Consider the following 57,671-nt stretch of genomic DNA (forward strand, 5'->3'; position numbering starts at 1 on the left):
CCAAAACTCCTGCTGTAGAAGGCAGTGAACCACGGAGAACCAATATGATCAACAGTCTGATTGGGGTTTGACCCTAGGGGAGTTGCGAATCCTTAACCATGTTGCTATCGACTTCATCAGGAAACGGTTCCGCTGTTCAGGCGGATGAAAAGGGAACACGGTGAAGCCACTTGGCTGATGCCGCGACTGCCCCCGCAACTGTAACCGGAGAGCTATCCTCCATAACCGTGTGAGCGGTGAAAGCCACTGAGAGCATTCGATGCACTCGGGAAGGCGGAGGGGAAGCGACGACCCGGAAGTCAGGAGACCTGCCGTATCCGGTCACCTATGCATGGACACGGGGTGTGTTCAGGCGCGGCTGCCCGTGGCGGTGACATTGTTGAAATGTTGCCGTCGGGAAGAAGGGCCTTTAATGCCACCATCACTTCAACCTGCGGTGCGAGAAAAAGCCGGTATCGGTCTTCGGTTCGGTGGGTTGAGGGAAAATGCATCTGTTGAAATTATCTGTTCTATTGGCGTCGGCCAGTGTTCTTGCGCTGCCGTCCACGACACTTGCTCAAGGTCTGCCGGACAGCGATGGTAGTGTCGTTCTCGATACAATCGTGGTCACACCATTGCGTCGCGCGTCTTCGCTCCAGCGATCGACATCATCCGTGACGGTCATCGATTCAGCCGACATTGAGAGTTCGGCCGCTCCGGATCTGCAATCGTTGCTGAAGTCCTATAGTGGTATCTCCATAAAGACGAATGGCGGGCAGGGCTCGTCTTCGGATATTTACATGCGCGGTTTGTCTTCCAAGCAGACGGTTGTTCTTATCAATGGCGTGCGCACCGCGTCAGCAACAAGCGGCTCAACCGCGTTGGCGAATATTCCCCTGAGTTCGATCGACCGCATTGAGATCGCAAAGGGGGCTCATTCTGCCCAATATGGCGCAGATGCCATGGGGGGGGTGATTAATATCATCACCAAGCAGGGCGGAGCCTGCGGTGAACGCTCCTGGTGCGGCAGTCTTTCTACCGGTGTCAGCCACCCATGGGGTGGGTATGCGTCCGGGTCCATTCAGGGGCGGAGTAATGAGGGTATCGACTATGCTTTGGGTGCAGCCATAACCGGCACGCAAGGATATGACTTCACCACATCGGATGCCTATGGCCATGAGCCGGATCGCGACGGATTTCTGCAAGGCTCTTTCAAGTTTTCCCTGTCGAAGGATTTCGATTGGGGTAAAATTTATACGGATGGTCTCCTTAGCCGTGGGCGCAATCAATATGATGCCAAGGCACCGTCACCGAACCAGGCCTATAGTACCGCGTTTACCGGTAAGATCGGAACGCGCATCGATCATACGGAGGATTGGTCATCCACGCTAGAATTTAGCGCCGGTATCGACAACAGCCGTAACTTCCGGAAAGGCGTGAGCGGTTCGGACCGGTTTGAGACCAAGCGTTATGGTGTCTTTGCGTCGACCGAAAAGAGTTTCGACACCGGCAAGGTCAACCACACCGTGACCGCTGGTGTGGAAGCCTATCGCGAGGAAATCAACACCACCGTTGCCTATGATGAAACCAGCCGCGATCTGGCTGCTGTGTTCGGTCAATATTCGCTCGAATACGAGGCGCTACGCTTCGATGGCGGGTTGCGTTACGACCATAATGGGCAGTTCGGCGATGTTCTGACCTACAATCTTGGCGCGAGCTATGAAGTTTTGCCGGACCTTGTTTTACGGTCATCCTATGCCACGGGTTTTCGGGCACCAACATTCAACGAACTCTATTATCCGGGCTTCGCCAACCCTGATTTGCAGCCGGAAAAGTCCCGTTCGTATGAAGTTGGCTTGAACTGGCAGGCTACGGCTTCGACAAGCCTTGATATGGCGTTCTACCAAACATGGTTGCGCGATGCGATCATGAGCACCGCACCATCCTATCTGCCTTATAATGTTGCCAGCGCGAAGGTTACGGGTTTCGAAGCCACATTGGCGCATCGTTTCGATGATCGCTGGGTCGTCAAGGGATCGGTCGATCTGAAGCAGCCAATCGATGAAGATACGGACAAGGATCTTCCCTATCGTGAACGTTTCAAGGCGGCGGCTGAGGTCAACCTCACTCCGATTGAAAAGCTCGATCTGACTGCAAGGCTGATCTATGGCGGTTCGCGTTATGCTGATGCTGCGAACAGCAAGAAACTTGGAGACTATGTGACGGCTGATTTCGTGGCACTCTATTCCATCGACAAGCAGTCGCAGTTGAAGTTCTCGGTCGAGAATATTTTTGACAAGGACTATCAGACCAGCTCTGGCTATATTGCACCGGGACGCACGATCAATGTTGGATTGACCCGGAATTTCTGAGGCTGAACAGAGAATGAAAAGGGCATCCGCAAAATGGATCACCAGCTTCTGCCTCGCGGCGGGGCTGGTCCTATTCGTTCGAAATTTGGCAGACGCCGGGGACATTCCCCATCACGTCGTTTCCATCAACGTATGTACCGATCAGTTGGCATTGCTGCTGGCCAATGAGGGCCAGTTGCAGTCGGTTTCGTACTTGTCGCAGGACCCGGAATTGTCCGTCATGGCTGCGAGAGCCCGGGAGTTTCCGGTCAACCATGCGCAGGCAGAAGAAGTCTTTCTGATGAAACCTGATCTTGTGCTGGCGGGCACATTCTCGTCGAGGGCAACGGTCGAACTATTGCGCAGGCTCGGTGTTCGTGTGGAGGAGTTCGCGCCAGCGCGCTCGTTCGGCGATATAGAAGATCATCTGCATCGCATGGGTGAGTTGCTCGGAAGACAGGCAGAAGCAAGCCGGGAAATTGATGAAATGAAAATTGCTTTAGCGGCAATCCAGCCTCCGGTCCGCCGCAAGACGGTCGCGCTTTATTATGCCAACAGTTACACATCAGGTCGGGGAACACTGGTTGATGAGGCTGTGCGTCTTGCCGGACTTGATAATCTGGCCGAGAAGGCAGGCATCAGCGGTTCTGCTCCGCTGCCGCTGGAAAAGCTGCTACTCGAAAAGCCGGATATTCTGGTGCGCAGTTCAAGAGATCGCGCCCCCGCGCTGGCTTTCGAGAATTTCGAACACCCGGCGTTGCGAGCGCTTGAAAAGCAGGCGAGAGCGGTGACGATAGCGGATAATCTGACGGTTTGCGGTGGTCCATTCAGCGTTGAAGCCGTAGCGGAACTTGCGGAGGCGGCGCGTGACTGAACGTAGCCGCTTCTATCTTCTGCTCGTCGGGCTGGCCATGCTTGTGGTTTTGCTCTTCATCGTCTCGCTGCTGACCGGGCCGGCTGCGATCAGTATCCCTGACAGCCTCAAGGCGCTTTTCGGTGATGATAGCGAAATGATCGTGCTGGTCATGCGCGAAATTCGCCTGCCTCGCGCACTGCTCGCGCTCCTTATCGGGGCGTCGCTTGGATTGTCCGGCGCTGCCTTGCAAGGATATTTGCGCAACCCGCTCGCGGAACCCGGCCTTCTTGGCGTGAGCGCATCCGCGTCATTCGGCGCTGTTATTGCTATTTATAGCGGCCTGTCGCTTCTGTTTCCGCTGGCTTTGCCGCTCCTCGCGCTGGTAGGTGCCTTTGTGTCGGTGTTTCTCGTCAAGCTTCTGGCGGGGCGCAATGCCGGTACGCTAGCGGTCATATTGGCCGGTGTTGCGGTGACCAGTCTCGCTGGTGCATTGACGGCGCTGGCGCTCAACCTGTCGCCCAACCCGTTTGCCGCAATGGAAATCATCTTCTGGATGCTCGGTTCACTAGCCGACAGGTCGATGACGCATGTGGCTCTCGCCGCACCATTTATCCTTGTTGGCTGGGCGATGCTTCTGGCACTCGGGCGATCACTCGACGGTCTGACACTGGGGGCTGATGCTGCGGCGACGATGGGCGTCAATCTGGCTCGTGTGCAGCTTTTTGCCGTGCTGGGTACAGCAGCCTGCGTGGGTGCTTCCACCGCTGTTGCCGGTGCAATCGGTTTTGTAGGGCTGGTGGTTCCGCATCTTCTGCGTCCGCTTGTCGGTGCGCGTCCGTCACGATTGCTGGTTGCAAGCGGTTTCGGCGGGGCTGCCCTGTTGTTAGCGGCTGACGTATTGGTGCGTGTCGTCATGCCGGGACGTGAACTGAAACTGGGCGTTCTGACGGCAATCATTGGCGCACCATTCTTTCTGTGGCTTGTATTCAAATATCGGAGGCAGCTCGTATGACTTCGCTTTCGGTAAAGAATCTTTCCGTTTCGCTCGGCGGGAAGGCAGCACTCAGCGACGCAAGTTTCAATATTCATGGCGGTGAATTCATCGGACTGATCGGACCCAATGGTGCCGGGAAGACGACATTGTTGCGCGCCATTCTTGGACTTGTCGCATCCAGAGGGGAAATTTCCCTCGACGGGAATGATTTGCGGCAGACGAGTGCTTCGACGAAAGCGCAGAATCTCGCTTATCTGCCGCAGGATCGCGATGTTGCGTGGCCGGTATCGGTCGAAATGCTTGTTTCGCTGGGCCGCTCCGCGCTGAAGCCGGTATTTGCGAGCCTGAGTGCGCAAGATGAAGTGCTTATCGAGACAGCAATGCAGCGTATGGACGTCGCGCGATTTCGGGACAGGTCGGCGATAGAACTTTCCGGTGGTGAACGCGCACGGGTGCTGATTGCACGTGTCTTGGCGCAGGATACGCCCGTAATACTCGCTGATGAGCCGGTGGCCGGACTTGACCCATCTCATCAGCTTGGATTGATGCAAAGTTTCGCCGAACTTGCGCAGGAGGGCCGGACCGTTGTCGCCTCATTGCATGAGTTGAGCCTTGCGGCACAGCATTGCACACGCCTTATTCTGCTCGACAGGGGACATATCGTTGCAGATGGCAAGCCGACGGAAGTGCTCACGCCGCAACTGTTGCACGACGTCTACGGCATAAGAGCGAAAATCATGATGGTGGATGGCGAGTTCATCGTCCATCCGACCTCATGTATAAGCTAGATATTTTTCCACTGGCGCGCGCGGGAAGAGACATAGATCGTTTCCACAGTCTTCTGAACTTCGTAGCCCTCGCGAAAATCGGCGTGATTGGTTTTCTGTCCCGCAATGGCAAGCAGGAAGTCGCAGACTTCGATCGTCTTGAGATCGTTGAAGCCGATCTGGTGGCCGCCCGCTACGCAAAATGCGCCGTAGGAGCCGTGTTCTGGGCCAGCAAAGATTTTGCGGAAGCCCTGTTGTCCCTTTTTGTCGGAAAAGAGAAACAGGTTGAGTTCGTTGAAGCGTTCCTGCGAAAAGAACAGGGAACCTTTCGATCCGGAAATCTCGAAATCGTGCTGCATCTTTCGACCGCTGGCGATCCAGCTCGCTTCGAGTGTGCCGGTCGCCCCGTTTTCAAAACGTATGAAAGCATGGCAAACATCGTCCACTTCCACGGGTTTCATCTGCGAAAGGTCCAAACTATCCGGGCGCTCGCTTATGATGGTGACGGCGTCTCCCATAACCGCCATTATCGGCCCAACAAGATGGCGTGCAGTAGCGATGATATGACTGCCGATATCGGCTAGTGCCCCACCACCGCCTGCCGGATCGAGACGCCAGGTCCATGGAATGGCTGTGTCGGCCATGAAGTCTTCAGCATGAATACCGCGAAAATTGCGAATTTCGCCCAGTTCACCGCTGTCGATGATTTCCTTGGCCAGTTTTATCATCGGATTTTTCAGATAGTTGAACCCAACGGCTGTCTGGACACCTTTCCGTTCTGCGGCGAGCGTCATTTCGAGGCACTCGGCAGCGGTGGGTGCAAGCGGCTTTTCGCAATAGACATGTTTGCCCGCTTCAATGGCGGCGAGCGCCATTTCCCTGTGAAACCGGTTTGGCGTTGTGATGTCGATGAGATTGATATCCGGGGTTGAGATCAGTGTGCGCCAATCGCCGGTAGCATTTGCAAATCCCAATTGTTTTGCGGCTTTTCTTGCCAATTCCGCATTCACATCGGCCAATGTGTGAAGCTGCACTTCAATCGGTAAGTCGAATACCCGGTTGACGTTTGCGAGTGCGAGGGCGTGCGTCTTGCCCATGAAGCCGGATCCGATCAAGCCTGCCACAACAACCCCAGCTTTATCAGCCATTTTCCATTCCTCCAGAAACGATGGTCGAAGCGTTTGGCGCCGCGCGACTTCTTTGGGAAATAAGCATATCGTCGGCAGCTTATGCGATTGACATGGGCTACCAGAAATGGAATTATAATTCCACGATAATTTGTTATGAATGTTTCATTCTATTGAATAGATCCACGATCTGCATGTGGTAACGGGGAAACGCTTGGAGGAGCGCCGGGATGCTGCAGTGGGAAGATAAGGCGTTAACGCAAACCGGCGGGGAGTGCCGGACAAGGGAGGAGTGAACATGCAATCTCTATTGAAGTCGGCCGTAGCCGGTGTGGCCTTATTGGCTGCGTCTTTCGCAGCTCACGCGGCCGATATTAATATCGTCGTCGTTAGCCATGGTCAGGCTTCGGACCCGTTCTGGTCGGTGGTGAAGAACGGCGTTGCCGAAGCGGCAAAGGATACGGGTGTGAAGGTCGATTATCGTGCGCCGGAAACCTTTGACATGGTGCAGATGGCCCAGCTTATCGACGCTGCGATCAATCAGAAGCCGCAGGGCATTGTGGTTTCCATCCCAGATGCGGATGCGCTTGGGCCGTCGATTCAGCGTGCTGTAGCAGCCGGTATTCCAGTGATTTCCATGAACTCCGGTTCCGATGCCTCGAAGAAGCTCGGAGCTCTGCTGCATGTTGGTCAGGACGAGTTCGATGCTGGTAAGGTCGCGGGTGAAGCGCTGAAGAATGCTGGTGGCAAGAAAGGTATTTGCGTCAATCAGGAAGTCGGCAATGTCTCGCTTGATCAACGCTGTGCAGGCTTCAAGGAAGGCTTCGGTGATGTAACGGTTCTGCCGACATCGACCGATCCTGCTGAGAACGAAGCCAAGGTTCGTGCTGCCTTGGCATCTGATGCTAGCGTCGACACGATCCTGACGCTCAATGCAACACTCGCGGGTGAACCTGCTGTGAAAGCCGCTTCCGAAAGCGGTCGCAGTGGAATCCATGTTGCGACGTTCGATATGTCGGCTGGCTTCCTGGAGGCCGTTGAAAAGGGACAGGCAGACTTCGCCATCGACCAGCAGCAGTTCTTGCAAGGTTATCTGCCGGTATCGTTCCTCGCACTTAACGCGAAATACGGTCTGATGCCGGGTGGTAATGTTCCATCGGGCCCGAACCTTATCACCAAGGATAAGGCCAAGCAGGTCGTGGAACTTTCGGCCAAGGGCATCCGGTAAGCATCATTTAGACTATCTGATATCGAACCCGCCCATGAAAATGGGCGGGAACGGGTCTCTGTACCCAGAATACAGCAGGAGAAGATCATGAGTGAGCCACTTCCCCATGAAAAGGCCAGCACGGCGGCGCTATCGAAGGATGAGCGACTTCAGTCGGCGAGCCCATTGCAACGGCTCCTGAGCAGGCCCGAATTAGGAGCAGTTTCCGGTCTGATCCTTATTACGATCTTTTTCGTCTCAGTTGCCAATCCGGCGATGTTTACTGCGGCCGGCATCATGAATTTCATGGCTCCCGCTTCGCAGCTCGGCATTCTGGCGGTTGCTGCGGCACTTCTCATGATCGGCGGTGAGTTCGATCTGTCCATCGGGTCGATGGTGGCTTTTGCAGGATTGATCTTTGCCGCTGCCCTGGTCGTCTGGCAGGTGCCGCTTGGCGTCGCAATTATCGTCACTTTGCTGTTTGCCGCATTTGTGGGTGTGGTGAATGCCCAGATTGTAATCCGGACCGGCTTGCCATCCTTTATCGTAACGCTCGCTTTCCTGTTCATTCTGCGCGGTCTGTCGCTTGTCGGGTTAAAATGGGCAACAGGCGGCGCTACGCAGTTGCGAGGTGTCAAGGAAGCCGTTGCAGGCAGTTATCTTGCCGGGCTTTTTTCCGGTGATGCGTTTCAGGGATTTTTCGCCTGGATGGCTGAGAACGACCTGATTGACAAATTCCCCAATGGTGAGCCTTCGGTGAAAGGCGTGCCGGTCGAAGTTTTGTGGTTCATCGCCATCGCGCTTATTGCAACCTATGTGCTGGTGCGCACGCGCTTCGGCAACTGGATTTTCGCCGCAGGTGGCGACGCTCTGGCTGCTCGCAATTCCGGTGTCCCCGTGCGTCGCGTCAAAACGACGTTGTTCATGTGCACAGCCATGGCTGCGGCATTAGTAGCTATCCTTACCGTTCTTGATGCCGGCTCAACCGATGCGCGCCGTGGCTTCCAGAAGGAATTCGAGGCGATTATCGCTGCGGTCATTGGCGGCTGTCTGCTGACCGGCGGCTATGGTTCTGCAATTGGCGCATTCTTCGGCGCAATCATCTTCGGCATGGTGTTGATTGGGCTGACCTATACCCAGATCGACCAGGATTGGTATCTGGTCTTCCTGGGCGGGATGCTTCTGATCGCGGTGCTCTTCAACAATTTCATTCGCAAGCGCGCGACCGGCGAGCGCTGAGAGGGAGATTTGCCATGACGACACCCATCATCGAAGTCCGCAATCTCGTTAAACATTTCGGCCCGGTCATTGCATTGAACGGCGTCTCGTTGAGCGTCGAACCGGGGCAGGTCCATTGTCTGCTTGGCGATAATGGTGCCGGTAAATCGACCCTGATCAAGACGCTTTCCGGGGTTCACAAGCCGACGAGCGGTGACTTTCTGGTCGAAGGAAAGCCGGTCACCTTCAAAAGCCCACGCGATGCGCTCGATCATGGCATTGCTACGGTCTATCAGGATCTTGCGATGATCCCGCTGATGTCGGTCATGCGCAATTTCTTTCTTGGACGCGAGCCGACAAAAGGTGTTGGGCCGTTCCGCTGGTTCGACACGCTGCAGGCCGAAGAAGTAACGCGCGAAGAGATGCGAAAGATCGGGATCGATGTCCGTGATCCGCAGCAGGCGGTCGGAACGCTATCCGGTGGTGAACGCCAATGCGTTGCGATTGCCCGTGCCGTCTATTTTGGCGCAAAAGTGCTGATCCTCGACGAACCGACTTCTGCGCTGGGTGTGCGGCAGACGGCCATGGTTCTCAAATACATCAATCTGGTGCGCTCGCGCGGGCTGGGGGTGATCTTCATCACGCACAATGTTCGTCATGCTCACGCGGTTGGTGACAAGTTCACAGTTCTCAATCGCGGTGTAACGCTTGGAACGCGTACGAAGAACGATGTGGACATGGACGAATTACAAAGCCTCATGGCGGGCGGACAGGAACTCGCTGATCTGACTGCCGAACTGGGCGGCAGGGTTTGACTAGAAGCGGTTCCGGTTGAAACTGAATCGTGGAACCGCTCTATCTTTTGTTTTCACGCATTATCCGACGCAAAACCGCTTCGCACTTTTGCTGGAAATGCTCTTGAATTTCGGAACGCAGAATGGACGGACAATTCAACGGAAAAGTTGCTGTTATTACGGGAAGCACGCAGGGGCTTGGAGCAGCGACAGCGAAACTATTTGCAGAAAGGGGCGCTCAAGGCCTCGTGATATGCGGGCGTTCGGCTGAAAAGGGGCGGGCGCAAGTCGATCAGTTGGCAAATCTCGGAGCCAAAGCCGTCTTCGTGCAGGCTGATCTTGAGAAGGTGGAAGACTGCCGTAAAATCGTTTTGGAAGCCGACCGTGTTTTTGGAAAGCTAGACGTTCTTGTAAATGCCGCTGGTCTGACGGATCGGGGCACCATTCTGAACACCAGTCCGGAATTGTTCGACCGTTTATTTGCGGTGAATACGCGAGCGCCATTCTTCCTCATTCAAGAGGCAATAAAACTGTTCCGACGCGATAAGGTCGAAGGGACAATCGTCAACATTTCTTCGATGTCGTCGATGGGCGGTCAGCCCTTCATTGCAGCTTATTGTGCTTCCAAGGGGGCGCTGGACACACTGACCCGGAATGTTGCCTATTCGGTTCTGCGCAATCGTATCCGCATCAATAGCTTGAATATCGGCTGGATGGCATCGGATGGTGAGGATCGCATCCAGCGTGAGTTTCATAATGCGCCTGCGAACTGGCTTGATGAGGCGGCGAAGAGTCAGCCTTTCGGCAGGCTGATTGATCCAACCGAAGTTGCCCGTGCGATAGCCTTTCTGGCTTCGAAAGAATCCGGCTTGATGACCGGCGCCATCGTGAACTTCGATCAATCCATTTGGGGAGCCTACGGTTCATCTCCGCATCCCGATCAGCCGCTTTGAGCGGCTGACAGTATCTCTATGTTTGATTGAGAGGGATAGTAACCGGTTCAATAGCTGAAATGGCTCCGCAGATATTTCATCGAGAATGTGAATGCTTTGCCCGTTGCTTTGTTCGAGTATTTCTTGAGAAAACTCTAAAATATTGTGAGAAACTTTTGTGACCCTGCTTGCGCTTGCAATTTCAGGTAGTTAGAGCATCTGTCTGCCTGACCGATTCAGGCTGTGTGTTTTAAGCAGTTGTTTCAGCCGTATTTACGCGATGTCGAAGCCTCCCTTTCGTCTGCGAATTCGTTCTGGCAATGGCTTGCACAGACACCGTTTTAATTTGCGCTGAAAGGATCAGCATCGTGGAGCAGGCAAAGAACGAAACCCGTAAGGGTGGGCGCAAGGCGCTGTGGGCGGCAGTTGCGGTAATCGCCATCGCTGCCGCCGGTTTGACCGGATACAAGATCACACTTGAGAAGACCATTACGTCGCAGCTTGAAAAGCGTGGCGGCAAGGCCTCTTCGGTTGAGGCAGATTTTCTCGGACGTATTCACCTGCGCGACGTGACGTTGCCGCTGAAGGATGGCTCCAACGTTCGTATTGCTTCGGTTGATGGTCGTCCGAAGTTTCTGTTTCTCACCGGCATGCTGAATGCGTCGGGCATTGATACGGAGATCGGAAACTACAAGATTTCAATTCCAAGCGTGGCAATCGAGGACGCTAATTTCGATACTGCTATGCTAAAAGATACTTTCGGCAATAGCGGTCTGACGCTGCCGGAACGCGTTGGTCGGTTCTCGGCTAAGCGCCTGACTGCGCAAGAAATCAAGGTCGTTCAAACGGTTGCGAATAACGAACAGAACATCGTCTACAAGGACGTTGCGCTGGAAGATATCAATCTCGGTAAGGTTGCTCGTTATACGGCGGGCGGCACGGCTTTTGACTTCACGATCCAGGTGCCTGGTGAAGACGGTGAAAAAGCCGCGGACAAGATGACTGGCACCATGGGTGCCGCAGCGGGCAAGGACGTTGATGGTGTCTTCCTCGCCCGTCTCTATACCGAAAAGGCAGGCCCGGACGACAAGGAAGCAAAGCCCGTCTATGGTCCTTTCTCGGCGAAGAATATCGTCATGAAGACGAAGGATGCGAGCTTCAGCTATGATGAAATTCGCAGCAATGGCTTCACGGCTCGTATGCCAGCCGTGCCGTTCACCGAAACCTTGGAGAAGCTACAGTCTCTCGAAAATGCAGACGAACTTTCACAGGAAGAGACGCGCGAGCTTATTCTTCAGTTGAGTTCCCTGTTCGACACGATTGGTAAGGGCGATGTCGAAATGCTCGGCATGAAGATCGAGCCAACTGATGCATCGAAAGGCAAGGGCGGTATCGAACGCGTCGCAGTTGCTTTCGACAATCAGAAGATGGATGCGACTATCAAAGGCTTGGCCTTCTCCGAAGGTCAGGACTACATAAAGATGGAGGAAGCTTCCTTGAAGGGCTTCTCCTGGGCGACTTCAGTCGAAGCCTTGAAGAAGTTTGCGGCGTTGAATGAGGACGAAGTTGAAATCTTCCCTTTCACGACCATGCTTCCGGAATTCGGCACGCTTCGGGTAGTGGGGATCGACGCCGATCTGCCATACGAAAAGTCTGAAGATGTGGATGCAGGCGAGGAAAATGCGGATGAAGGAGAGCAGGCTGCAACCGAAGAATCGTCGGTTCCTTCGCTGCCTGAACGCATTCAGTTTGCCATGAAGAGCTATGAAGTCGCTCTCAACAAGCCTTACAACGGTATTCCGACCGATGTGCGCGTCGCTTACGAAGACATGTCGATCAAAGTGCCGACACAGGCTGATGACGAGTTCTACCAGCAGCTTCGGAAGCTTGGTTATGATAGTCTCACCATGTCTTCAAACTTCGAAGCAAGCTGGGATGAGGCAAATCAGGATCTGATCATCAAGGACATTTCGATCAGCGGTAAGGATATGGGTTCCGTATCCATGTCTGGTTTGATGGGCGGCCTGACGAAGGAATTCTTCTCTGGCGATAAGGTGATGATGCAGGTCGCTCTGCTCGGGCTCAAGGCCAAGCAGGTAAACCTGAAGGTTGAGGAAAAGGGCATTATCGCCAACGCGATCAAAATTTATGCCGAAGAAAAAGATATGTCGGAAGACGAAGTACGCGGCACGATGTCTCTGATGGCTGCAGCCGCTCTGCAAGAGCTGGCAGCGGAGCAGCCACAGTTGCAGGATGTTGCGACGGCGTTTTCGACGTTCCTGGCTAAGCCGAATATTTTCGAGCTGACTGTCAAGTCGAAAGCCGAAAAAGGCATTGGCGCTCTCGAAATGGTAGCTGCATCGCAGGATCCGACCTTGCTGCTCGACAAGGTCGATATCGAAGCCAAGGCGGAATGATCGACTATTCCATTGATCTAAGCGAAACGCCGGCCCTTGGCCGGCGTTTTCTGTAATCAGAGCTTCACCAAAACATTACACAAGGGTCATGCCCTTGATATATAAGGGTTCTAGTAAGCCTCGGAAATAACGAGGCCAACATGACCAGAAAAAATGTCCTGCTTATCGTCGTTGATCAATGGCGAGCAGATTTTATCCCTCACCTGATGCGGGCAGAGGGGCGCGAACCCTTCCTCAAAACTCCCAATCTTGATCGCCTTTGCCGGGAAGGCTTGACCTTCCGTAATCACGTCACGACCTGCGTGCCTTGTGGCCCGGCAAGAGCAAGCCTGCTTACGGGGCTCTACCTGATGAACCATCGGGCAGTGCAGAACACGGTTCCGCTTGATCAGCGCCATTTGAATCTCGGCAAAGCTCTCCGCGCCATCGGCTACGATCCCGCGCTCATCGGTTACACAACGACGACACCTGATCCGCGTTCGACGTCCCACAGAGATCCGCGTTTTACGGTTCTTGGCGATATCATGGACGGGTTTCGCTCTGTAGGCGCATTCGAACCCAATATGGACGGGTATTTTGGCTGGGTGGCGCAGAACGGCTTTGAACTGCCGGAGAATCGCGAAGATATCTGGCTGCCGGAAGGGGAGCATTCCGTTCCGGGCGCTACCGACAAGCCGTCGCGTATCCCGAAGGAATTCTCGGATTCCACATTCTTCACGGAACGCGCGCTGACATATCTAAAGGGCAGGGATGGCAAGCCATTCTTTCTGCATCTCGGTTACTACCGCCCGCACCCGCCATTCGTCGCCTCCGCGCCTTATCATGCGATGTACAAGGCCGAAGATATGCCTGCGCCGGTTCGCGCGGAAAGTCCGGATGCCGAAGCGGCACAGCATCCGCTTATGAAGCACTATATCGATCATATCAGGCGTGTTTCGTTTTTCCATGGGGCGGAAGGCTCCGGCGCAACGCTGGACGAAGGCGAGATTCGCCAGATGCGCGCCACCTATTGCGGCCTGATTACGGAAATCGACGATTGTCTGGGGCGGGTCTTCGCTTACCTTGATGAAACGGGTCAGTGGGACGATACTCTTGTCATCTTCACCAGCGATCACGGTGAGCAGCTCGGCGATCATCATCTGCTTGGCAAGATCGGCTACAATGACGAGAGCTTCCGCATTCCCTTGGTCATAAAGGATGCAGGACAGAACCGGTACGCTGGCCAGATCGAAGAAGGCTTTTCCGAAAGCATCGATGTCATGCCGACCATCCTCGAATGGTTGGGCGGGGAAACGCCACGTGCTTGCGACGGACGTTCGCTACTGCCGTTTCTGGGCGAGGGAAAGCCCGCCGACTGGCGTACAGAACTGCATTACGAGTTCGACTTCCGCGACGTCTTCTACGATCAGCCGCAGAACTCGGTGCAGCTTTCCCAAGATGATTGCAGTCTCTGTGTGATCGAAGATGAAAACTACAAGTATGTGCATTTTGCGGCCCTGCCACCGCTGTTCTTTGACATGAGGGCAGACCCGCACGAATTTAACAATCTGGCTGAAGACCCCGCTTATGCGACTCTTGTTCGCGACTACGCCCAGAAGGCTCTGTCGTGGCGGCTGTCTCATGCCGACCGGACACTCACCCATTACAGATCCGGCCCGCAAGGGCTGACAACGCGCAACCATTGATCTCAGGAGCAACCAAATGATCAATCTGACCCGACGCGGGATGCTCGGCCTTTCAGCCGGTGCTGCCGGTTCGCTCATCCTGCCGCGCTTTGCAATCGCACAGGCTGACAATCGCCCATCAATCACCATTGCCGTGCAGAAGGTGGCAAATAGCAATACGCTCGACGTCCTTCGTGAACAGTCGAATGTGGGTGAACGTGTTTTCTTCTCCAGCCTCTGGGAAGCGCTGATCGACCGTGACTGGCTGGGTAGTCTTTCAGCGGTGCCAGGTCTTGCGACCGAATGGACCCGCATTGACGACAAGACCGTTGAACTGAAGCTCCGGCAAGGTGTGAAGTTTCACAATGGCGACGAGATGACCGCCGAAGACGTTGCCTTCACTTTTGACAAAGAACGTATGTTCGGTGACACTCAACCAGCCGAAGGCAAGACCATTTACGTATCGGAGAAAAACCCGCTCGGTCGTGAAAGCAAGGAACTGCCGCTTGAAGTGCCAGCAACGGCACGCCGCTCGTGGCCGGCGCTTCTCGGTGTCGAAGTAGTCGACAAATATACAGTGCGCTTCAAGAACGGTACGCCGGACGTCACGATGGAAGGCCGCATCTCCCGTTACGGTAGCCAGATCATGAGCCGTCGTGGCTGGGAAGAGTCGCCGAGCTATCTCGACTGGGCGCGCAAGCCGGTTACCACCGGGCCTTACAAGGTTGTAGAGTTCAAGCCGGACAATATGCTGGTACTCGAAGCTCATGACGAATATTGGGGCGGACGCCCGCCGCTGAAGCAGATCCGCTTCATCGAAGTGCCGGAAGTTGCGTCCCGCATCAATGGTCTGCTCTCTGGCGAATACCAGTTTGCTTGCGATATTCCACCAGATCAGATCGAAGGCATCGAAAAGAATGATGCTTTCGAAGTTCAAGGTGGCACGATCCTCAACCATCGTCTGACCGTATTCGACAAGTTCCATCCGCAACTGGAAAATCCGTTGGTGCGTCGCGCATTTACCCATGCGATCGATCGCCAGGCGATCGTGGATTCGCTGTGGGCCGGTCGTACGGTCGTTCCGGCCGGTCTCCAGTGGGACTATTATGGTGATATGTTCGTTCAGGGGTGGAATGTTCCAGAATATAACCCTGACCTCGCCAAGCAGCTTCTGAAAGAGGCCGGTTACAAGGGGGATGCAATCCCTTACCGCCTACTCAACAATTACTATACCAACCAGACCCCGACTGCGCAGATTCTTGTGGAGATGTGGAATCAGGTGGGCCTGAACGTCGAAATACAGATGCAGGAAAACTGGCAACAGGTTCTGGAGAAGAGCCCAGGACGTGCTGTGCGCGATTGGTCCAATTCCGCGCCATTCAACGATCCTGTTTCTTCCATCGTCAGCCAGCACGGTCCGAACGGTCAGCAGCAACAGGTTGGCGAATGGACGAATGAGGAAGCAAACAAGCTTTCCGTCATACTGGAAACCAGCACCGACCATGCCAAACGCAAGGAAGCGTTCAAGCGGATGCTGGAAATCTGTGAACGGGAAGACCCCGCTTACACAGTCCTTCACCAGAATGCGACGTTCACTGCCAAGCCGAAATCATTGAAGTGGAAGGCGGCCCCTGCTTTCGCAATGGATTTCCGCAAAAACAACTGGGCTTGATCCATTTGTAGAGGCGGGCCCGGTTCGGCCGGGCTCGCTTTTTCCTTTGGGCTTCAAGCCCCGCGACTGTGAATGAACCAGAAGGATTGCGTGATGCCGCTGGTCGAAATTTCCAATCTCAAGGTAGCCTTTGATGACGTACCGGTTCTGCATGGTATCGACCTCTCGATTGAACGAGGCGAAGCCGTGGGACTTGTCGGTGAATCCGGCTGCGGTAAATCTGTGACCTGGCTTGCGGCGCTCGGTCTTCTGCCGAAGAAGGCGTCGATCTCCGGTAGCGTTCTCCTTGAGGGAAGAGAATTGCTCACTGCGTCGCGCGGTACGCTCGAAAACATTCGCGGTGGCCGTATTGCGATGATCTTTCAGGACCCGTCGAGTTCCTTGAACCCGGTTATTCGGGTTGGGCGCCAGATCGAGGAGGCAGTGCGACTTCACCGTAACCTGAAAGGACCAGCAGCCCGGGCAGAAGCTTTGCGATTGATGGAACTGGTGGGGATACCGGATGCAGGCCGACGCATCGATAACTATCCGCACGAATTTTCCGGTGGTCAAAACCAGCGTTTGATGATTGCCATGGCGCTGGCAGGTAATCCCGATATCCTGATTGCAGATGAGCCTACGACAGCACTTGATGCCACGATTCAGGCTCAAATTCTTGATCTATTGGCTGCGTTACGTGCGGAAACCGGCATGGCTGTGGTCTTTATCAGTCATGATCTTGGTGCAGTTTCGCAAATTTGCGAACGGGTCTCCGTCATGTATGCCGGGCGTATCGTCGAACAGGCGGGGACCGAAGCGCTTTTTACTGCTCCGCGTCATCCTTACACGCACGGCCTGTTCGATTCCATTCCCAGCCTTGAGGGCGGGCGCAGCTGGCTCATACCCATCGAGGGCACAGTTCCTGAGCCCGGCAAACTTCCGCAAGGTTGCGCATTCTCGCCACGCTGCTTGAGCGCGAGTGACCTCTGCGCACGAAGCCTGCCGAGACTCGGTGTTCCGCAGGGCGATGCCGGTGAGGGGCGTATGGTCGCCTGTTTTCATCCCTATCCGGCCGCATCGCATTTGCTGCCGTCCATCGGTGGCCATATTTCAACCCCGGCGAGCACAAGGGCAATAGCACAATGACAGCCGCTCTCATCGAAGCTCGCGATCTTGTTAAAACATACACGTCGCGCAAAGGCCCTTTTGCAAAACCGGTCGCAGTGCGCGCCGTCGACGGGCTTTCTATATCGGTCGCTCCGGCAACAACTCTGGGCATCGTTGGCGAGTCCGGTTCGGGTAAATCCACGACGGGTCGGTTGCTTCTAGGTCTCGAAGATCCCAGTGAGGGAGAAGTCACGTTCGAAGGTTCAGCCCTACCTCGCCAGAAGACTGCTGGCTGGCGCGCTTTACGGGCGCGTATGCAACTCGTCTATCAGGACCCTCTGGCAGCTTTGGATCGACGCCTGCCGATTGGTCGTCAGATTGCCGAGCCGCTGGAAATCCATGGCATTGGAACACCTGCTGAGCAGAAAGCGCGTGTTGCGGAGCTGATGCGAGCGGTCGGTCTCCGCCCCGATCAGGCTTCTCGCTATCCGCACGAGCTTTCGGGCGGGCAGCGCCAGCGTGTCGTCATTGCACGCGCCATCGCATGCAAGCCGCAACTCATCGTTTGCGATGAGCCTGTATCGGCGTTGGACGTTTCCATCCAGGCGCAGGTTGTGAACCTTTTGCGCGATTTGCAGGAATGTGAAGGCATAGCCATGGTTTTCATCAGCCATGATCTGAAGGTGGTGCGTAATATTTCGGATCGTGTCGCGGTTATGTATCTGGGCCGTATCGTCGAAGAAGCATCCGCGGACGAAATTTTTGCCCGACCGCATCACCCCTATACGCAGGCGCTGGTGTCCAGTGTGCCGGTCGCCGGTGTTCCTCTCAGCGACCGCATCATCCTGCAGGGAGAGCCACCGAACCCTGCCGCGCGACCTGATGGTTGCGCCTTTCATCCACGTTGTCGTTTTGCGGCTGCGCGCTGCAGTAGCGAGACACCTGAACTCCTCGATATGCCAGCGGGACGCAAAGTGGCCTGCCATTTTGCAGGAACCCTGCAGACGGACAATTATCATGCTTAGATTTCTGATGGTTCGCGGGGTTCGCGCATTTGTGACTATTCTTCTTGTGGTGACATTCGCTTTCGTCGTCTTGCGCATGTCCGGTGATCCGGCCCAGATCATCATGGGGCCGGATGCTCCACCTGAAGCCATAGCTGCCTTCCGGAAGAACTGGGGACTTGATGACCCGCTCTGGCAGCAATATTTGCGTTATTTCGGAGCCATCGCGCGCGGCGATCTGGGAATATCGATGCGCGACGGCCAATCTGCAATCACACTGGTGACCGAGCGCATTCCCGCAACGCTTCAGCTTACGATACCGGCACTTCTGATCAAGCTTGGACTAGGCATTCCCGCCGGTATTTATGCTGCACTGCATCGCAACAGTGCTATTGACCGGGCGGTCATGGCGACCGCCGTCATCGGGTTCACTTTGCCGAGCTTCGTTTTAGGGCTGCTTCTCGTGCTGGTTTTCTCGGTTTCGCTGGGATGGTTGCCCTCTGGCGGACAGGATAGCTGGATGCATGCCATTCTACCCATCATCACCATGGGGCTTGGTGGCGCTGCGATTCTGGCGCGTTTCTCCCGCAGCGCGATGATCGAGATTCTGGGACAGCCTTATATTCGTACGGCGAGCGCCAAAGGTGTGTCCTGGCGCAATGTGGTATGGCGGCACGCACTGCCTAACGCGGCTATTCCGATTGTCACTATCGTCGGGTTTATGGTCGGATCGCTGATTGCAGGAGCAGTGGTTGTTGAATCGCTCTTCTCATGGCCGGGCGTGGGCAGGTTGCTCGTGGTCTCGGTTGCCAATCGCGATCTTGCTATCGTGCAATGCATCCTGCTTCTCGTGGCGGCGACGATGGTGATTTCCAATTTCATCGTCGACCTTCTCTATGGTTATCTCGATCCGCGTCTGCGTCAGGCGCAGGGCAAGGCGTGAGGCTGAACTGATGACGGATATGACCGCCAATACCGCCGCTGTTGCCGTGCAGCCGAAAAAGAACCGTAAAGGCATTCCGCTGATGGTCATCATCGGCTTTATCTGGATAGCCTCAATGATCCTGATTGCTCTGGCTGCGGACTGGATAAAACCCTACAACATCACAGCCTTTGACCTGAAAAACCGCCTCGCACTGCCGGGGAACGCACAGCACTGGCTGGGCACCGATGAGCTGGGACGTGACGTGCTTTCACGCCTTATCGAATCCATTCGTATTTCGCTGCTCATCGCATTTGGCGCCACGATTATCTCTGCGGTATTCGGAACGACGCTCGGTTTTCTCGCAGCGTATTTTCGAGGTACCGTAGAGCAGGTTGTCGTTATGCTGGCTGATTTTCAGGCAGCACTTCCATTCCTGATCTTGTCGCTTGCCGTACTTGCATTCTTCGGTAGCTCGCTTCTGCTTTTGACCTGCCTTATGGGCTTTTACGGTTGGGAACGTTATGCCCGTATCGCGCGCGGGTTGGCTGTCTCAGCGAATGCACAAGGCTATGCAGCAGCGGTTACCCAGCTCGGCGCTACGCCGTCGCGCGTTTATCTCAAGCATATCCTCCCGAACATTGCTTCGACGCTGATCGTCTCGATGACGCTGACATTCCCGGAGATTATTCTTCTCGAAAGCAGCCTTTCGTTTCTGGGATTGGGCGTGCAGCCGCCCATGACCAGTCTTGGCAATATGGTTGGTTATGGTCGCGAATATCTCACTCGTGCACCGTGGATCATGCTCGCGCCGTCATTTGTGATCATGTTCACGACGCTATCGATCAGCTTTGTGGGTGATTGGCTACGCGACAAGCTGGACCCGACGACGAGATAATGTCGGTCGCCTTCCCATACTTGGACCTTGCGATTCTGAAAGCGAGTTGTTTAGTGTGAGGCGACAGAATTTTTATGGGAACTGACGTCTTATGTTGAAGAATATCAATCCATTGCTGACCGGCTCGTTGCTCGAGGTTCTTGCCGATATGGGGCACGGAGACGATCTTGTGATTGTCGATGCCAATTATCCGGCGCAGTCCTCTGGTGTCCACGTACTGGATTTTCCGGGAACCACCGCAACGGATATGGCGGAAGCCGTTCTGTCACTGCTGCCTTTGGACGATTTTGTCGACAAGCCAGCTGCTGTCATGCAGGCGCCCAATGAAACGCCAGCGATTTTCAAGGAGTTTGATGCGGTCATAGAAGCGGCCGAGGGACGGAAGATTTCTGTCGATCCGATTGAAAGATTTGCCTTTTATCACCGCGCTCGCGATGCTTTCGCGATCATTCGTACGGGCGAGAAACGACTTTATGGCAATGTCATTTTCAAGAAGGGCGTCGTCCGCTCCTGAGCGGTGACATTAATATTGGCACATTAAAAACCCGGGCATTGAGCCCGGGTTTTTGCTTTCAGCTTTATTCCTGCGGCTTCTCGGCTTGATCCTTCATCGGGCCTTTGTGCTCACCACCCTTGTGTTTGCCCATGTGATGTGGGCCTTTGTGGTGAGAGCCTCTGGTCTGGTGATGCATCTTCGCAGCACGCATTTCGCTGCGATCAATTTTGCCATCCTCGTTCCGATCCAGTGCAGCGAATTCCTTCTTGCGCTGGTTCTCCACTTCCGCAAGCGTAACCTTGCCATCGCCATTGATATCGAGACGACGTTCCATGCGGTCGGCTGCACGGCTCACGATACGCTTGAGCGCCAGTGCTTCGATTTCGGCTCGAGAAAGTATGCCGTCGCCATCGGTATCGGCGGCCTTGAGATCATCCATGCGAGAGAACTTCTCAAGATCAATAGGACCCCGTTTGTCCTTCATATCTTTGCGTGGTGTAACGGCCGTCTCTGCTGCCGGTTTATCAGTATTTGCACTGCTGTTTTCTTGTGCTAGTGCAGGGAAAGAAAGCAAAGATGTTGCAATTACAGCGATAAATGCGGTCTTCGATTTCATGGCTATTTGACTCCGTTACTCTTTTACAGGGGCGCCGATAAAAGGCGTGCGAGTAATGTCTGTCTTTTTAGATGAACCGCATATGAATATGCCAATTAATTATCGGTAATGTATTGGGTTGTGTATGAGAAAACCGGAGCTGAAGCATTCTCTAAAGCAGGGAATCATCTGCTCATACGGAGATACATGTCTGTCCGAACGGGAAGATTTTGTCTGATCCTTCAGGATCAGTTATCAGCGGAAGCGTTTGTTTTCAGAAGAGAAAATGGTGGGTGATGTAGGGATCGAACCTACGACCCGCTGATTAAGAGTCAGCTGCTCTACCAACTGAGCTAATCACCCACTCGCTTTGCCGAGGCAGCGGCCCCGGTGAAGTGAGCGGTTCTATAACGGCCTCTTTTCCACCTGTCCAGCCTTCAACTGTAAAATTTCTGAAAAAAATGACAGTTTTCCCAAAAAGCCCGGAAATGCGGGTCTTTCGAAAATCCATTTCTGCGCGTTACCGCTGTCTTTTTCCGTGTGTGTATATTCTGGTTGTATTTCCTGAGCGCTCTTTTGAGAATCAGAAATGAGAGATTCTTGATTTGATTCATTTTTTCACGTCTCCGGCGTTGTAAGCCGAACCCTGCGGCTCCATATTCGCCAAGCTGGACTAATACGTCCGGTGGGGAGGTTTTGTTCAGGGAGTAGAGCCACGCCGCAAATGTCGCAGCAATGTCATCAATTATTGATGCTTGTCTGAGAAGCTACGGCATATAAAAGACTTGATCGGTTGGTAATGGTTCTGAAGTCACGGACACCGCCACCGCCCCTGGAATTTGTCAGAGCAAGGCGCTTCATGCACCGGGTTGCCCTTGCCGAAGAAAACAGAAACGGCTCACATCGTTTCAAAATCCGGTTCGCGACATTTGAGGACGGAATGGAAAGCATAATAGGCGATCTCGGACAGTTTATTTCCGATCATCGGTCATGGGCTGGGCCTATCGTGGGCATCATCGCCTTTGGCGAGTCTCTCGCCATTATAGGAATGTTCATTCCAGCCACTCCGATCATGATCGCCATTGGCGGCCTCGTGGGTGCCGGAATCATCGAACCCATTCCCGTCATTATCGGCGCGATCATTGGTGCTGTTATCGGCGATATTATCTCCTATTTCCTAGGCTGGTGGCTTGGCCGCAACATCATCCACAAATGGCCGCTCAACAAGCACCGCAGCGGTGTGGCGCGTGCGCGCCTTCTATTCCGTCGCTATGGTTTTTCGGCGGTGTTCCTGGGCCGCTTCTTCGGTCCTGTACGCTGCACCGTACCGATGGTTGCCGGCATGATGTCGATGGATCAGACGCGCTTCCAGACCGCTAATGTCCTGTCTGCCCTGGTATGGGCTCCACTGATGTTCCTTCCGGGTTGGTTGGCTGGCCGTGGCGCTGGCGTTTTTGCCAGAATGGACGGCGATCACATGTTCTGGTTCGTGATCGGGATCACGATCGCGACTATCATCGTGACGGTCATTGGCGTTCGTTTTTTCAAAGCCCGTCCACGTCGGGAGCGTAAGCGCCGAGTTCATGTCTCACCGGCCGAATAATAATCGGTCTCTTGTGCAGCAGGCTTCAGTCTGCTTAATAACAAAACCATATGTTCCATATGGCAACCGGTGTTGCTGAGGCTTGGAGCCTCGCAAGCACCTCATATAAGGTTCATCGCGCTTTATGCCCGACGACAGTTCTGACGATTCGTCTTCTCGAAGTCCGAGTTCCCCGAAGGGGTGTTCGGGCTTCCCGCGCGTTGAACAATTCCCGATAGTCTTTGTCCGCCAGGGGCTGGACCGCACAAAAGCGGCCCGGCCACAAACTGCTTGCGGCGTAGTTTCCAATTTTCATTTCTGCTGATCTTTAAAGGAGCCGACATATCATGGACTGGTCCATGGACTGGATTGCCGACCCCAATGCCTGGATAGGTTTGGTGACATTGGTGGTACTCGAGATCGTTCTCGGTATCGACAATCTCGTCTTCATCGCCATTCTGGCCGACAAACTGCCCCCGCACCAACGCAATCGTGCACGGCTAATCGGCCTTAGTCTCGCTCTTCTGATGCGTTTGGTACTGCTGGCGTCGATTTCCTGGATCGTCACTCTGCGAGAGCCCTTGGTGTCGCTGATGGGCATGTCCTTCTCGGGACGCGACATCATCATGCTGATAGGCGGCCTCTTCCTCCTCGCCAAGGGCACAATGGAGCTCCACGAGCGGCTGGAGGGCGATCATGGGCCAAAAAGTTCCAAGGTTGTGCATGCTGTGTTCTGGCAAGTGATCGTTCAGATTGTCGTTCTGGATGCGGTGTTCTCGCTGGATAGCGTCATCACGGCTGTTGGCATGGTCCAGCACCTGCCGGTCATGATGATTGCTGTGGTTATCGCCATCGGCGTGATGATGCTCGCTTCCAAGCCGTTGATGGACTTTGTCAACAAGCACCCCACCGTCGTCATCCTCTGTCTTGGCTTTTTGATGATGATTGGCTTCAGTCTGGTCGTGGAAGGTTTCGGATTCCATATTCCAAAGGGTTATCTCTATGCCGCGATCGGCTTCTCGGTATTGATCGAAGCGGCCAATCAGATGTCGCGACACAATCGTGAAAAGCTGGTTACCACCAATGATCTGCGAGAACGCACGGCAGGCGCAGTCCTGCGCCTGCTCGGTGGTGGTCGCGGTGAAAATCCGCTCTCTGATACGATTGATGTGATTGCCCAGCAGACAGCCGCCAGTGACGTCTTCCTGCCGGAAGAAAAGGAGATGATCCGCGGCGTTCTCGATCTGGCTGATCGACCTGTGCGTTCCATCATGTCGCCACGCAATGAGATCGAGTGGCTGGACCTCGATGAAGACGAAGCGGAACTGGATGCGGCCATTCGCAAGCTGTCACATTCACGCGTCATCGTTGCACGTCGTCAGGTGGATGAGTTCATCGGCGTGGCGCTTGTGAGGGATCTTCTGCTCGATATCGGCGACAGGAAGCCTATCGACTGGGACAAAATCGTAAAACAACCGCTTGTCGTGCATGAAAATGCAAATGTGTTGCGCGTTATGGAACAGTTGCGCAACTCACCTGTTCAGATCGCGGTGGTGGTAGACGAGCATGGTTCTTTCGAAGGCGTCGTGACACCCACCGACGTTCTGGAAGCCATTGCCGGTGAGTTTCCTGATGAAGATGAAGAGGCGGCTGTAGCGCAGTCGGACGGCCATGGTGGTTATCTTGTGGATGGCTTTACCGATATTCGTCGGCTGAGTGGTCTTCTTGAACGCGACCTTCTTGATGATGGTGATCGCTATACGACGCTGGCCGGTTATGTTCTCTGGCATCTCGGACACTTGCCGCTGGGTGGGGAAAGCTTCGTTGCCGATGGCCTGGAGTTCAAGATCGAGTCGATGAACGGTCGTCATATCGCCAAGGTACGCATTACGCCCTCAATCGACTACGAGGTTTAACAGGAATGAATTTGCGGGCTGGTTGATCTGGCTCGCAAATTATTTCACACAGTTAACTCCGATAAAATAAGTAGGTTATTGACAAAAGCCGAGAAGCCTTCAAAATTAACCTATCGTTCATTGTTGCGGCGAAAGCGCGACAATATTTGAGCGGAAGGCAATGAGGAGGCTAGGCATGAGGCGAACCGTTCAACTGCTCGCTACGAAAATGAAGAATACGTTTTTGCGTGTTCCGGCCTTTTTAGAGCAGCCTTGGCGCGAAATGAAGTTGAATGCGGAAGAGATTGCAGCGCGCCGCCGTAGTCGGCTGGAGCGTGGCGAGCATAATTTTCTCTGGTGCTGGCAGCATCGCGGTTTCTGGTGAGATCAGAAGTCCAAGAAAAGGTTTGAAGGCAGGGGGTGGAAGTCTCCTGCCTTTTGCATTTCATTTTATGGTTTCGATCCTGATGAGAATTATTTTCTCATGCCAGCATGTGGTTTGGGTACAGGTTCCATGAATGGCTTTGAAAGTAGTTTATATATTTAAATCAATGATTTAGATTGATTTTGTCTCTTCTCTCGTTAGATTTGTTTTCCGAAAACAATCCAGTTTAGAGCGCTTTTCGCAAACAGCGCGGTGGGGATGGGTCTAATGAGAAAAATTATTCTATATGCGGCGGTAGCCCTCGGTCTCGGCGCCGCTCCGGTTCATGCGCAGGAGTCGAAGGAAATCCTCAACGTTTCCTATGACATCGCGCGAGAACTCTACGAACAGGTCAACAAGGCCTTCATCGTAGACTGGAAGACCAAGACCGGTGAAGATCTGACCGTCAATCAGTCTCATGCGGGCTCCTCGAAGCAGGCGCGTTCGATCCTGGAAGGGCTTGAAGCGGATGTGGTTACCTTCAATCAGGTGATCGACGTGCAGGTCCTGCATGACAAGGGCAATCTCATTCCGGCCGATTGGCAGAAGCGACTCCCGAACAACTCGTCACCCTACTATTCATTCCCTGCTTTCCTCGTTCGTGAGGGCAATCCGAAGAACATCAAGAATTGGGATGATCTGGCGCGTGACGACGTGAAGGTGATCTTCCCGAATCCGAAAACTTCGGGCAATGCGCGCTATACCTATCTTGCTGCGACGGCGTACGCGAACGAAGCATTCAAGGGCGATCAGACAAAAGTTCACGAATTTATCGGGAAGATTTTCAAGAATGTTCCCGTGTTCGATACGGGCGGTCGTGGCGCAACGACGACTTTTGCCGAACGTGGCATTGGCGACGTGTTGGTGACCTTCGAGGCTGAAACACGCGGAACCGAGAAGGTTCTTGGCCCCGACAAATATGACGTTGTCGTACCGGAAGTCAGTCTGCTGGCAGAGTTTCCTGTTACGGTCGTCGACAAGGTGGTAGACAAGCGCGGATCGCGCAAGATTGCCGAAGCCTATCTCGATTATCTCTATTCGCCGGAAGGCCAGGAGATTCTAGCTCAAAACTTCAACCGCGTGCATGACAAGGATGTCATCGCAAAACATAAGGATATCTATCCCGATGTGCGGCTCGTGACTGTTGAAGATGCTTTCGGTGGCTGGGAGAAAGTTCAGAAGGAACATTTCGCCGAAGGCGGAGTGCTCGATCAGCTCTTCACCGGCAAATAAACAGAGCCAATTGGCGATCCCTGAGGGATCGCCTTGCTTTTTGGAAAAATCCAGTGGCGCTTCTAAGCATGAAACGTAATTCTGTGCTGCCGGGGTTCGGACTGACCCTCGGCTGCACTTTGCTTTATCTGGCTGTGATCGTGGCCTTGCCACTGTTGGCCATGATTCTGAAAACGGCAAGTCTCGGCTGGAGCGACTTCTGGAGTATCGTGACCTCAGATCGGGCACTGGCGACCTATAAGATCACCTTGAGTGCAGCTGCGGTAGCAACAGTATTCAATGGCCTATTCGGTCTTTTGCTGGCCTGGGTGCTGACCCGATACGAATTTCCCAGCAAACGCCTGATTGATGCTGCAGTCGATCTTCCTTTCGCGCTGCCGACTGCCATAGCAGGTCTGGCATTGGTGACGCTCTTTGCCCAGAATGGCTGGTTCGGACGGTTCCTTGAACCGATTGGAATAAAGGTTGCCTATGCACCGCTCGGCATCATGATCGCGATGTTTTTCACCAGCATTCCATTTGTTATCCGCACGGTGCAGCCGGTACTGGAGGATATGAGCGCTGATGTGGAAGAAGCTGCCCGTAGCCTCGGGGCCAGCTCTTGGCAGACATTCTCACACATTATCTGGCCGACCATCTTTCCATCTTTCCTTGCAGGCTCGTCGCTTTCCTTTGCGCGCAGCCTCGGTGAGTTTGGTTCGATTGTTTTTATCTCGGGCAATCTTCCCTTCGAGACTGAAGTGACATCGCTGCTCGTTTTCATCCGGCTTGATGAATATGATTATCCAGCCGCCGCAGCACTTGCATTCGTGATGCTCGTTACGGCGTTCCTGATGCTTCTTGTGACCAATCTCATTCAGGCAAGGCAGCTTCGTTATGCAGAACGCTAACGCAAGTTTACAGGCGCGAAACTCCGGACCTGCACGCAATCTGTTGATCTGGCTGGCGGCGGGCTTGTCGGTGATCTGCATCGGAGCACCGCTTGCAGTCATCTTCTCCTATGCGTTCAGCAAGGGCGTTGATGTCTTCTTCGGTGAAATATTGAAGCCGGATACATTGCATGCGGTCTGGCTGACCATTCTGACGGCTATTGTCGTGGTGCCTATCAATATGGCGTTTGGTGTTTGCGTCGCATGGCTCGTAACCAAGTTCCGTTTCCCCGGACGACGGCTGCTGATTACTTTCGTGGAAATACCGTTCTCAGTCTCTCCCATCGTGGCCGGTGTGACCTATCTCTTCCTCTACGGATCACAAGGTTTGCTGGGGCCATTGCTGGAAACCTACGACATCAAGATCATGTTCACGGTTCCGGCAATCTTTCTTGTCAGCCTCTTTGTCACTTCGCCTTTCGTGGCGCGTGAACTGATCCCGCTGATGGAAGTGCAGGGGAGTGAAGAAGAAGAAGCAGCTCTGACGCTTGGAGCCAATGCCTGGCAAACCTTCTTCTACGTGACCTTGCCTAATATCAAATGGGCATTGCTCTACGGTGCTGTACTTTGCAATGCGCGTGTGATGGGAGAGTTTGGAGCAACGTCGGTCGTTTCGGGTGCCATCCGAGGCAAGACCAATACGCTGCCGCTTCAGGTGGAACTACTGTTCAATGACTATAATGTCGCCGGTGCATTCGCTGCGGCTTCGACGCTTGCACTGATCGCTCTTCTGACACTTGTCTTGAAGGTTCTGCTTGAACGCAGGCAAGATGCTTAAATACAAAAAAGCTTGAGCGGTTCCATTTGACTGGAACCGCTCTCACGGTCACGCTGCTTGGGAAAGCGTGTTGTTTATCGGTTCTCTGTGAAGAGAAGATGCGAGGATAATCCCTTCCGGCCAGCGGCTGAATCCACTTGCTACATTTATGTGTCCGGCATGGCCGAGATCGACAAATCCCGATCCCCACACATGGGACAGAGCTTCTGCCTTGGCAAAGCTCATATATTCATCGTTGCGGCTTGCGACGACGATGGACGGAAAACCCAGCTCCTGGCGCGGGAGCGGAGTAAAGCTCTGGAACCGATCGTCCTTACGAGCCATTGTTTCGGCGTCAGCCGGTGCAACCAGAAGGGCGCCCGCCACATGAGCCGCCGACGGGCGGCTGGCCAGATGTGCGACCAGTGCGCAGCCGAGACTATGGGCGACCAGAACTGCGCCCGGATTTTCGGCGAGTTTGGATTCGAGTGCGTGCATCCAGTCGGATAACACCGGATAGTGCCAGTCGTCCTGTTCGACGAGCAATGCTGACGGATCGTCATGCAACCATTGGCGCTGCCAGTGGCCTGCTTCCGATCCCTTGAAACCGGGGATGATTAATGTCGCAGGCATGCGTTTTTCCTCTTGGATAAGGCCTTGGGAGGGCGTTCAGTTTCGCAATTTAAAGCCATTGCGAAACTGGTTCCAAGATAGGCGGCCAAAGTTGCCATTTTAAGGAAAACAAATTCAAATTAGGACGGTTTTGTGAAAATTATACTCCGTTCCTGGCCTGCCTCTATTTTCGCTGTTTATCGTTCCATCGCAACAGAAACTGCGACTTTTCGAAAACCAGAACGACCACGAGTGACATCGCGAACGGGATAAGGAGGTAGAGCAGGCGGAAGACGATCAGCGCTGCCAAAACATCAGCCTGATTCATATCCGGCAAGCCAGTCAGGAAAACGAGCTCCAAAACGCCGAGACCACCCGGAGCGTGCGAGATCAGGGCGGCAGAAAAGGAGACCAGGAAAATGCCCAAGATAATAAGGAATCCGGGATTGCCAGCCTCTGGCAAGGCAAAGTAGATGATGCCGGCGGCGCCGATCAATTCCAACGGCGCGACGATGAGCTGCTGCACCACAACCGACATGCGCGGATATTCCAGACGAAAACTGCCGATCTGGAGCGGGCGCAGACGCAGCCAGCTACCAAAGACATAGAGCAGCACGAATGCGAGCATCAAAAGTGCGATCACAATGGAGACGGTCGGTGTCAGCTCCTCGTTGAAGCGCATGAGAATATGCGGCTCCAATAGGAGAACAATGCTTGATGTTATGATGACACCGAGAATAAATGTGAAAGAACAGAAGGCGATAAGAACAGCGATTTCGCTGCCAGGCATGCCTTGTGACGAATAGGCCCTGTAGCGCACAACCGCGCCAGAGACGACCGAGGCACCAATATTATGTGACAAAGCATAGGTGGTGAAGGAACAAAGCGCGATAAACAGCCAGGAAATCTTGCGCTTGAGGTGCAAGAGCGCGATGCGATCGTAGCCTGCAAGCGAACTGTAGGCCAAAAGTGCTGAAGCTGCAGCCAGAACCCAATGATGGGCACGGATTGCATAAAGACTGTCCAGAACATCATCGAGTGAAATGCTGCGCAGTTCGCGATAGAGAAGCCAAGCCGAAATACCGACTGCGCAAATACCCACGACCGGCCAGATGTAATCCTTTGCTTTCATCAGCCGGTCACCATGCTTTCATGCTTCATATCATCCCCTTTTTTGCCCATGATATCGGTCGATTCATCTTCCGATAGTAGCCCCAATGTGTCGGTCTGAGATTCGGTTTCTTTGGAAACGGTTTCAGTGCTTTTCTTTATGATCTCAGTTCCGATTGCTTTTGCCATGGCGGCTGCGATTTCCTCCTCTCCCAGAATGACAAAATCTGCGCCAAGATCCTTTAGATATTGTGCTTCCGCCTTCGAGCAGGCGCGTACGACGATGCTGATTTCCGGATTTGCGGCTCGGGCTAATGCTGTGACCCGTCCAGCCTCGAAGGCATTGGGGATTGCAATAACCAGATTTCGCGCCATTGCCGGATTGGCCGCCTTCAGTATCTCTGAATCCGAGGCGTTGCCAGCAATGGCTTCTACGCCTTTGTCCTTGAGCGAGGCGCTGATTTTCGACGAATCCTCGATGACGAGAAAAGGCGTCGTCTCTGCCCGTAATCCTGCTGCAATCCTTTCGCCGATCTGGCCATAGCCGACGACAATCGTGTGTCCGTTTAGCAAAGTTTGGGGTAGCGGCTCAGGTTCGGAAATGCTGAGTTCGACACCGGGGGCTTCACCGGCTGGTGTCTCGTGTTTGCTTTGCTTTTCGATCCATGGCCGCATTCGTTCCGCTACGATGAACATAATCGGATTGAGGAAGATCGACAGGATGGCACCAGCGAGAATAAGGTCGCGTCCAGCCGGTGGGAGAAGATTGAGACTGACGCCCAACCCCGCCAAAATGAAGGAGAATTCACCGATCTGAGCAAGACTTGCTGAAATGGTGAGCGCCGTGCTGACAGGGCGACGGAAAGCGCGCACGATGAAGAATGCCGCGACTGATTTGCCGATGAGGATGATGGCAAGCGTTCCGAGCAGGGGCAGTGGATCGCGGAGAAGGCTCATCGGGTCGAACAACATTCCGACCGAGATAAAGAACAGCACCGCAAAGGCATCGCGCAAGGGTAGGGACTCTTCTGCTGCGCGATGGCTGAGTTCGGATTCGCTCATCACCATGCCGGCAAAGAACGCCCCCAACGCGAAGGAAACGCCAAACAGATGGGCCGCGCCGAAAGCCACGCCCAGTGCAATGGCGAGCACGCCGAGACGAAATAATTCGCGGGAGCCGGTCTGAGCCACGACATTCAGAAGCCAGGGGATGACCTTGCGTCCCACGATGAGCATCAGGGCGACGAACAGAACAACCTTGGCAATGGTGAGAAGGATAATGCCACCAATGCCGAGGCCAAGCCATGAAGCGATGGGATCGCTTGCTGCCGAGCCTTCCGCACGACCGGTTACGCTGGCGACTGCCGGAAGCAGAACCAGCGCCATGACCATTGCGAGGTCTTCGACAATCAGCCAGCCGACGGCGATGCGCCCGCGCTCGGTATCAATCAGGCGGCGCTCCTGCATCGCGCGCAACAGGACGACCGTACTCGCGGTAGAAAGAGCTAGACCGAAAACCAGACCGGCCTGCACATCCCAGCCAAGGGCGAGGCCAAGGCCGGTTCCAAGTGCTGCTGCGGCTGCGATCTGTGCGAGTGCGCCGGGAACCGCTATGGCTTTGACGGAAAGAAGATCCTTGAGGGAAAAATGCAGACCAACGCCGAACATCAGCAGGATGACACCAATCTCGGCAAGCTGAAGAATGAGGTCCTGATCTGCAACGAAACCGGGTGTGTGGGGACCGGCAATAACACCGGCCAGAAGATAGCCAACGAGAGGGGAGATTTTCAGACGGGTGGCTATCGCACCGAAGATGAAGGCCAGGCATAACCCGATGACGATTGTCGCAATCAAAGGCGTGTCATGGGGCATCAGGTGCCTTTCCCCTTCTGGCTTCTCAATTCTGTATGTGGGAGCCGGGCACGGCCTGAACCGTGCCCGGCGAACGGGTTATTTCTGCGCTGTGGCGCTGTCTTCAATAGCCTGATGGGCTTCCTTGCGATGCTGCCACCAGTTGCCCAGCAAAAGCAGAATCGGCGCGGCGATGAAGATCGACGACGATGTTGCGATAACGATACCGAACAGCATAGGCACGGCAAAATTATGAACCGCGCTGCCACCCCATACTGCCATTGGGAGCATACACAGGAACGTCGTCATCGATGTATAAATACAGCGGACGAGCACCTGATTGATACTCATATCGACGATCTCGCGCAGCGGCTTCGATTTATAAAGACGCATGTTTTCACGCATGCGGTCATAAACCACGACCTTATCGTTTACCGAGTAACCGATAGCGGTTAGAAGCGCTGCGATGGCTGTCAGGTTGAAATCGAGCTGGAACAGCGCAAAGAAACCGACCATCTTTGTGGTGTCGAGGACGAGCGTGATGATTGCGCCCATCGCAAAGAACCATTCGAAACGCCACCAGAGGTAGATGAGCATGCCGAGTGCCGACAGGACGACTGCGATGAAGCCGGAGCGGGCTAGTTCGCCGGAAACCTTGGGGCCGACGACTTCTGTGCGCTCGATTTTCACGCCCGGATCAAGCTCGGTTACGGCTTCGCGCATTTTGTTGACGGCAATCGTCTGCGCTTCCTCACCGCCGTCCTGACGCTGAACGCGGATCAGAACATCGTTCGGGCTACCGGCAGACTGAAGTGCTACTTCACCAAGCCCGAGCGAGCCAAGTTTTTCGCGCAGTTGTGCCAGATCGGCTGGTTGTGACGTAACGATTTCCGCCTGAATGCCGCCCTTGAAATCGATGCCGTAATTCAGCCCCGGCTTGAAGAATAGGCCAAGAGACAGGATCGACAGCACGATCGAGACGCCGATGCCGACGAAGCGGGCGTTCATGAAGCTGATATTGGTCTTTTCTGGAACAAACTTCAGGAACGGCTCGATGACGAGCACCTTCAGCTTACGCTTGCGGACGTACCAGGCCATCGCCATGCGAACCAGCGTCACATCCGTGAACATCGAGATCGCAATACCGAGCATCATGGTGATAGCAAAGCCACGGACCGGGCCGGTACCGAAGGTGAACAGCAGCAAGGTCGAGATCAGCGACGTAACGTTCGCATCCACAATTGTGGAGAAGGCGCTGTGAAAGCCCTTATCCAGCGCGGCCATGGCCCCAAGGCCACGCCGCGTTTCTTCGCGAATACGTTCGTTAATGAGAATATTAGCGTCAACTGCGATACCAATACCGAGGATGATACCGGCGATACCGGGCAATGTCAGCGTTGCACCGATGAGGCTGAGGGCTGAGAAAGTGAGCAAGGTGTGGAGCAGGAGCGCCACATTGGCGATGGTACCCCAAACGCCATAAAGGAGCTGGATGAAGACCGCGACAAGTACGAAGCCGACGATACCGGTAATGAGGCCCATCTTGATGGCATCGCCGCCAAGGTCCGGACCAACCGTACGTTCTTCAATGACGGTCAGCGGAGCGGGCAGGGCGCCAGCGCGCAGGAGGGCCGAGAGGACGACGGTATCCTGAACTGTAAAGCTGCCGGAAATCTGGCCCGAGCCGCCGGTGATCGGTTCACGGATGACGGGTGCGCTCAGCACCTTGCCATCGAGCACAATTGCAAACGGACGATTGACGTTCTTTGTCGTGATGTCGGCGAACTGGCGTGCGCCGAGACTATCGAAACGGAAGGACACGATCGGCTCATTGGTGCGCTGGTCAAAGCCTGCGCGCGCATCGGTGAGACGCTCGCCGGAAAGTGCAACCTGATCCTCGATTGGGTACTTGATGTTCGGGTCCTTGGAATCCGGCATGATGGTCACGCCCGGAGGCGGCGTATCGTTCGGATTGGCATCGGCAACCATGTGGAAGCTCATCTTCGCGGTACTTCCGAGAAGCTGGCGAAGCTGCGCCGGATCCTGGAGGCCGGGGAGCTGAACGACGATACGATCTGAGCCTACACGCTGGATGGAAGGCTCGGCGACGCCGACTTGGTCGACGCGCTGACGGATGATTTCAAGACTCTGCTGGAGAGCAGCATCGAGACGGTAGTTGAAGCCTGCCTCTGTCAGGGTCAGGCGAAGCTGGTTGTCGTTTGATGCAACGTCTATGTCGTTGATTGCCGTACCGAAACCGCTGGTGTTGACTTGCGAGATCAAGGTGCGAAGCGCAGTTTCGGCCTTAGATCGCTGATCGGCATCAGGGATGGTCACGACAACGGCGTCGCCGACAGCGCGGATAGACTGCGGCTGGATACGCTCGGCGCGCAGCTTGCTGCGGGCGTCGTCCAGCAGCGTCCTCAGGCGATCCTTTTTAAGGCCGGCTGCATCGACTTCAAGCACAAGATAAGAGCCGCCCCGCAGATCGAGGCCAAGCGTGACCTGACGCTTCGGGAACCAGGACGGCATGGCGTCGAGGTGCTTTTGGGTGAAGAAGTTGGGCAAGGCAATGATGACGCCGATCGCAACGATCAGGCTATACAGCACAACCACCCATTTCGAAGTACGCATGGATTAAGGTTCCGGTTGGTACGCCCCAATTGCCACTTAATATCAAGTGGCGGTACGGGCATTGTTTGTAATGGCGTTAGGATTGGTAAGGCCCAATCATCAAGATTGGCGCATTATGCGCTTTTCGGAGGCGCACGGGCAGAGCCAAAATGTCCCTGCAAAACTGCGAGGCGCCGGAAATTCTGCGCCGCTTCGGCTGATCTCGTCTTTGGAAGAACAATCGCTGCCGTCGCAACAGGGAGTGCTGCTCCGGTGTGATCGAGATAGGAGGTTTTGATCTTGGCTGCGATAGCTTCGATCAGGATTGCCCGCATGGGCTGTGGTGAAGGGGTAGACTGCTGATGAACAGGTGTTGCTGGACTGCCTTCGACCTGCCTTGCCACGATGCCGCCAGAATGACCGCGAGCCGCATCGTCGTCGAGCGTAGAAAAATCCACGGCGAATAGAAAAGCGGTAAACGACAGAACGCACGTAACGAACAGCATGAAACCATGCCGCTTGTGCTGTTCCGTGTTTTTCATGCCCTTCATCAAATCGCCAAGACTTTCTTTAGAGTCTATCCGTGGAGTTGAGCCAGCTTTTCACACTCATTGCGAATCCTCATTAATCATTTGTGTTCGCACGAACAAGGAAATACTGGCATTAAGGCTCGCCTTATACGCTATGGGTCCGCTTTCGGCGCACTATGAGATCTTGTAAGGAGCCACGCCTTGCATCCGTTTTAGGGCGCTTTATGTTGAAACCATGTCTTGTTTAACGGCAGAATTGAATTGGCATATTCATCGACGTTTCGTGTTCTTGCATTTTCTCTTCTGATCAGCGCACTGTCGCTGGGTGGCATTGCGTCTGCTATCGCGCAGGACAATAAACAACCGACGCCACAGACGACGCAAACCGCGCCAGCAGCGGCTCCCCAAAACAGCTCCGTCCAACAAGCGCCCGCTGCCACCGATCAACAGCAGGCCCCCGTGCCCGTTTCCGGCGTCGTTCAGCAACAAAAGCCGGTCATCAATGATCTGAAGCAGCAGACGAAACGGATCAGCGACCAGCTCCCAAAGGCCGCTTCGAACGATGAATCGCTGGCCAACCTCAAGCTTCAGCTGGACTCCCTTTCAAAGAAACTTCTGGAGGCTGGCGTTGCATTTCGCCCGCGCCTCAGCGAAATCAACACACGGCTGGAGCAATTGGGCCCTGCGCCTTCCGGTGACCAGCCGCCCGAACCGGCAATCGTCAGTGAAGAGCGCGCCCGGCTGACCGCTGAAAAGGCCGAAATAAATGCCGTCGTGGGCGAGACCGAAGATACCTCGCTTTCCGTCAATCAGATGTCCGCAAAGATCGGCGACATGCGCCGCGATCTTTTTGCAAGAACACTTTCCCAGCGTGTGAACATCGACACCACGCTCGGTACGGAGGTCGCCTCGGCCGCCAGCAACCAGATGGTTTCGCTCTGGCGCATTGTTCAGTCGTGGTGGCGTTTTGTCAGCACGTTTAAGCTCAAATCGTTTCTTGCGGCCGCCTTCTTCGCCTTTGTTGCCGCGCTGGTCATCCAGATTGGCGCAAAGCGTGTTCTCGGAACGCTCTATCAGCGCGATGCGACCGTGGAGTCGCCATCCTATCTGAGCCGTCTTTCGGTAGCGTTCTGGTCTACGGTGATACCGTCGGCGGCGGTCGGCGTCTTTTTGGCGGCAACTTACTTTTTTATGAATTATTTCAATGTCCTGAGAACAGATATTGCGTCCTTATTCCAGTCGTTGTTTCTCGTGCTGGGGCTTGTCTTCTTCATTCACAGACTCGCGTCCGCGTGCATCAGTTCGGATATGCCGCAGTGGCGATTGGTTCCGGTTGCGCCGCGTCCGGGACGCGTTTTGGGCTGGCTGATAACGGGAACCGCATTGACCAGCGGGCTTGATTCCTTCTTCGGAAAGGTCAACCAGATTTTGTCGTCGCCGCTGTCATTGACCATGGCGAAAAGTTTGCTGGCCACCGTGATGGTCGGTGTCCTTATTCTGGCGATTGCGTTTTTGAAGCCCGTTGAGCGCGAAAAGGATGGCGCCATCCGGTCGTGGCCGCGCGGATTCAAAACGTTTCTGATCATATTGGGTCTTTTACCCATTTTGGCTGCGGTTTTCGGCTTTATCGGTATGGCGCGTTTCATATCGCAGCAGATCGTGGTCACAGGAGCATTCCTCGTTACCATGTATATGGGCTTCCTGACGGGACGTGCGATTTCGGAGGAACAGGCATTTGCATCCAGTCAGATCGGCAAGGCAATGCGGGAGCGTTTTCATTTCGACGACGCAACCCTTGATCAGCTTGGTCTTCTGGCAGGCATTCTGATCAATCTCGTCGTTGCCTTGATCGGCATTCCGCTGGTTCTGATGCAGCTCGGCTTCCAGTGGGCTGAATTGAAGAGCACCTTCTATCAGTTGATGACCGGGTTCCAGATCGGCAATATTTCCATCTCACTCATGGGGCTTTTGACCGGCGTTCTGCTGTTTGCGATCGGCTATTTGCTGACACGCTGGTTCCAGAACTGGCTCGACAACAGCGTCATGGCGCGCGGGCGTGTCGATTCCGGTGTTCGCAATTCCATCCGCACGGTCATAGGCTATGTGGGGCTTTGTCTTGCAGCCTTGATGGGCGTATCAGCGGCTGGGTTCAATATGTCGAACCTCGCACTTATTGCCGGTGGCCTCTCCCTCGGTATCGGTTTCGGCCTCCAGAATATCGTCCAGAATTTCGTATCCGGTCTCATTCTTCTCGCAGAACGTCCGTTCAAGGTTGGCGACTGGGTGGAGGCCGGTACGGTCAGCGGCATCGTCAAGAAAATCAGTGTGCGCGCGACGGAAGTGGAAACCTTCCAGAAACAATCAATCATTGTGCCGAATTCGACGCTTATCAACGGCAATGTCGGCAACTGGACGCATCGCAACAAGCTTGGGCGCATCGATATCAATGTGCAGGCATCCTATACGGCAGAGCCTCGTCGGATTCATGCGCTGCTTCTCGAAATCGTTCGAGGCCACCCTTCGATTCTGAAGAACCCGGAACCTTTTGTTTCGTTTCAAAGCATGAACGATTCACTGATGGTCTTTGACGTTTACGCCCATGTGGCCGACATCACTTCGACTGGCGGCATCAAGAACGAACTGAGGTTCCAGATTGTCGAACGCTTCCATGAGGAAGGCTTGCATCTGTCCTCGTCCTCGACTGATCTTATTCTCAGCGTGCCGGAGATTGAGAAACTTTCAGAGTTGATGCAGAAGGAAAAGGAGCTTTCCCCCGCAGCCGGGAAGAAGAAGGCGAACGCAGAGAAGCCCGAAGCCAAGGAAGATACCGACGACCGGGCTTGATGAATATTTCGTTCAGTTGCAGTTCAGTTTTGTCCGCTTATAAAGAGGATGACAGAGGGCAATAGGGCTCATGCGACATCGGACATATCGCGGCGGGAGCGATGGAAAGGTCGGGACGGTATGAACAGAAATCAGGTCAACAGCTTGCGTAAGCTTGTTCTTGGCGCAGCAGTCGGCTTTGTAGTCTTGGCAGGCAACGCATATGCCGCCCAGATTTCCAACAACGATAGCGGGCCGCAGACGATTGTGGTCACCGAAGGTGCTTCCAAGCGCGAAATGATCGTCTCGCCTGGTGAAACTGTTGAATTTTGCGCTTCGGGCTGTTTCGTGACCTTTCCGAACGGAGATCGCGAAGCTCTGACTGGCGACGAAACGATTACGCTCAGCGGCGGCAAGGCTACGTTGAAATAGTCTTTCCATTTCAAGATGTAAAAAAGCCGAGGCACACTGCCTCGGCTTTTTATGTAGAAGATGTTTCGGTTAGCTGCGAGGCTTGAGGTTTTCCGGGTCGTAGAGAGGCTTGTAGCCAATCGAGGCGACTTCAACCGGATAAGTCTCTCCGAAATACTCCACGCTCAGTTTGCGGCCCTCCTGACAATAGGCCCATGGCAGGTAAGCGAGAGCGATGTTCTTGCCAATGGTTGGACCATATGCGACCGAGCTTGTGAAGGATCGACGTCCAAATTCGTCGACGAGCGTCTCTCCTGTTTCCGGATCCTGTACCGGCATGATGCCGACAGGATAACGCGCGACGCCGCTGGAATCCACATTTTCGGTCATGACGAGTGTGCAGAGCATCGCAGGTTGGTGTTCGCGGGAGCGGTACTCCACATGCTTTGCCTTGCCGCGGAAATCCGCTTCCTTGACCTTCGGGCGAGCAAGATCGGCTTCGAGAAGGTTGTACTCTGTCAGCAGATCGGCGTTCTGGAGGCGCAGGCTCTTTTCCATGCGACGCGTGTTGGCATAGGTTTCGACGCCAACCGCAATCACGCCGGTCGAACGCAGCGCATCCCAGACGGCAAGGCCGTCTTCGTAGCGCATATGCAGTTCCCAGCCTTGCTCGCCGACATAGGAAATGCGGAATGCGGTAACGTCCTTGCCTGCAATCCGGATTGGCTTGATGGCAGCGAAGGGGAAGTTTTCCGCATCAAGGCCTTCCGGGTTCTCAACGACCTTCTTCAGATTCTCGCGCGCATTCGGGCCCCATATGCCGATGGTGACGTATTTCTCCGTCACATCGGTGATCGTGACGTCAAAGCCCTTATCTTCGGCCACACGGCGCATATAGTGGAAGTCGCGAGGCCCGGCATCGGCGCCATTGATCATGCGGATGCGGTCTGCCAAGCGGATTGCCGTGAAGTCGGCGCGCACCATGCCTTCGTCATCAAGGAAGTGGGTATAGATGCCCTTGCCGATATTGGCATCGCCGCCAATCTTGGCAGCGCACAGCCATTCCATCAGCTCTACATGGTCTGGACCTTCGATATCGTACATCGCAAAGTGCGAGAGATTGATGATGCCGCAATTTTCAGTCAGTTCCAGATGTTCGGCATTGGAGACGCGCCAGAAATGGCGGTTGTCCCATTCGTTTTCGCGCACCGGAACGCGATTGCCGTATTTTTCCAGCAGGTGCTCGTTGGCGGCATAGCCATGCGCACGTTCCCAGCCGCCAAGTTCCATGAAATGGCCGCCAAGCTCCACTTCGCGCTCATAGAATGGTGAACGCCTGATATTGCGCCCCTTGGAGAACGGCTCACGGGGATGAACGGCTGGATTATAGACCTTCATTGCCGTTTCCGTACAGCGATCCCAGATGAACTGCTCGGTCATCTGGTGCGGATAGAAACGCGAATAGTCGATGGCGTGATGGTCGATGGATGTGCGGCCGTCGGTCATCCAGTCGGCAATGAGCTTGCCCATGCCGGGGCCGTCCTTGACCCAGATGGCGACTGCATACCACAGACCGCGCACCTTCTGGCTTTCGCCCATGGATGGGCCGCCATCGGTCGTGACTTGCAGGAAGCCGTTGAAGGAGTGGCTTTCGTTGTAGCCGAGCTCGCCCAGAATAGGTGTCAGTTCGATTGCGCGCTCTAGCGGTTCCAGAATCTGGTCCATCTCAAGATCGCGCTGCGATGGCGAGAGACGTGCTTCATGCTTTTCCAAAAGGTCACGCGGATGGCACAAGCGCGGGTTCTTTTCTTCGTAATAGCCCCATTCGATCTGGCCGCCTTCAGCAGTCTTCGGGTCGCCAGTGTCGCGCATATAGGCAGAGTTGCCCTGATCGCGCATGAGCGGCCAGCCGATTTCCTTGCCGGTGCCTTCAAACTCGCTATAGGGGCCGAAGAATGTCAGCGGATGGTCGATTGGCATGACGGGCAGGTCTTCCCCCACCATTTCGGCGATGAGGCGTCCCCAAAGGCCAGCGCAGATAATGACATAATCAGCTTCGATGGTGCCGCGATGCGTGACGACGCCCTTGATGCGACCGTTTTCCACGATCAGGGACTGAGCCGGTGTGTTGGCAAAGCTCTGCAACTTGCCAGCAGCTTCTGCCTGATCAATCAGCTTGCCGGCGACAGTCTGCGAACGTGGGATAACCAGACCTGCATCCGGATCCCACAGGCCGCCTTGAACCAGACTTTCCTCGATAAGCGGGAATTTTTCCTTGATCTCCGCCGGTTCCATCAGTCGGGCGCGGGTGCCGAAAGCTTTACCCGATGCGACCTTACGCTTGATTTCATCCATGCGGGCATCGTCGCCAACGCGCGCCACCTCGATGCCGCCAACGCGAGCGTAATGCCCCATCTTTTCATAGAAATCGATGGAATAGAGCGTCGTCCAGCAGGAGAGGAAGTCATGGCTCGTCGCATAGCAGAAATCCGACGCATGGGCGGTCGAGCCGATATCAGTCGGAATGCCGGACTTGTCGATGCCGACGATATCGTTCCATCCGCGCTCGATCAGATGGTGTGCCACCGAGGCGCCAACGATACCGCCAAGCCCGACAATTACAACTTTCGCCTTTTTAGGAAACTCTGCCATTTTATGCGTCCCTAGAGCATTTCCAGCAAAAGTGCGAAGCGGTTTTGCGTCGGATAATGCGTGAAAAAGATGGATAGAGCGATTTCAACGACTCCGTAATAACTGGAACCGCTCTAGTTGGTATTTGACAAAACCATAGTCGTTGGCTGGGCGCGACATTTGCCTTTATACGACATATTCGCAGCGTCAGACGACTGCATCGCAGCTTCTGGAAATCCCGGCAGGTCGAGCATCGGCTGTCCTGTTCGCGACATATCCATCAATCCTGCATCTACAGATGGTTCGATCTGTAGAACTGATTCCGGAAAAGCCTGTATGGTTTTGATTTTATTTTGAAAGCTGACAGGAGTGGAGCTGCTCCATTCAAGATGCAGATCCCAAGATGCAGCTCCATCTTTCTTTGGCGTCGTGCTCAAGCGGCGATGAGCATTTTGCGCTCGGCGCGCTCCTGTTGTGGCGAGCGTCCGTATAATTCCCGATAGCATTTGGAAAAATGCGACGCCGAAACAAAGCCACAGGCGACTGCGACCTCGACCACAGGCATAGACGATTGCAACAACAAATGCCGAGCGCGATCGAGGCGAATTTCCAGATAATAACGTGCCGGAGACCGGCCCATCTCCTGTCGGAAAAGACGCTCCACCTGACGCCGCGAAAGACCAATCGTGTGGGCTACATTGATCAGTGCCTGCGGTTCTGAAAGATTGGCTTCCATCATCTCGATGATGGTCAACACCTTGGAGTTCTGAATGCCGAGCCGGGCACGCAGCGGCAGGCGCTGGCGATCCTGCGGGCTGCGGACACGATCAGTCAGCGCCTGTTCACAGATCTTGTTGACCAGATTGGCGTCGAAATCATCTCCGATCAGCTTCAGCATCATATCGAGAGAGGCGGTCCCGCCCGCGCAGGTGTAAAGGTTGCCATCGACTTCAAATAGATCGGCATAGACCTCGGCCTTGGGGAAGGCTTCCGAGAAGCCCGGAAGGTTTTCCCAGTGAATTGCACAGCGCTTGCCAGATAGAAGCCCGGCAGCGGCCAGTATATGGGCGCCGGTACAAAGTCCACCGACTGCCACGCCGCGATTATATTCCTCACGCAACCACGCAAAGACCGACTTGTTCCTGAATTCTTCCACATAAACGCCGGAACAGACGAATACCATTGAGGGGCGCTGCTCGCGTTGCAGGAAGCGTCGCTCGTCTTCCAGCGATGCGTTGACTGCGCATTCCACACCATTGGATGCGGTCACCGGTTTTCCGTCAACCGATGTCAATCGCCATCGATAGGCATCATAGCCCAGCATCCGATTTGCGATGCGAAGCGGCTCGATGGCCGTTGCGAACGCTATCATCGAAAAGTTTGGAACAAGAAAAAAGACAATAGACCGCTTAACCGATGAAGCCTGGATCATGCCCGATCGTTCCCATTCTCGAAGGCTCTGTCTGCGGTTCCCGACGCAGCTGAAGCCTTGTGTCTCCGTCACGACTCCGGGTGGTTTTGGGCCCGGTTTTCTCCGGTCGCTTTCAGACCGGCAACCTTGCTGCGTTAGCCCTGTTTCACAGGGGGAGGGCGATGGCGCAAACGAGATAGTGTTCTATTGAGACACAGAACGGGTAGGTTGCAAAGTGCGGCTAAATGCCTGCCGCGAAAAGGTATTTTAATGTCGGGAAATTGAGGGCGGATCGCATGATCGCCCTCAATTGGCTTTACTGCTCATGCTTGAATTCTGCCGTGGTTTTGGCGATGCCCGGCAGACGATCATCCACATTCGGCCAGCCGATATCGTGCAATATGTGCTCAGGTAGCGCTTCCAGCACACGGCGGCTACGCCTCACTCGACGCTCGTAAGACCAGATTTCCAGCTGCTTCTGTACTTTGGCGTAAAATTCGAGAAGCCACGATGGTGCGTTCGCGGTCGATGATGTTGCCGTAAAGCGCATGACAGTTGCCCGGCCGTTGGGAGCGGATTGGCACTGAATGGTCATTTTCTCTCTCCTCATTCAGAAGGTTCGGTTGAGACGCTCGCTGCAGCTCTGCTTGTTCGTGTCTTGAATGTGCATTCGACTTGACGTTCAATCAAACGAAATATAGAAAGGTTTAAGATCAGAAAATTTGAACAATGTACTGAAAACGGAGTCCGTGATGACAGCGCCCGTTCAACATCCCCTTCCAATGCTTGATATTGATGTGCTGCGCACATTCGTGGCGATTGCCGATACGGGAAGTTTTTCCTCTGCGGCAAACGCTGTGTTCCGTACGCCATCTGCTGTTTCAATGCAGATTAAGAAGCTGGAAGAACAGATTGGTGTTGCAGTTTTCGATCGGGATGCACGTTCGGTCACGTTGACGAGCGATGGCGAGATTCTGCTTGGATATGCGCGTCGTCTTCTGGCTCTCAATCGAGAGGCTGTATCGAAGTTTGTTGCACCCACGGTGACCGGCGTTGTCCGATTGGGCTCGCCGGACGATATCGGCGAATGCGTGCTGCCGCTGGTGTTGAAGCGTTTTGCTGAAAGCCATCCCGGTGTAACGGTCGATGTGGTGATCGATCAGAGCAGCAACCTGCGCAAGCGGCTCGATGAACGCCGACTGGATGTGACGCTGATCAATGTATCTCATACGATATTGAACAAAGGCGATGTGGAAGTTCTGCTGGACGAGGAGTTGGTTTGGGCTGGCGCCAAATGCGGTACGGCTTATCGTCGTGAACCTCTGCCGCTTTCCATTTGGGAAGAGGGGTGCGCCTGGCGCGGCAGCGCTCTGGAAGCGCTTGAAAGCAGCGGTCGTCCTTATCGTATTGCCTATATGAGTTCGCATTCGACAGGACAGCGAGCTGCGATCATGGCCGATCTCGCGATTGCACCATTCGGTAAGACCCTGTTGAGTGATGGAATTGTTGCCTTGGGGCCAGAGCATGGTCTGCCTGCTCTGGGTCGCTATCAGCTAGGCATGGTTGTGAAGCCAGAAGCTGGCCCACACATTCAGGTTGTTGCCGACCATCTGCGAAATGTTTTCGAAGGCTACCGCCGTTCCGGGCGCTTTGAGACGTTTCGCTCTAGCTGATAGCAGATCACAGTTTATTGGGATGGGAACTAATGCATTCTCTTGCCAGTGAAAAACGCTGCGCTAGATTTCTTTTGTGACAGCCGAGTGAATCGGCTTCACCGCCAGATGCCGGGCAGGGGCTTCGTATGTGGCGGGAGGCATAACTGGTTTGAATAGACTTGGAACTCTATGCATCTGCTCCTTCGAAAGAGCAGAAACGCGCATCCCATTGGAGAGACTGTCATGAAGCTGACCCGACTTGTCCCTGTTGCTATCGTTCTCTGCGCATTTACGCTTGCGTCATGTGCAAATACTGTTCGCGGCGTTGGTCGCGACGTAAAGGGCACCGCCCATGCGGTTCAGGAAACAGTAGAGTAAAGAGAACAGAAAGGCCCGGGTATACCGGGCCTTTTCTTTATGGAACCAGAAAATAGCTGACTGTTATGTGCTTGTCCGGTCGGGTTTTGTATTGAATATCGGTGGTGGCGATGTTGTATTGAGGCACAGCAATGTTCGCATTCTGCAATAGTGCTGCAATGCGGTCATTCGGTACAGCACCACCAAACCACATGACGAGCACGGGTGGTGTCAAATGCGCTCTGGCGTCCGGCGTTTCGGGATGCACCACACGCAAGGACGAATCAAACAATCTGAAATTGCCCGGTATCTGCGCATTGTCCGTCAGGATCGTCTTGAACGGACCTTTCGCCTGCACTTCTTCGTAAAGATGCCGATAGTCAAGTTGGCCATAGGGCGGCGAACTTGAACCGTAAGTCAGATAATAGCTCAGGACCGGCGGAACGATTAGCGCAACGACCGCGCTGACGACGGCATAGTCGATCAACGCCCTGTTTCCGATCCAATATCGCGCAAAAAGGCTGGCCATCAGTGCCGGAGTGAGGAACAGTACCGGCTGCAGCCAACGATCTTTTACGTTATTTGCGCCAGTAGCGACAACGCCAACCAGAACGATAACTAGCCCGACAAGAATCAGGAGGCGTATGAACTTTTCGCCGACAGTGAGCGGGGCAGAAGGTGCAGTTCTCTTCTTCCAGTGAATGAGCGCGATAATGCCCGCGATTGCCAGTGCAAGGATCGAGAACAGAAACGCCGCTTCGACGAGGCTCTCGACACCCATCAGTCGATCGAACAAAACATTGCCTGAAGCGCCGATCTCGAATTTGTTGGCGCGCGCCAGGACGCTTGATTTGTGGGCCAGCATCCAGAGTGCAGTTGGACCAAAGCAAATTGCAAATGCCAGAATTGTAACGAAGCTTAACTTGGAAAGCAGTATGCGGCGATATTCTGGAATAAGAAGTCCCGTCACGATCAACATGAGCAGGAAGAATGATGCATTGAACTTGCCGAGAAGCGCGGCAGCCATGGCGGCGCCAAGCGCGGCAGCGGATCCTGCATGACGCGCGCGCATATGCCAGGCAAAGGCCAGAAACGCCCAGCCACAACCCGCTGTTCCTGCAACCGAATGCGTCAAGGCGCGCTGCGATTCCCATCCGATTTGCGGAATGAGAAACAGTCCGAGCATGCTGGCTGAGGCAACAATACGCGAGAAGCCGAGCAATCTCATAGCGCCGTAAACGCTCAGGAAAAGGCTAGCGAGAATACTGAACTTGACGATCTGGAGCGTGAGCATCGATGTGCCTAGCACTGACGCTACTAGATTGGTAATCCATGTATAAAGAGGGGGTTGCGATCCGCCATATCCCCAGTCCAGATACCCTATATTGGCGAGTTGTTCGGCGTCATCGAGACCGGCGCCGTTGGAAACGACGGTGACAAGAATGGTCTGGAACGCGAAATAGCACAGCACGAAAACTACAGCCAAAGGCAGGCCGAAAAACCTCCTGTCGGCAGTGGAAACAGCGGTGGCTGATCGTTGTGCAGTCAAACTCATTGCCCTGAATAAAAAATAACCTGTGCAGGCTTCACCGGAAGCGTTCTGCATTTCACAGGATTATGTCCGGATTTCAATCGAACAGCTCAAAAAGCTTTGTAACAAAGGCGTGTAATTGTGCAATTTTGCGGGATCAAGAGCAATGGGCCAGATTCAGGCAACTATTTGTAGGCCTAAATGGCAAAAACCGCGCTGCCAGAAGGTGCACGGTTTTGCCAATTACGCATGGCATCTCCGCCGAACAATACACTGGCGGGATATACTGAGCTCCGGTACGCAGTACCAGATCCGGAGCGTCGAGCCGAGGTGAACCCGTCTCGTGCTCCTTTCTAGCCCAACATCGTTACCGTACGGTTATCAGAGACTTAAGCAAATCTAAACAATGCAAGTTTTTTGCATTGGCGATTGTTTACTTTGCCCCGGATTTGGCGCGCAGGTAGTTGATGATGCCCGAAAAGTCTTCGCCGCCATGACCTTCACCGTCAAAAAGGCTGTAAAGTTCCTGTGCATGTGCGCCAAGCGGCGTTTGCGCGCCAGCACTTTGGGCGGCTTCCTGTGAAAGTTTGAGGTCTTTCAGCATCAAAGCTGCCGCAAAACCGGGTTTATAGTCGCGGTTTGCCGGTGATGTCGGAACGGGGCCCGGAACCGGGCAGTAGGTTGTCAGTGACCAGCATTGCCCCGATGATGTTGACGCCACATCGAAGAGTGCCTGATGGGACAGGCCCAGTTTTTCAGCCAGGACAAAGGCTTCGCTGACACCGATCATCGATATGCCGAGGATCATATTGTTGCATATCTTTGCAGCCTGTCCTGCGCCGTCGCCGCCGCAATGAACAATCTTTCCGGCCATGGGCTGGAGGATTGGTTCTCCGCGTTTGAACGCATCGTCGCTGCCGCCGGCCATGAAAGTCAGCGTACCTGCCGCAGCGCCACCGGTGCCGCCGGAAACAGGGGCATCAATGGAAAGATGTCCATGGCTCGCGGCCAGCTCATGTGCTCTGCGCGCCGAATTCACGTCGATTGTGGAGCAGTCGATGAAAAGTGAGTCTTTTCGAGTTTTTGGTGCAATATCTTCATAAACGGAAAGAACGTGCTTTCCGGCTGGCAGCATGGTGATGACCACGTCGACGTCAGCCGCCGCATCCTGCGCACTCGAAGCTATCGAGAGGCCATTGGCCTTCGCCTCATCAAGATGTTGCGGCAAGAGGTCGAAGCCGCGGACGGTGTGACCGGCTTTCACGAGGTTGGCGGCCATCGGGCCACCCATATTGCCAAGGCCGATAAATGCTATTGTGGCCATAATGAATTCCTCCCTTGGCGGTTGTTAACTGAAAGTGCGCGCACCTTATCCGAAAGCCGTTTCACATTTTTCGGGATGCACTTTAAAATCAACGTCCGATCATCTGGCGCGCAATGATCACACGCATGATCTCGTTTGTACCTTCGAGGATCTGGTGTACGCGGAGATCACGGACAAGCTTTTCGATCCCGTACTCATGCAGATATCCGTAGCCACCGAAAAGCTGCAGTGCTTCATTTGCCACATTGAAACCCGTATCGGTAACGAAGCGCTTCGCCATGGCTGACCATTTGCCTGCATCATGTGTTTTGCGATCGAGCTTGCTGGCAGCGGTGTAAAGAAGCAGGCGCGACGCCGAGAGTTCAGTTTCCATGTCCGCCAAGCGGAATTGCAGCGCTTGAAAGCGATCGATTGTCTGACCAAAAGCCTCGCGCTGGCTGCAATATTCGAGCGATTTGTCGAGTGCCGATTGCGCGCCGCCGAGCGAGCAGGCGGCAATATTAAGCCGACCGCCGTCAAGTCCTGCCATCGCTATGCGAAAACCAGAACCTTCTTCGCCGAGAAGGTTTTGAGCCGGGACGCGACAATTGTCGAAAATGACGGTTCTCGTCGGTTGCGCATTCCAGCCCATCTTGAATTCATTCGCGCCAAACGAAAGGCCAGGTGCATCTTTTGGCACAACGATGGTGGAAATCCCCTTGGGACCGTCCTCACCGGTACGCACCATTGTCACATAGACATCTGTGGCGCCTGCACCGGAAATGAACTGTTTGGAACCGTTGAGAATATAATGGTCGCCATCGCGTGTGGCCCGTGTTCTAAGCGCAGCCGCATCCGAACCCGATCCGGGCTCGGTCAAACAATAGCTGGCAAGAGATTCCATCGACGTAAGCTTTGGCAGAAAGCGCTGGCGTTGCTCGTCGTTACCGTAGGTGTCGATCATCCATGCAGCCATGTTGTGGATGGAGACAAAAGCCGAAAATGAAGGGCATGCGGTTGCCAGCGCTTCAAAAATAAGCACCGCGTCGAGCCGTTTGAGTGCCGAGCCGCCCACGTCTTCATGCACATAAATGCCGCCCATGCCTAGGGGCCCGGTCTCTTGCAATACATCGACCGGGAAATGTTTGTCGCGATCCCATTGCAATGCATGCGGGGCAACGCGGTCGCCGGCGAAGGCTCGCGCCATGTCCTGAATGGCAAGCTGATCTTCGTTCAGTTCGAACTGGTTCTGGTCGGCAGCATCCATGGTTTCCTCCCTGTAGCACCGCACCTCTTCCCCGGACTAGATCATAACCGTGGAAGGCTGCCAACGCTCCATTGGAATAATGTTGCTCACATTTGTAATAAACTGATGCGCATTTTTGCATAGATGCTCGCCGATCAAGGTCCCGTTGCCAGCGAGTTCAGTTTACGCTACGCAGCAGTTTATGGCACGCGCAATCATGTTTCAGGGAACGGGTTCGGACGTCGGCAAAAGTGTTCTTGTTGCCGGATTATGCCGCGTTGCACGCAATCGCGGCCTCAATGTTCGCCCTTTCAAGCCGCAAAACATGTCCAATAATGCAGCGGTCAGCGACGATGGTGGTGAAATCGGCCGGGCTCAGTGGTTGCAGGCACTGGCTTGCGGTGTACCGTCGTCTGTCCACATGAACCCGGTACTCCTCAAGCCGCAGAGCGACATGGGTAGCCAGGTCGTTGTGCAGGGGAGGGTACGGGGCGAAGCGCGTGGGCGCTACTATCAGGAATTGAAACCACAACTCATGGCGGCTGTCATGGAATCCTTCGCCAAGGTCAGCGAAGGCGCGGACCTTGTGCTGGTGGAAGGGGCAGGATCGCCAGCTGAAATCAATCTGCGGGCTGGCGATATCGCCAATATGGGGTTTGCCACGCAGGCCGGTGTGCCGGTTGTTCTCGTAGGTGACATAGACAGAGGCGGCGTTATCGCTTCTCTCGTCGGCACGCACACTATTCTGTCCGGACAGGACCGCGCGATGGTTCGTGGCTTTCTGATCAACAAGTTCCGGGGTGATATTTCGCTCTTTGATGACGGGCTGGCTGCCATTACCCAGTTTACCGGCTGGCGCTCTTTCGGGGTGGTTCCGTGGCTGAAGGCGGTCTCGCGGTTGCCTGCCGAGGATTCGGTCGTTCTTGAGCGTACCGCGCGCGGAGAAAAGAAGTCGCTCGTTGTCGCGGTACCGATGTTGCCGCGCATCGCCAATTTCGATGATCTGGATCCGTTGAAGGCCGAACCGGATGTAGAAGTAGTCATGGTGCCGCCGGGGTCCAGTATCCCGGACGATGCTGGCCTTGTCGTTTTGCCTGGAACCAAGTCGACGATCGCTGACTTACTGGCTCTTCGTGACAATGGCTGGGATCGAGAATTATCTGCCCACGTGAAACGGGGAGGGTATGTGCTGGGTATCTGCGGTGGTTTCCAGATGCTTGGTCGTCGTATCAGCGATCCCGATGGTATAGAGGGGCATGTGCGCGATATTGATGGGCTCGAGCTTCTCGATATCAAAACGGTAATGGAGCCTGAAAAGGTGGTCCGCAATGTGCAGGCGACCTCACTTCTCCATGATGTACCGCTGCAAGGTTATGAAATTCATATCGGTCGCACGACCGGACCGGATATGACGCGGCCTTTCGCCCATATTGGCGGGCATGACGATGGAGCCATATCGTTGGATGGACGCATCATGGGGACCTATCTCCACGGTATTTTCAATGCTGACGAATTTCGCCGGAAATTTCTGGAGAACCTTGGTGTGCGGAGCAGTTCAATGAACTACCGCGCTGGCGTTGAAGCTGCATTGAATGAGCTGGCTGAAGGGCTGGAAGCGTGCCTTGATATTGATGCGCTGTTCGCAATCGCCTGAATTTCAAGCTCCGGATTTTTCTATATATTTAATCTGCATCCATAATTATTGCTGGCATTTTATAATTACTTGTTTGAATGTAATTTAAATTGTAACATCTATTTTTATACATATTTAGATATTCTTTTATTATTTTATATATTTAGAGGTTTTCTGTGCTTGTTAATATAGCGTCGGGCGCCGCATCCAGCTTTTACGGCTTTAGGATGCAGAAGGCGTTTTTGTATTCTTTTATTACTATCAATGGTTTCTTTGTTGTTTTCCCGCAAATTGATCTAGCTGTTTCAAGATATTTTTATCAGTCAGGAGTTTTCTTTATTTCTCACAATCCATATTGGATAGCGGTGAGAGATTTCCATCGGCTCAGCCAGTGGTATCTGTTGGTATTCGTTATGTTGACGATAGCGTTGTATGCTCTGTGGCCGCAGCGTCTTTCAGCAGTCGCGCCGCATAAGATTGTCTATATTACGCTTATCTATCTATTCGGTCCAGGTGTACTGGTGCACAGCCTCAAACTTATCATCGGACGGGCGCGGCCAAGGAACCTCGCAGAGTTTGGCGGATCGGTCGACTTCACGCCTGCATGGCAATTGGCTGACATGTGCCGACATAGTTGTTCATTTCCTTCAGGAGAGTCGTCTGCCGCCGTTGCGATGCTTCCATTGTTGATCTTTGTGCCGGCGCATCTTCGAATTAAAGCGGCATTAGTCTTCATCCCAATTCTGGCGCTTGTATCGCTGAACCGGGTCTTTATGGGGGCACATTTCCTGTCTGATGTTGTCATCGCCTGGACGCTCATCATTGGTCTCATGATTTGGCTTTGGCCCAGAATTTCACGTCATGCCGATGTAATTGACAGCTGGGTGAGGCTCAGAGGCGAAAGCCTTCGAACATGGCTATATGTTCGCTGATTGACGCCGATGGGCTGAAAGCCTAGTGTCCAGAATATGCAACAGGTTGTTGCCGGGACGAATCCCGGCGATACCAAAAAGGGAATGCGACGGACGGACCCAATCCGGGCGTTTTTATCGCAGCCGACCCCGCGACTGTAGAGCGGAGAGGGATGAGGCAAGCCGGGCAACCGGTGGCCACTGGGAGTTTGAAACTTCTGGGAAGGTAGCTTCAATCCCTGCGACCCGTGAGCCAGGAGACCTGCCTGTTGCGTGAGGGCATTGAGCCCGAACCCCATGGGAGGTTTTTCCCTGCTGCCTGCACGGAGGTTGTCATGGCTGCACGTACTCAAGATTCTGTTTCCAGCACACTCGCAATGCCCCTTGCTGCTCGTCTGGGCACGGCTGTCGTTTCCCTGCTTCTCGGCGCGTTTCTGATTTACGGCGTAGGGCTTGCCCATTCCGATACGCTGCATGATTCAGCACATGATACGCGCCATTCTTATGGTTTTCCCTGCCACTGAGCAGCCTAACCTTTTTGAGAATTGAAGCTGAGCAAGGCTCGATGGCGGACGGCCATCGGCGTGAAATTGCTATTGAGGGACAGAAATGTTGATCCGTTATTTGTTGGCGACACTTGCTGCCGGTCTTCTGGCCGGGCTGCTGGTTACTCCCGCCATGTATTTGAAGACAGTGCCTTTGATCCTGCAGGCCGAGACCTATGAAGATGCTGGTGGTGGTCACAGCCACGGCGAGGCGGAAGCTGCACCGCATGATCATGGTGCCGCTGCCGCAGATGCGGAAGAAGAAGGGGCTGAACTGCCATTTGGGCGATTGGGCAATACGATCCTTGCCAATCTCGTAGCGGGAGCGGGTTTTGCCTTGCTGCTTGGAGGCGTGGCCTTGCTTCTCGGACGTCGCATCACGGTACAGAATGGCATTTATTGGGGCGTCGCGGGTTTTTTTGCGGTCGCCTTTCTGCCCGCGTTGGGGTTGTCACCGGAGCTGCCGGCAATGCCTGCGGCTGATCTGGCCGAACGTCAGCTCTGGTGGATTGCAACCGTGGTGCTGAGCGGTCTGGGGCTCTATCTCATCGTGTTGCGCCAGGAAATCTGGGCAAAAATCCTTGGGCTGGTGCTGATCGTGGCTCCACACCTCTATGGCGCACCGCATCCGGAAGATATTTCATCGCCGATTCCGTCATTGCTTGCTTCGCAATATGCAGTCGCATCGCTGGCGACTAACCTGTTCATGTGGGCGGTGATCGGCCTCGCACTCGGCTGGTTCATCCAGCACTATGCATCGTCCGAGATTGAAGGTTGATGAAAATGGCTTCGCCGGGAAAATCGGTTTTGGTTCTTGGCGGAGCCCGTTCGGGCAAGTCGTCTTATGCCGAAAAGATGGTCGAGTCCTCGGGGCTTCAACCGCTCTATCTGGCGACAGGACGTGCGTTCGACAAGGAGATGGAAAACCGTATTGCCATTCACCGCGACCGACGCGGTTCAGAATGGCAGACGGTAGAGGAGCCGCTTGATCTCATCGATGCACTAACATTGCATGCTGCTGCGGATCGGTTCGTGCTGGTCGATTGTTTGACCCTGTGGCTGACCAATCTGATGATGGCCGAGCGCGATATAACAACAGAGACGGCAGGTCTTGTTGCTATGCTGCCGAACCTTGCCGGGCCTGTTGTTTTTGTTTCGAACGAAGTTGGACTTGGGATCGTGCCGGAAAATCGGATGGCACGGGAATTTCGCGATCATGCAGGCTTTCTGCATCAGGCAGTGGCCGCGGTTGCGAATGAAGTTTATTTCATGGCGGCAGGGCTGCCGCTCAAGATGAAGGGATAAATCGATGCAGGGACAGAAAATTCCGGCAACGGTCATCACGGGTTTTCTCGGATCTGGCAAAACGACGATGATCCGCAATCTGCTGGAAAACGCTGATGGAAAACGCATCGCGTTGATTATCAATGAGTTCGGCGATCTCGGTGTCGATGGCGGTATTCTGAAAGGTTGCGGTATAGAGGCATGCCGTGAAGAAGATGTGATCGAACTCAACAATGGTTGCATCTGCTGCACCGTTGCCGATGACTTCATCCCGACTATGACCAAGCTTTTGGATCGCGCCGATCGCCCCGATCATATCGTGATCGAGACCTCAGGTCTGGCGTTGCCGCAGCCGCTGGTCGCGGCTTTCAACTGGCCGGAAATCAAGACGCAGGTAACCGTCGACGGTGTGGTTACGGTGATCGACGCTGCCGCTGTTGCCGAGGGGCGTTTTGCCGATGATCATGACAAGGTTGATGCGCAGAGGGCAGCGGACGAATCTCTTGATCATGAAAGCCCCTTAGAGGAACTTTTTGAAGATCAGATTCATGCAGCCGACCTTATTGTTCTCAACAAGGCCGATCTGATCGATGCCTCGAAGCTGGATAGTGTCAAGGCCGACGTGGCCGAGCGTTCGCCGCGCCGGGTGAACATGGTTCCTGCAAGCTTTGGCAAGCTTGGAGCCGATGTTTTGCTTGGTCTCGGTGTCGGTACCGAAGACGACATTGCCAATCGCAAGTCTCACCATGAAATCCATCATGCCGATGGGCATGAGCATGATCATGACGAGTTCGAGAGCTTCGTGGTCGAGGCAGGCTCGGTTGCTGATCCCAAGCTATTTACGGAAAGGCTGAAAGCGGTCATTGCAGAACACGATATCCTTCGTCTGAAGGGCTTTGTCGATGTGCCGGGCAAACCGATGCGTCTGGTCGTGCAGGCGGTCGGTCCGCGTATTGAGCATTATTTTGACCGCCTATGGAGCAAGGATGAAACGCGCTCCACGCGACTGGTTGTGATCGGGCTGCATGACATCGATGAAGCAGCCATCACCAATGCAGTGAAAGACGCCGTCTGACCGATGCATCTTTTACTCGCCCAGAAAGGAACAATTAGTGACGGCAACGAGGCCGTCGATCTCGGCCAGACGCCGGGCGAGATATTGTTCCTTTCTGCCGCTGATACCGAACTGGCCAGTCTGGCGCAGGCGCATAAGCTTGCGCCAGACCTACCGAGTCTACGGCTGGCCAATTTCCTGAGTCTTACCCATCCCATGTCGGTTGACGCCTATGTGGAGCGCACCGCCAGATATGCCAAGCTTATCGTTGTGCGCATAATTGGGGGTGAAACATACTGGCCTTACGGGCTGGAAGCGCTGCACGCCTGTGCCGTTAGCCATGGTATCAAGATTGCCGTATTGCCGGGGGACGACAAGCCCGATCATGGGCTGGACCGGTTTTCGACTGTAACTACCCACGAACGAAATGAACTCTGGCAGTATCTGATCGAGGGCGGCGCGGCGAATACGGGTGCATTCCTTCACTATTGCGCTGCGCTGATTGCAGGTTCAGAGAAGCCGGAGAGCGCAGCACCGCTGCTCAAGGCTGGTCTGTGGTGGCCGGGAGAGCATGTCTCCTCGCTGGACAGTATTCGTACGCACTGGAACGATACAAAAGCACCGGTCGCTGGAATCATCTTTTATCGGGCACTGGTGCAGAGCGGACAGACGCAGCCTGTTGATGCGCTGATTGCTGCTCTGCAGGAAAAAGGTCTCAATCCGATTCCGATATTCGTTTCGAGCCTCAAGGATCGATTGTCCGCAGCAGTCGTCGACGGTCTGTTCGAGGACTGTCCGCCGGATATCGTTTTGAATGCTACTGGATTTGCGATTTCTTCGCCGGGGGTGGAGCGTAAGCCGACCGTGCTGGACAAGCGCGGCAATATGGTGTTGCAGGTGATTTTCTCCGGGACACCGAAAGCTATTTGGGAGACCTCGCAGCAAGGGCTGCTGGCACGTGACCTGGCGATGAATGTCGCTTTGCCCGAAGTGGACGGGCGCGTGCTTTCGCGTGCAGTGTCCTTCAAGTCGGCAAAACAATTCGATGCGGCAGTGGAAGCGAATATCGTGACTCACGAGCCGCACGAAAACCGCGTGGATTTTGTGGCGCAACTTGCTGCAAACTGGGTGCGGTTGAGGCGGAAACCGCCCGATGAAAGGCATGTTGCGCTTATTCTCGCCAATTATCCGAACCGCGACGGGCGGCTTGGCAATGGCGTGGGCCTCGATACGCCCGCTGGAACGGTCGAAGTACTCCACGCCATGGCGAAGTGTGGGTATCCCGTCGCTGACCTGCCTGTGGACGGTGATGCATTGATGCGTGCATTGACGGCAGGTCCGACCAACGCTGTGCGTGACGGGCGCGAGATACGCGAAACGATTTCACTGAATCAATACAAGGCTTTCTTCGAAAGACTTCCCATAGCGATTCAGAAGGAAATCGAAGGTCGCTGGGGTGCGCCGGAAAATGACCCTTACTTTGCGCAGGAGCTCGTTGCTTTTGCATTGCCGTTGATGCGGCTGGGTGCAACCTTTGTCGGCATTCAGCCCGCGCGCGGCTACAACATCAATCCGAAAGAGACTTATCACTCACCTGATCTGGTGCCGCCGCACGGCTATGTTGCTTTCTATGCTTTTCTGCGTGAGGTCGCAGGCATTGATGTCGTTGTGCATATGGGCAAGCATGGAAATCTGGAGTGGCTACCGGGGAAGGCCCTTGCGCTGTCGGAAAACTGCTATCCCGAAGCTGTGTTCGGTCCTACACCTCATATCTATCCCTTCATCGTGAATGATCCGGGTGAGGGCACGCAAGCCAAGCGTCGTTCAAGTGCTGTCATCATCGATCATCTGACGCCGCCGCTAACACGCGCCGAAAGCTACGGACCGCTGAAAGACCTCGAAGCACTGGTGGACGAATATTACGAGGCCTCCGGTGTCGATCCGCGTCGCCTGCTGAGGCTGAAAGGGCAGATACTTGATCTCGTGCGCGACATCGGGCTTGATCGCGATGCGGGTATTCACGACCATGACGATGAAGACATGGCGCTGCAAAAGCTTGACGCCTATCTGTGCGATCTCAAGGAAATGCAAATCCGCGACGGTCTGCATATTTTCGGGCTGGCGCCTGAAGGCAGGCTGCTGACCGATCTTCTGGTTGCGCTGGCACGTGTACCGCGTGGCGTACCAGTTTCGCTTGGCGGTGCACCGGGCGATCAAAGTCTCCAGCGTGCAATCGCTGCTGATTGCGGGCTTGGCGAAACATTCGATCCCCTCGATTGCAATATGGCAGAGGCGTGGACGGGCAATAAACCTGATCTCTTGCGGGCTGCGAGTCCTGCAACTTGGCGTATTGCGGGCGATACGGTGGAGCGTATCGAATTGCTGGCAGCCAGCTTCGTTGCAGGTGATACAGAGTGTCCCGCAGACTGGTCACAGACGCGGGCGGTTCTCCAATCCATAGAAGAACATCTGCGCCCCATGGTGGTTTCCTGCGGGCCTTCGGAGATAGATGGTTTTCTTGCGGCACTTGGCGGGCGGTTTGTGCCGCCGGGTCCATCCGGTGCGCCAACGCGTGGCCGTCCCGATGTACTGCCAACCGGCCGGAATTTCTTCTCCACCGATAGTCGCGCCGTTCCCACTCCAGCAGCATGGGAACTTGGACGCAAATCGGCGGAACTCCTGATTACCCGTTACACACAGGATCATGGTGAATGGCCGACCTCGTTCGGCCTGACCGCATGGGGCACGTCGAATATGCGCACCGGCGGCGACGACATTGCGCAGGCCCTGGCGCTTATCGGTGTCAAGCCGGTCTGGGATATGGCCTCACGCCGGGTAACCGGATACGAAATTGTTCCGATTGCAAAGCTTGGCCGTCCACGGGTCGATGTGACGTTGCGCATTTCCGGTTTTTTCCGCGACGCATTTCCAGAACAGATTGCACTGTTCGACAAGGCCGTGCGTGCAGTTGGCGCTCTTGATGAGGATGCCGGGGACAATCCAATCGCAACGCGCATGCGGATTGAGCAGGCGCGCCTTGTTGCAGACGGGGCAGACGAAAAGACAGCGGAGCGCCGTGCGGGTTATCGTGTTTTCGGGTCCAAACCCGGCGCTTATGGGGCAGGCTTGCAGGCCTTGATAGACGAGAACGGCTGGGCCGGGCGCAACGATCTGGCGGAAGCCTGGCTTGTCTGGGGCGGTTACGCCTATGGTGCAGGCGAGGAAGGGCAGGCCGAGCGCAGCCTTCTCGAGGAACGGTTGCGTTCGGTTCAGGCTGTTGTGCAAAACCAGGACAATCGCGAACACGACCTTCTCGATAGCGATGATTACTACCAGTTCGAAGGCGGGATGGCTGCGACCGTTGAAAGCTTGAGCGGCGCAATGCCTGCCGTCTATCACAACGACCACTCCCGCCCGGAAAAGCCGGTGATCCGTGCGCTGGAGGAAGAGCTTTCGCGTGTCGTGCGCGGGCGTGCGGCCAATCCGAAATGGATCGCAGGCGCCATGCGCCATGGCTACAAGGGCGCGGCAGAGATCGCGGCGACAGTTGATTATCTTTTCGCTTTCGCCGCCACTACGGGCAAGGTCGGCACCCACCACTTCGAGGCGGTCTATCAGGCCTTTATTGCCGACAAGGCAGTGCATGATTTCATGGCCGAGAAAAATCCGGCAGCGCTTGCCGAGACGGCAGCGAAACTCAACGATGCTATCTTGCGCGGATTCTGGACGCCTCGCTCCAACTCTGCGCGGTTCGAGCTGGAAACATTGAGCTCACATCTTCAAAAATTGAATCCGGAAAGGGCGGTAAATGGCTGAGAAATCGGAAAAACTTCTTTCGATGACGGAAGAGGAGCTGAATGCACGCCATGCGGACAAGATGCGCAAGAAGAAAGCCGCCCGCGACAAGATCCAGGCCACCAAGACCGAGGAAAAGGGGCTGGTAATCGTCCATACCGGCAAGGGCAAGGGCAAGTCGACTGCCGGTTTCGGGATGGTTTTCCGTGCGCTGGGCCATGGAATGAAAATCGGTGTCGTGCAGTTCGTCAAAGGGTCGTGGGACACCGGTGAGCGCTGGGTTCTGGAGAAATTTCCCGAGCAGGTGACAATCTCGGCGCTGGGCGAAGGCTTTACTTGGGAAACACAGGATCGCACGCGAGATATCGCCATGGCGCGTGGGGCATGGGAACAAGCCAAGGCCATGATATTGGATGAAAGCTACGATATGGTGCTCTGCGACGAGCTGAATATCGTGCTTCGATACGATTATTTGCCGGTCGAGGAAGTGATCGAAGTTCTCAAAGCCAAGCCGGAGATGAAGCATGTCATCATCACTGGCCGCAATGCCAAGGACGAGTTGATGG

The 57,671-nt window shown here is 54.6% G+C and carries 48 protein-coding genes, 1 tRNA gene and 2 riboswitches (1 of these 51 running past the window's edge); of the genes, 34 read left to right on the top strand and 15 right to left on the bottom strand.

The genetic code is table 11. The features are described 5' to 3' along the window. Positions 1-107 precede the first annotated feature (107 nt). A riboswitch (cobalamin riboswitch) is annotated at positions 108-331 on the top strand. A gap of 154 nt (positions 332-485) precedes the next feature. From HWX93_RS17595 to HWX93_RS17610, 4 genes are read left to right on the top strand one after another with little or no spacing between them, the layout of a single operon-like run. Further along, positions 486-2,351, top strand: coding sequence for a TonB-dependent receptor domain-containing protein (locus tag HWX93_RS17595; RefSeq protein ID WP_176038089.1), 1,866 nt, complete (start codon positions 486-488; stop codon positions 2,349-2,351). 13 nt (positions 2,352-2,364) lie between these two features. Then, positions 2,365-3,204: an ABC transporter substrate-binding protein gene (locus tag HWX93_RS17600; protein WP_176038090.1), complete on the top strand. Its 840-nt coding sequence runs from the start codon at positions 2,365-2,367 to the stop codon at positions 3,202-3,204. Further along, complete coding sequence (locus tag HWX93_RS17605; protein ID WP_176038091.1) at positions 3,197-4,198, top strand: FecCD family ABC transporter permease; 1,002 nt, start codon at positions 3,197-3,199, stop codon at positions 4,196-4,198. The genes HWX93_RS17600 and HWX93_RS17605 overlap by 8 nt, the downstream gene beginning before the upstream one ends. After that, entirely contained in the window at positions 4,195-4,968 is a 774-nt protein-coding gene (locus tag HWX93_RS17610) for an ABC transporter ATP-binding protein (protein WP_176038092.1), read from the top strand. Before HWX93_RS17605 ends, HWX93_RS17610 begins: the two co-directional genes overlap by 4 nt. On the opposite strand, the gene HWX93_RS17615 is transcribed toward HWX93_RS17610, so the two are convergent. Beyond that, positions 4,965-6,095: a Gfo/Idh/MocA family protein gene (locus HWX93_RS17615; protein WP_176038093.1), complete on the bottom strand. Its 1,131-nt coding sequence runs from the start codon at positions 6,093-6,095 to the stop codon at positions 4,965-4,967. The two genes, HWX93_RS17610 and HWX93_RS17615, sit on opposite strands and share 4 nt — an antisense overlap. 277 nt (positions 6,096-6,372) lie before the next feature. On the opposite strand from HWX93_RS17615, the gene HWX93_RS17620 reads away from it, so the two are divergent. From HWX93_RS17620 to HWX93_RS17675, 12 genes are all read left to right on the top strand, one after another. Then, positions 6,373-7,302 carry a sugar ABC transporter substrate-binding protein gene (locus HWX93_RS17620; RefSeq protein ID WP_176038094.1) on the top strand — a complete coding sequence of 310 codons (930 nt, stop codon included), beginning with the start codon at positions 6,373-6,375 and terminating at the stop codon, positions 7,300-7,302. An 87-nt stretch (positions 7,303-7,389) separates the two neighbouring features. After that, entirely contained in the window at positions 7,390-8,520 is a 1,131-nt protein-coding gene (locus tag HWX93_RS17625) for an ABC transporter permease (protein ID WP_140022141.1), read from the top strand. Positions 8,521-8,534: 14 nt separating this feature from the next. Beyond that, positions 8,535-9,314 (top strand): ATP-binding cassette domain-containing protein, encoded by a 780-nt coding sequence (locus tag HWX93_RS17630; RefSeq protein WP_176038095.1) that lies wholly within the window; start codon positions 8,535-8,537, stop codon positions 9,312-9,314. Between the two features lie 122 nt (positions 9,315-9,436). Further along, positions 9,437-10,246 carry an SDR family oxidoreductase gene (locus HWX93_RS17635; protein ID WP_176038096.1) on the top strand — a complete coding sequence of 270 codons (810 nt, stop codon included), beginning with the start codon at positions 9,437-9,439 and terminating at the stop codon, positions 10,244-10,246. A 347-nt stretch (positions 10,247-10,593) separates the two neighbouring features. Then, complete coding sequence (locus HWX93_RS17640; protein ID WP_176038097.1) at positions 10,594-12,642, top strand: hypothetical protein; 2,049 nt, start codon at positions 10,594-10,596, stop codon at positions 12,640-12,642. 140 nt (positions 12,643-12,782) lie between these two features. Beyond that, positions 12,783-14,327: a phosphoric/sulfuric ester hydrolase PehA gene (pehA, locus tag HWX93_RS17645; protein ID WP_176038098.1), complete on the top strand. Its 1,545-nt coding sequence runs from the start codon at positions 12,783-12,785 to the stop codon at positions 14,325-14,327. A 16-nt stretch (positions 14,328-14,343) separates the two neighbouring features. After that, positions 14,344-15,978 carry an ABC transporter substrate-binding protein gene (locus HWX93_RS17650; protein ID WP_176038099.1) on the top strand — a complete coding sequence of 545 codons (1,635 nt, stop codon included), beginning with the start codon at positions 14,344-14,346 and terminating at the stop codon, positions 15,976-15,978. Positions 15,979-16,050: 72 nt separating this feature from the next. After that, on the top strand, positions 16,051-17,103 hold the full coding sequence (locus tag HWX93_RS17655; protein ID WP_176038100.1) for an ABC transporter ATP-binding protein: 1,053 nt from the start codon (positions 16,051-16,053) through the stop codon (positions 17,101-17,103). Further along, positions 17,100-18,089 (top strand): ABC transporter ATP-binding protein, encoded by a 990-nt coding sequence (locus tag HWX93_RS17660; RefSeq protein ID WP_176038101.1) that lies wholly within the window; start codon positions 17,100-17,102, stop codon positions 18,087-18,089. Before HWX93_RS17655 ends, HWX93_RS17660 begins: the two co-directional genes overlap by 4 nt. Continuing rightward, entirely contained in the window at positions 18,082-19,011 is a 930-nt protein-coding gene (locus tag HWX93_RS17665; RefSeq protein ID WP_176038102.1) for an ABC transporter permease, read from the top strand. Before HWX93_RS17660 ends, HWX93_RS17665 begins: the two co-directional genes overlap by 8 nt. 10 nt (positions 19,012-19,021) lie before the next feature. Next, entirely contained in the window at positions 19,022-19,888 is an 867-nt protein-coding gene (locus tag HWX93_RS17670; RefSeq protein WP_176038103.1) for an ABC transporter permease, read from the top strand. Positions 19,889-19,979: 91 nt separating this feature from the next. Then, positions 19,980-20,402: an RbsD/FucU family protein gene (locus HWX93_RS17675; protein WP_176038104.1), complete on the top strand. Its 423-nt coding sequence runs from the start codon at positions 19,980-19,982 to the stop codon at positions 20,400-20,402. A 64-nt stretch (positions 20,403-20,466) separates the two neighbouring features. On the opposite strand, the gene HWX93_RS17680 is transcribed toward HWX93_RS17675, so the two are convergent. Beyond that, on the bottom strand, positions 20,467-21,000 hold the full coding sequence (locus HWX93_RS17680; RefSeq protein WP_176038105.1) for an EF-hand domain-containing protein: 534 nt from the start codon (positions 20,998-21,000) through the stop codon (positions 20,467-20,469). Positions 21,001-21,266: 266 nt separating this feature from the next. Next, positions 21,267-21,342, bottom strand: a tRNA-Lys gene (locus HWX93_RS17685). Positions 21,343-21,919: 577 nt separating this feature from the next. Between HWX93_RS17685 and HWX93_RS17690 the strand changes: the two genes are divergently transcribed. From HWX93_RS17690 to cysW, 6 genes are all read left to right on the top strand, one after another. Beyond that, positions 21,920-22,582 carry a DedA family protein gene (locus HWX93_RS17690; protein WP_109988532.1) on the top strand — a complete coding sequence of 221 codons (663 nt, stop codon included), beginning with the start codon at positions 21,920-21,922 and terminating at the stop codon, positions 22,580-22,582. A 326-nt stretch (positions 22,583-22,908) separates the two neighbouring features. Next, complete coding sequence (locus HWX93_RS17695; RefSeq protein WP_176038106.1) at positions 22,909-24,477, top strand: TerC family protein; 1,569 nt, start codon at positions 22,909-22,911, stop codon at positions 24,475-24,477. 175 nt (positions 24,478-24,652) lie between these two features. After that, positions 24,653-24,841, top strand: a complete 189-nt coding sequence (locus HWX93_RS17700) for a hypothetical protein (protein WP_176038107.1) — start codon at positions 24,653-24,655, stop codon at positions 24,839-24,841. A gap of 267 nt (positions 24,842-25,108) precedes the next feature. Continuing rightward, positions 25,109-26,113 carry a sulfate ABC transporter substrate-binding protein gene (locus HWX93_RS17705; RefSeq protein ID WP_176038108.1) on the top strand — a complete coding sequence of 335 codons (1,005 nt, stop codon included), beginning with the start codon at positions 25,109-25,111 and terminating at the stop codon, positions 26,111-26,113. A 68-nt stretch (positions 26,114-26,181) separates the two neighbouring features. After that, a complete protein-coding gene (gene cysT / locus HWX93_RS17710; RefSeq protein ID WP_176038109.1) occupies positions 26,182-27,003 on the top strand; it encodes a sulfate ABC transporter permease subunit CysT in 822 nt (273 codons plus the stop codon). Beyond that, on the top strand, positions 26,990-27,820 hold the full coding sequence (gene cysW / locus HWX93_RS17715) for a sulfate ABC transporter permease subunit CysW (protein ID WP_176038110.1): 831 nt from the start codon (positions 26,990-26,992) through the stop codon (positions 27,818-27,820). The genes cysT and cysW overlap by 14 nt, the downstream gene beginning before the upstream one ends. 48 nt (positions 27,821-27,868) lie before the next feature. Here cysW and HWX93_RS17720 read toward each other — a convergent pair whose 3' ends face one another. From HWX93_RS17720 to HWX93_RS17740, 5 genes are all read right to left on the bottom strand, one after another. Beyond that, positions 27,869-28,432 carry an alpha/beta hydrolase gene (locus tag HWX93_RS17720; protein ID WP_176038111.1) on the bottom strand — a complete coding sequence of 188 codons (564 nt, stop codon included), beginning with the start codon at positions 28,430-28,432 and terminating at the stop codon, positions 27,869-27,871. A 163-nt stretch (positions 28,433-28,595) separates the two neighbouring features. Then, positions 28,596-29,543 (bottom strand): lysylphosphatidylglycerol synthase domain-containing protein, encoded by a 948-nt coding sequence (locus HWX93_RS17725; RefSeq protein WP_176038112.1) that lies wholly within the window; start codon positions 29,541-29,543, stop codon positions 28,596-28,598. After that, positions 29,543-31,393 carry a YbaL family putative K(+) efflux transporter gene (gene ybaL, locus HWX93_RS17730; RefSeq protein ID WP_176038113.1) on the bottom strand — a complete coding sequence of 617 codons (1,851 nt, stop codon included), beginning with the start codon at positions 31,391-31,393 and terminating at the stop codon, positions 29,543-29,545. Before ybaL ends, HWX93_RS17725 begins: the two co-directional genes overlap by 1 nt. Positions 31,394-31,471: 78 nt before the next feature. After that, complete coding sequence (gene secD / locus HWX93_RS17735; protein ID WP_176038114.1) at positions 31,472-34,006, bottom strand: protein translocase subunit SecD; 2,535 nt, start codon at positions 34,004-34,006, stop codon at positions 31,472-31,474. 113 nt (positions 34,007-34,119) lie between these two features. Next, positions 34,120-34,536, bottom strand: coding sequence for a hypothetical protein (locus HWX93_RS17740; RefSeq protein WP_176038115.1), 417 nt, complete (start codon positions 34,534-34,536; stop codon positions 34,120-34,122). Positions 34,537-34,776: 240 nt separating this feature from the next. Here HWX93_RS17740 and HWX93_RS17745 point away from each other — a divergent pair, with 240 nt between their 5' ends. Then, positions 34,777-37,359, top strand: coding sequence for a mechanosensitive ion channel family protein (locus tag HWX93_RS17745; RefSeq protein ID WP_176038116.1), 2,583 nt, complete (start codon positions 34,777-34,779; stop codon positions 37,357-37,359). A 120-nt stretch (positions 37,360-37,479) separates the two neighbouring features. Next, positions 37,480-37,770 (top strand): hypothetical protein, encoded by a 291-nt coding sequence (locus HWX93_RS17750; RefSeq protein ID WP_109988500.1) that lies wholly within the window; start codon positions 37,480-37,482, stop codon positions 37,768-37,770. Positions 37,771-37,839: 69 nt separating this feature from the next. Here HWX93_RS17750 and HWX93_RS17755 read toward each other — a convergent pair whose 3' ends face one another. The 4 genes from HWX93_RS17755 to HWX93_RS17770 form a co-directional block, all read right to left on the bottom strand. After that, on the bottom strand, positions 37,840-40,401 hold the full coding sequence (locus tag HWX93_RS17755) for a GcvT family protein (RefSeq protein ID WP_176038117.1): 2,562 nt from the start codon (positions 40,399-40,401) through the stop codon (positions 37,840-37,842). Between the two features lie 113 nt (positions 40,402-40,514). After that, positions 40,515-40,817, bottom strand: a complete 303-nt coding sequence (locus tag HWX93_RS17760) for a hypothetical protein (RefSeq protein ID WP_176038118.1) — start codon at positions 40,815-40,817, stop codon at positions 40,515-40,517. Then, positions 40,814-41,812: a GlxA family transcriptional regulator gene (locus HWX93_RS17765; RefSeq protein WP_012091847.1), complete on the bottom strand. Its 999-nt coding sequence runs from the start codon at positions 41,810-41,812 to the stop codon at positions 40,814-40,816. The genes HWX93_RS17760 and HWX93_RS17765 overlap by 4 nt, the downstream gene beginning before the upstream one ends. 295 nt (positions 41,813-42,107) lie before the next feature. Further along, positions 42,108-42,386, bottom strand: coding sequence for a DUF1127 domain-containing protein (locus HWX93_RS17770; RefSeq protein ID WP_176038119.1), 279 nt, complete (start codon positions 42,384-42,386; stop codon positions 42,108-42,110). Positions 42,387-42,543: 157 nt separating this feature from the next. On the opposite strand from HWX93_RS17770, the gene HWX93_RS17775 reads away from it, so the two are divergent. Beyond that, positions 42,544-43,464, top strand: coding sequence for a LysR family transcriptional regulator (locus tag HWX93_RS17775; protein WP_176038120.1), 921 nt, complete (start codon positions 42,544-42,546; stop codon positions 43,462-43,464). Positions 43,465-43,689: 225 nt separating this feature from the next. After that, positions 43,690-43,824 carry an entericidin A/B family lipoprotein gene (locus tag HWX93_RS17780; protein ID WP_012091850.1) on the top strand — a complete coding sequence of 45 codons (135 nt, stop codon included), beginning with the start codon at positions 43,690-43,692 and terminating at the stop codon, positions 43,822-43,824. A gap of 37 nt (positions 43,825-43,861) precedes the next feature. Here the strand turns inward: HWX93_RS17780 and HWX93_RS17785 are convergent, their stop codons facing one another. The 3 genes from HWX93_RS17785 to HWX93_RS17795 all read right to left on the bottom strand — a co-directional run bounded on the left by HWX93_RS17785 (position 43,862) and on the right by HWX93_RS17795 (position 47,904). Beyond that, positions 43,862-45,358, bottom strand: coding sequence for a glycosyltransferase family 39 protein (locus tag HWX93_RS17785; RefSeq protein ID WP_176038121.1), 1,497 nt, complete (start codon positions 45,356-45,358; stop codon positions 43,862-43,864). Positions 45,359-45,767: 409 nt separating this feature from the next. Then, complete coding sequence (gene mmsB, locus HWX93_RS17790) at positions 45,768-46,658, bottom strand: 3-hydroxyisobutyrate dehydrogenase (RefSeq protein WP_176038122.1); 891 nt, start codon at positions 46,656-46,658, stop codon at positions 45,768-45,770. An 88-nt stretch (positions 46,659-46,746) separates the two neighbouring features. Then, complete coding sequence (locus HWX93_RS17795; RefSeq protein WP_176038123.1) at positions 46,747-47,904, bottom strand: isobutyryl-CoA dehydrogenase; 1,158 nt, start codon at positions 47,902-47,904, stop codon at positions 46,747-46,749. Positions 47,905-48,085: 181 nt separating this feature from the next. Between HWX93_RS17795 and HWX93_RS17800 the strand changes: the two genes are divergently transcribed. From HWX93_RS17800 to cobO, 8 genes are all read left to right on the top strand, one after another. Further along, positions 48,086-49,537, top strand: a complete 1,452-nt coding sequence (locus HWX93_RS17800) for a cobyric acid synthase (protein WP_176038124.1) — start codon at positions 48,086-48,088, stop codon at positions 49,535-49,537. 206 nt (positions 49,538-49,743) lie between these two features. Further along, positions 49,744-50,448, top strand: a complete 705-nt coding sequence (locus HWX93_RS17805; protein ID WP_176038125.1) for a phosphatase PAP2 family protein — start codon at positions 49,744-49,746, stop codon at positions 50,446-50,448. 26 nt (positions 50,449-50,474) lie between these two features. Beyond that, positions 50,475-50,712, top strand: a riboswitch (cobalamin riboswitch). A gap of 50 nt (positions 50,713-50,762) precedes the next feature. Next, a complete protein-coding gene (locus HWX93_RS17810; RefSeq protein ID WP_061346096.1) occupies positions 50,763-50,951 on the top strand; it encodes a CbtB domain-containing protein in 189 nt (62 codons plus the stop codon). Positions 50,952-51,036: 85 nt separating this feature from the next. Then, positions 51,037-51,750: a CbtA family protein gene (locus HWX93_RS17815; protein WP_109988490.1), complete on the top strand. Its 714-nt coding sequence runs from the start codon at positions 51,037-51,039 to the stop codon at positions 51,748-51,750. Between the two features lie 5 nt (positions 51,751-51,755). Then, positions 51,756-52,277 (top strand): bifunctional adenosylcobinamide kinase/adenosylcobinamide-phosphate guanylyltransferase, encoded by a 522-nt coding sequence (gene cobU / locus HWX93_RS17820; protein WP_176038126.1) that lies wholly within the window; start codon positions 51,756-51,758, stop codon positions 52,275-52,277. Between the two features lie 4 nt (positions 52,278-52,281). Further along, positions 52,282-53,331, top strand: a complete 1,050-nt coding sequence (cobW, locus tag HWX93_RS17825; protein ID WP_176038127.1) for a cobalamin biosynthesis protein CobW — start codon at positions 52,282-52,284, stop codon at positions 53,329-53,331. A gap of 3 nt (positions 53,332-53,334) precedes the next feature. Beyond that, positions 53,335-57,126 carry a cobaltochelatase subunit CobN gene (gene cobN / locus HWX93_RS17830; RefSeq protein ID WP_176038128.1) on the top strand — a complete coding sequence of 1,264 codons (3,792 nt, stop codon included), beginning with the start codon at positions 53,335-53,337 and terminating at the stop codon, positions 57,124-57,126. Further along, positions 57,119-57,671, top strand: the 5' portion of a protein-coding gene (gene cobO, locus HWX93_RS17835; RefSeq protein ID WP_109988487.1) for a cob(I)yrinic acid a,c-diamide adenosyltransferase. The gene runs 86 nt beyond the window's last position; only the first 553 of its 639 coding nucleotides appear in the window; it begins with the start codon at positions 57,119-57,121; its stop codon lies off the right edge, out of view. The genes cobN and cobO overlap by 8 nt, the downstream gene beginning before the upstream one ends.

This window comes from Brucella tritici (genome assembly GCF_902825325.1).
Classification (GTDB): domain Bacteria; phylum Pseudomonadota; class Alphaproteobacteria; order Rhizobiales; family Rhizobiaceae; genus Brucella.

Bases quoted from the DNA above. Each gene is read 5' to 3' on its own strand.
- cobW (WP_176038127.1), top strand. From the start codon at position 52,282: ATGCAGGGACAGAAAATTCCGGCAACGGTCATCACGGGTTTTCTCGGA.
- HWX93_RS17620 (WP_176038094.1), top strand. From the start codon at position 6,373: ATGCAATCTCTATTGAAGTCGGCCGTAGCCGGTGTGGCCTTATTGGCT.
- HWX93_RS17770 (WP_176038119.1), bottom strand. From the start codon at position 42,386: ATGACCATTCAGTGCCAATCCGCTCCCAACGGCCGGGCAACTGTCATG.
- secD (WP_176038114.1), bottom strand. From the start codon at position 34,006: ATGCGTACTTCGAAATGGGTGGTTGTGCTGTATAGCCTGATCGTTGCG.
- HWX93_RS17635 (WP_176038096.1), top strand. From the start codon at position 9,437: ATGGACGGACAATTCAACGGAAAAGTTGCTGTTATTACGGGAAGCACG.
- HWX93_RS17660 (WP_176038101.1), top strand. From the start codon at position 17,100: ATGACAGCCGCTCTCATCGAAGCTCGCGATCTTGTTAAAACATACACG.
- ybaL (WP_176038113.1), bottom strand. From the start codon at position 31,393: ATGCCCCATGACACGCCTTTGATTGCGACAATCGTCATCGGGTTATGC.
- cobN (WP_176038128.1), top strand. From the start codon at position 53,335: ATGCATCTTTTACTCGCCCAGAAAGGAACAATTAGTGACGGCAACGAG.
- HWX93_RS17765 (WP_012091847.1), bottom strand. From the start codon at position 41,812: ATGATCCAGGCTTCATCGGTTAAGCGGTCTATTGTCTTTTTTCTTGTT.
- HWX93_RS17800 (WP_176038124.1), top strand. From the start codon at position 48,086: ATGGCACGCGCAATCATGTTTCAGGGAACGGGTTCGGACGTCGGCAAA.
- HWX93_RS17755 (WP_176038117.1), bottom strand. From the start codon at position 40,401: ATGGCAGAGTTTCCTAAAAAGGCGAAAGTTGTAATTGTCGGGCTTGGC.
- HWX93_RS17630 (WP_176038095.1), top strand. From the start codon at position 8,535: ATGACGACACCCATCATCGAAGTCCGCAATCTCGTTAAACATTTCGGC.
- HWX93_RS17700 (WP_176038107.1), top strand. From the start codon at position 24,653: ATGAGGCGAACCGTTCAACTGCTCGCTACGAAAATGAAGAATACGTTT.
- HWX93_RS17650 (WP_176038099.1), top strand. From the start codon at position 14,344: ATGATCAATCTGACCCGACGCGGGATGCTCGGCCTTTCAGCCGGTGCT.
- HWX93_RS17665 (WP_176038102.1), top strand. From the start codon at position 18,082: ATGCTTAGATTTCTGATGGTTCGCGGGGTTCGCGCATTTGTGACTATT.
- HWX93_RS17805 (WP_176038125.1), top strand. From the start codon at position 49,744: ATGCAGAAGGCGTTTTTGTATTCTTTTATTACTATCAATGGTTTCTTT.
- HWX93_RS17815 (WP_109988490.1), top strand. From the start codon at position 51,037: ATGTTGATCCGTTATTTGTTGGCGACACTTGCTGCCGGTCTTCTGGCC.
- HWX93_RS17695 (WP_176038106.1), top strand. From the start codon at position 22,909: ATGGACTGGTCCATGGACTGGATTGCCGACCCCAATGCCTGGATAGGT.
- HWX93_RS17775 (WP_176038120.1), top strand. From the start codon at position 42,544: ATGACAGCGCCCGTTCAACATCCCCTTCCAATGCTTGATATTGATGTG.
- HWX93_RS17780 (WP_012091850.1), top strand. From the start codon at position 43,690: ATGAAGCTGACCCGACTTGTCCCTGTTGCTATCGTTCTCTGCGCATTT.
- HWX93_RS17680 (WP_176038105.1), bottom strand. From the start codon at position 21,000: ATGAAATCGAAGACCGCATTTATCGCTGTAATTGCAACATCTTTGCTT.
- HWX93_RS17675 (WP_176038104.1), top strand. From the start codon at position 19,980: ATGTTGAAGAATATCAATCCATTGCTGACCGGCTCGTTGCTCGAGGTT.
- HWX93_RS17670 (WP_176038103.1), top strand. From the start codon at position 19,022: ATGACGGATATGACCGCCAATACCGCCGCTGTTGCCGTGCAGCCGAAA.
- cysW (WP_176038110.1), top strand. From the start codon at position 26,990: ATGCAGAACGCTAACGCAAGTTTACAGGCGCGAAACTCCGGACCTGCA.
- HWX93_RS17600 (WP_176038090.1), top strand. From the start codon at position 2,365: ATGAAAAGGGCATCCGCAAAATGGATCACCAGCTTCTGCCTCGCGGCG.
- HWX93_RS17610 (WP_176038092.1), top strand. From the start codon at position 4,195: ATGACTTCGCTTTCGGTAAAGAATCTTTCCGTTTCGCTCGGCGGGAAG.
- pehA (WP_176038098.1), top strand. From the start codon at position 12,783: ATGACCAGAAAAAATGTCCTGCTTATCGTCGTTGATCAATGGCGAGCA.
- HWX93_RS17795 (WP_176038123.1), bottom strand. From the start codon at position 47,904: ATGGATGCTGCCGACCAGAACCAGTTCGAACTGAACGAAGATCAGCTT.
- HWX93_RS17615 (WP_176038093.1), bottom strand. From the start codon at position 6,095: ATGGCTGATAAAGCTGGGGTTGTTGTGGCAGGCTTGATCGGATCCGGC.
- HWX93_RS17720 (WP_176038111.1), bottom strand. From the start codon at position 28,432: ATGCCTGCGACATTAATCATCCCCGGTTTCAAGGGATCGGAAGCAGGC.
- mmsB (WP_176038122.1), bottom strand. From the start codon at position 46,658: ATGGCCACAATAGCATTTATCGGCCTTGGCAATATGGGTGGCCCGATG.
- HWX93_RS17750 (WP_109988500.1), top strand. From the start codon at position 37,480: ATGAACAGAAATCAGGTCAACAGCTTGCGTAAGCTTGTTCTTGGCGCA.
- HWX93_RS17595 (WP_176038089.1), top strand. From the start codon at position 486: ATGCATCTGTTGAAATTATCTGTTCTATTGGCGTCGGCCAGTGTTCTT.
- cobU (WP_176038126.1), top strand. From the start codon at position 51,756: ATGGCTTCGCCGGGAAAATCGGTTTTGGTTCTTGGCGGAGCCCGTTCG.
- HWX93_RS17705 (WP_176038108.1), top strand. From the start codon at position 25,109: ATGAGAAAAATTATTCTATATGCGGCGGTAGCCCTCGGTCTCGGCGCC.
- HWX93_RS17655 (WP_176038100.1), top strand. From the start codon at position 16,051: ATGAACCAGAAGGATTGCGTGATGCCGCTGGTCGAAATTTCCAATCTC.
- HWX93_RS17810 (WP_061346096.1), top strand. From the start codon at position 50,763: ATGGCTGCACGTACTCAAGATTCTGTTTCCAGCACACTCGCAATGCCC.
- cysT (WP_176038109.1), top strand. From the start codon at position 26,182: ATGAAACGTAATTCTGTGCTGCCGGGGTTCGGACTGACCCTCGGCTGC.
- HWX93_RS17625 (WP_140022141.1), top strand. From the start codon at position 7,390: ATGAGTGAGCCACTTCCCCATGAAAAGGCCAGCACGGCGGCGCTATCG.
- HWX93_RS17690 (WP_109988532.1), top strand. From the start codon at position 21,920: ATGGAAAGCATAATAGGCGATCTCGGACAGTTTATTTCCGATCATCGG.
- HWX93_RS17725 (WP_176038112.1), bottom strand. From the start codon at position 29,543: ATGAAAGCAAAGGATTACATCTGGCCGGTCGTGGGTATTTGCGCAGTC.
- HWX93_RS17740 (WP_176038115.1), bottom strand. From the start codon at position 34,536: ATGAAGGGCATGAAAAACACGGAACAGCACAAGCGGCATGGTTTCATG.
- HWX93_RS17785 (WP_176038121.1), bottom strand. From the start codon at position 45,358: ATGAGTTTGACTGCACAACGATCAGCCACCGCTGTTTCCACTGCCGAC.